The 56,363-nt window shown below is 67.5% G+C and carries 52 protein-coding genes (1 of these 52 only partly in view); 27 read left to right on the top strand and 25 right to left on the bottom strand.

Annotated elements, in window-relative coordinates; translation table 11 throughout:
• The 4 genes in view from ACFCV3_RS10205 to ACFCV3_RS10190 are tightly spaced (at most 22 nt apart) and all read right to left on the bottom strand, a layout consistent with a single transcriptional unit that may run on beyond the window.
• On the bottom strand, positions 1–1,033 hold the 5' portion of the coding sequence (locus tag ACFCV3_RS10205; RefSeq protein WP_376028311.1) for a glycerate kinase. It extends 35 nt beyond the left edge of the window; the window shows 1,033 of its 1,068 coding nt (coding positions 1–1,033); it begins with the start codon at positions 1,031–1,033; its stop codon lies beyond the left edge, outside the window.
• The gene (gcl, locus tag ACFCV3_RS10200) at positions 1,033–2,751 is read right to left on the bottom strand and encodes a glyoxylate carboligase (RefSeq protein WP_376028308.1); all 1,719 of its coding nucleotides are present in this window, start codon (positions 2,749–2,751) and stop codon (positions 1,033–1,035) included. Before gcl ends, ACFCV3_RS10205 begins: the two co-directional genes overlap by 1 nt.
• Positions 2,751–3,626, bottom strand: a complete 876-nt coding sequence (locus tag ACFCV3_RS10195) for a 2-hydroxy-3-oxopropionate reductase (RefSeq protein ID WP_376028305.1) — start codon at positions 3,624–3,626, stop codon at positions 2,751–2,753. The genes gcl and ACFCV3_RS10195 overlap by 1 nt, the downstream gene beginning before the upstream one ends.
• Positions 3,627–3,648: 22 nt before the next feature.
• On the bottom strand, positions 3,649–4,449 hold the full coding sequence (locus ACFCV3_RS10190) for a hydroxypyruvate isomerase family protein (protein ID WP_376028303.1): 801 nt from the start codon (positions 4,447–4,449) through the stop codon (positions 3,649–3,651).
• Between the two features lie 177 nt (positions 4,450–4,626).
• Here ACFCV3_RS10190 and ACFCV3_RS10185 point away from each other — a divergent pair, with 177 nt between their 5' ends.
• From ACFCV3_RS10185 to guaD, 6 genes are all read left to right on the top strand, one after another.
• Positions 4,627–6,159 carry a PucR family transcriptional regulator gene (locus tag ACFCV3_RS10185; protein WP_376028302.1) on the top strand — a complete coding sequence of 511 codons (1,533 nt, stop codon included), beginning with the start codon at positions 4,627–4,629 and terminating at the stop codon, positions 6,157–6,159.
• A 121-nt stretch (positions 6,160–6,280) separates the two neighbouring features.
• Positions 6,281–8,191, top strand: a complete 1,911-nt coding sequence (gene uraD, locus ACFCV3_RS10180; RefSeq protein WP_376028299.1) for a 2-oxo-4-hydroxy-4-carboxy-5-ureidoimidazoline decarboxylase — start codon at positions 6,281–6,283, stop codon at positions 8,189–8,191.
• Positions 8,188–9,615: a xanthine dehydrogenase small subunit gene (locus tag ACFCV3_RS10175; protein ID WP_376028297.1), complete on the top strand. Its 1,428-nt coding sequence runs from the start codon at positions 8,188–8,190 to the stop codon at positions 9,613–9,615. Before uraD (ACFCV3_RS10180) ends, ACFCV3_RS10175 begins: the two co-directional genes overlap by 4 nt.
• Positions 9,612–11,951 carry a xanthine dehydrogenase molybdopterin binding subunit gene (gene xdhB / locus ACFCV3_RS10170; protein ID WP_376028294.1) on the top strand — a complete coding sequence of 780 codons (2,340 nt, stop codon included), beginning with the start codon at positions 9,612–9,614 and terminating at the stop codon, positions 11,949–11,951. The genes ACFCV3_RS10175 and xdhB overlap by 4 nt, the downstream gene beginning before the upstream one ends.
• The gene (xdhC, locus tag ACFCV3_RS10165; protein WP_376028291.1) at positions 11,939–12,775 is read left to right on the top strand and encodes a xanthine dehydrogenase accessory protein XdhC; all 837 of its coding nucleotides are present in this window, start codon (positions 11,939–11,941) and stop codon (positions 12,773–12,775) included. The genes xdhB and xdhC overlap by 13 nt, the downstream gene beginning before the upstream one ends.
• The gene (gene guaD / locus ACFCV3_RS10160; RefSeq protein WP_376028288.1) at positions 12,772–14,052 is read left to right on the top strand and encodes a guanine deaminase; all 1,281 of its coding nucleotides are present in this window, start codon (positions 12,772–12,774) and stop codon (positions 14,050–14,052) included. Before xdhC ends, guaD begins: the two co-directional genes overlap by 4 nt.
• On the opposite strand, the gene ACFCV3_RS10155 is transcribed toward guaD, so the two are convergent.
• The 8 genes from ACFCV3_RS10155 to ACFCV3_RS10120 form a co-directional block, all read right to left on the bottom strand.
• Entirely contained in the window at positions 14,049–15,812 is a 1,764-nt protein-coding gene (locus ACFCV3_RS10155) for an FG-GAP repeat domain-containing protein (protein ID WP_376028285.1), read from the bottom strand. The genes guaD and ACFCV3_RS10155 overlap by 4 nt on opposite strands.
• A 92-nt stretch (positions 15,813–15,904) precedes the next feature.
• Positions 15,905–17,239, bottom strand: coding sequence for an 8-oxoguanine deaminase (locus ACFCV3_RS10150; protein WP_376028284.1), 1,335 nt, complete (start codon positions 17,237–17,239; stop codon positions 15,905–15,907).
• Positions 17,239–18,144, bottom strand: coding sequence for a factor-independent urate hydroxylase (gene pucL / locus ACFCV3_RS10145; protein WP_376028282.1), 906 nt, complete (start codon positions 18,142–18,144; stop codon positions 17,239–17,241). Before pucL ends, ACFCV3_RS10150 begins: the two co-directional genes overlap by 1 nt.
• A gap of 4 nt (positions 18,145–18,148) precedes the next feature.
• Positions 18,149–18,454: a hydroxyisourate hydrolase gene (gene uraH, locus ACFCV3_RS10140; RefSeq protein ID WP_376028279.1), complete on the bottom strand. Its 306-nt coding sequence runs from the start codon at positions 18,452–18,454 to the stop codon at positions 18,149–18,151.
• The gene (gene uraD, locus ACFCV3_RS10135; protein ID WP_376028278.1) at positions 18,451–18,945 is read right to left on the bottom strand and encodes a 2-oxo-4-hydroxy-4-carboxy-5-ureidoimidazoline decarboxylase; all 495 of its coding nucleotides are present in this window, start codon (positions 18,943–18,945) and stop codon (positions 18,451–18,453) included. The genes uraH and uraD (ACFCV3_RS10135) overlap by 4 nt, the downstream gene beginning before the upstream one ends.
• A 49-nt stretch (positions 18,946–18,994) precedes the next feature.
• On the bottom strand, positions 18,995–19,351 hold the full coding sequence (locus ACFCV3_RS10130) for a helix-turn-helix domain-containing protein (RefSeq protein WP_376028277.1): 357 nt from the start codon (positions 19,349–19,351) through the stop codon (positions 18,995–18,997).
• A complete protein-coding gene (locus tag ACFCV3_RS10125; protein WP_376028275.1) occupies positions 19,344–19,583 on the bottom strand; it encodes a thiamine-binding protein in 240 nt (79 codons plus the stop codon). The genes ACFCV3_RS10130 and ACFCV3_RS10125 overlap by 8 nt, the downstream gene beginning before the upstream one ends.
• 10 nt (positions 19,584–19,593) lie before the next feature.
• The gene (locus ACFCV3_RS10120) at positions 19,594–20,766 is read right to left on the bottom strand and encodes a DUF6986 family protein (protein ID WP_376028272.1); all 1,173 of its coding nucleotides are present in this window, start codon (positions 20,764–20,766) and stop codon (positions 19,594–19,596) included.
• Positions 20,767–20,835: 69 nt separating this feature from the next.
• Between ACFCV3_RS10120 and ACFCV3_RS10115 the strand changes: the two genes are divergently transcribed.
• Positions 20,836–21,594: an IclR family transcriptional regulator gene (locus ACFCV3_RS10115; protein ID WP_376028270.1), complete on the top strand. Its 759-nt coding sequence runs from the start codon at positions 20,836–20,838 to the stop codon at positions 21,592–21,594.
• A gap of 60 nt (positions 21,595–21,654) precedes the next feature.
• Here ACFCV3_RS10115 and ACFCV3_RS10110 read toward each other — a convergent pair whose 3' ends face one another.
• Positions 21,655–22,452 (bottom strand): hypothetical protein, encoded by a 798-nt coding sequence (locus ACFCV3_RS10110; protein WP_376028268.1) that lies wholly within the window; start codon positions 22,450–22,452, stop codon positions 21,655–21,657.
• Between the two features lie 189 nt (positions 22,453–22,641).
• On the opposite strand from ACFCV3_RS10110, the gene ACFCV3_RS10105 reads away from it, so the two are divergent.
• The gene (locus tag ACFCV3_RS10105) at positions 22,642–24,069 is read left to right on the top strand and encodes a carboxylesterase/lipase family protein (RefSeq protein ID WP_376028266.1); all 1,428 of its coding nucleotides are present in this window, start codon (positions 22,642–22,644) and stop codon (positions 24,067–24,069) included.
• Here ACFCV3_RS10105 and ACFCV3_RS10100 read toward each other — a convergent pair.
• The 3 genes from ACFCV3_RS10100 to ACFCV3_RS10090 all read right to left on the bottom strand — a co-directional run bounded on the left by ACFCV3_RS10100 (position 24,047) and on the right by ACFCV3_RS10090 (position 28,830).
• Positions 24,047–26,770, bottom strand: coding sequence for a BTAD domain-containing putative transcriptional regulator (locus tag ACFCV3_RS10100; protein WP_376028263.1), 2,724 nt, complete (start codon positions 26,768–26,770; stop codon positions 24,047–24,049). The two genes, ACFCV3_RS10105 and ACFCV3_RS10100, sit on opposite strands and share 23 nt — an antisense overlap.
• A gap of 72 nt (positions 26,771–26,842) precedes the next feature.
• Entirely contained in the window at positions 26,843–27,844 is a 1,002-nt protein-coding gene (locus tag ACFCV3_RS10095) for an aldo/keto reductase (RefSeq protein ID WP_376028261.1), read from the bottom strand.
• Positions 27,841–28,830, bottom strand: a complete 990-nt coding sequence (locus ACFCV3_RS10090) for a LacI family DNA-binding transcriptional regulator (RefSeq protein WP_376028259.1) — start codon at positions 28,828–28,830, stop codon at positions 27,841–27,843. The genes ACFCV3_RS10095 and ACFCV3_RS10090 overlap by 4 nt, the downstream gene beginning before the upstream one ends.
• 103 nt (positions 28,831–28,933) lie before the next feature.
• On the opposite strand from ACFCV3_RS10090, the gene ACFCV3_RS10085 reads away from it, so the two are divergent.
• The 3 genes from ACFCV3_RS10085 to ACFCV3_RS10075 are packed head-to-tail and all read left to right on the top strand — an operon-like array spanning position 28,934 to position 31,280.
• On the top strand, positions 28,934–29,428 hold the full coding sequence (locus tag ACFCV3_RS10085) for a SigE family RNA polymerase sigma factor (RefSeq protein WP_376028256.1): 495 nt from the start codon (positions 28,934–28,936) through the stop codon (positions 29,426–29,428).
• 20 nt (positions 29,429–29,448) lie between these two features.
• A complete protein-coding gene (locus tag ACFCV3_RS10080) occupies positions 29,449–30,210 on the top strand; it encodes a hypothetical protein (RefSeq protein WP_376028254.1) in 762 nt (253 codons plus the stop codon).
• Positions 30,207–31,280, top strand: a complete 1,074-nt coding sequence (locus ACFCV3_RS10075; protein WP_376028252.1) for a hypothetical protein — start codon at positions 30,207–30,209, stop codon at positions 31,278–31,280. Before ACFCV3_RS10080 ends, ACFCV3_RS10075 begins: the two co-directional genes overlap by 4 nt.
• Positions 31,281–31,831: 551 nt before the next feature.
• On the opposite strand, the gene ACFCV3_RS10070 is transcribed toward ACFCV3_RS10075, so the two are convergent.
• Both ACFCV3_RS10070 and ACFCV3_RS10065 read right to left on the bottom strand, forming a co-directional pair.
• Positions 31,832–33,106, bottom strand: a complete 1,275-nt coding sequence (locus ACFCV3_RS10070; protein WP_376028249.1) for an MFS transporter — start codon at positions 33,104–33,106, stop codon at positions 31,832–31,834.
• 81 nt (positions 33,107–33,187) lie between these two features.
• Complete coding sequence (locus ACFCV3_RS10065) at positions 33,188–33,442, bottom strand: hypothetical protein (protein ID WP_376028248.1); 255 nt, start codon at positions 33,440–33,442, stop codon at positions 33,188–33,190.
• A gap of 15 nt (positions 33,443–33,457) precedes the next feature.
• Here ACFCV3_RS10065 and ACFCV3_RS10060 point away from each other — a divergent pair, with 15 nt between their 5' ends.
• Positions 33,458–33,616 (top strand): hypothetical protein, encoded by a 159-nt coding sequence (locus ACFCV3_RS10060; RefSeq protein ID WP_376028246.1) that lies wholly within the window; start codon positions 33,458–33,460, stop codon positions 33,614–33,616.
• Here the strand turns inward: ACFCV3_RS10060 and ACFCV3_RS10055 are convergent.
• A complete protein-coding gene (locus ACFCV3_RS10055; RefSeq protein ID WP_376028244.1) occupies positions 33,603–35,138 on the bottom strand; it encodes a molybdopterin-dependent oxidoreductase in 1,536 nt (511 codons plus the stop codon). The genes ACFCV3_RS10060 and ACFCV3_RS10055 overlap by 14 nt on opposite strands.
• Before the next feature lie 153 nt (positions 35,139–35,291).
• A complete protein-coding gene (locus ACFCV3_RS10050; RefSeq protein ID WP_376028243.1) occupies positions 35,292–35,759 on the bottom strand; it encodes a nuclear transport factor 2 family protein in 468 nt (155 codons plus the stop codon).
• Positions 35,760–35,836: 77 nt separating this feature from the next.
• Here ACFCV3_RS10050 and ACFCV3_RS10045 point away from each other — a divergent pair, with 77 nt between their 5' ends.
• Complete coding sequence (locus tag ACFCV3_RS10045; RefSeq protein WP_376028241.1) at positions 35,837–36,328, top strand: winged helix-turn-helix transcriptional regulator; 492 nt, start codon at positions 35,837–35,839, stop codon at positions 36,326–36,328.
• Here ACFCV3_RS10045 and ACFCV3_RS10040 read toward each other — a convergent pair.
• Complete coding sequence (locus ACFCV3_RS10040) at positions 36,325–37,167, bottom strand: LysR family transcriptional regulator (protein ID WP_376028238.1); 843 nt, start codon at positions 37,165–37,167, stop codon at positions 36,325–36,327. The genes ACFCV3_RS10045 and ACFCV3_RS10040 overlap by 4 nt on opposite strands.
• An 82-nt stretch (positions 37,168–37,249) precedes the next feature.
• Here ACFCV3_RS10040 and ACFCV3_RS10035 point away from each other — a divergent pair, with 82 nt between their 5' ends.
• Complete coding sequence (locus ACFCV3_RS10035; protein WP_376028236.1) at positions 37,250–38,137, top strand: MBL fold metallo-hydrolase; 888 nt, start codon at positions 37,250–37,252, stop codon at positions 38,135–38,137.
• Here ACFCV3_RS10035 and ACFCV3_RS10030 read toward each other — a convergent pair.
• Positions 38,134–39,804, bottom strand: a complete 1,671-nt coding sequence (locus tag ACFCV3_RS10030; RefSeq protein ID WP_376028235.1) for a right-handed parallel beta-helix repeat-containing protein — start codon at positions 39,802–39,804, stop codon at positions 38,134–38,136. The genes ACFCV3_RS10035 and ACFCV3_RS10030 overlap by 4 nt on opposite strands.
• Positions 39,805–39,887: 83 nt before the next feature.
• Here ACFCV3_RS10030 and ACFCV3_RS10025 point away from each other — a divergent pair, with 83 nt between their 5' ends.
• Both ACFCV3_RS10025 and ACFCV3_RS10020 read left to right on the top strand, forming a co-directional pair.
• The gene (locus ACFCV3_RS10025) at positions 39,888–41,144 is read left to right on the top strand and encodes an MFS transporter (protein ID WP_376028234.1); all 1,257 of its coding nucleotides are present in this window, start codon (positions 39,888–39,890) and stop codon (positions 41,142–41,144) included.
• A gap of 176 nt (positions 41,145–41,320) precedes the next feature.
• Positions 41,321–42,547 (top strand): hypothetical protein, encoded by a 1,227-nt coding sequence (locus ACFCV3_RS10020; protein ID WP_376028232.1) that lies wholly within the window; start codon positions 41,321–41,323, stop codon positions 42,545–42,547.
• 49 nt (positions 42,548–42,596) lie between these two features.
• Here ACFCV3_RS10020 and ACFCV3_RS10015 read toward each other — a convergent pair whose 3' ends face one another.
• Together ACFCV3_RS10015 and ACFCV3_RS10010 are read right to left on the bottom strand one after the other, a co-directional pair.
• Positions 42,597–43,751 (bottom strand): acyl-CoA dehydrogenase family protein, encoded by a 1,155-nt coding sequence (locus ACFCV3_RS10015; RefSeq protein ID WP_376028230.1) that lies wholly within the window; start codon positions 43,749–43,751, stop codon positions 42,597–42,599.
• A gap of 2 nt (positions 43,752–43,753) precedes the next feature.
• Entirely contained in the window at positions 43,754–44,857 is a 1,104-nt protein-coding gene (locus ACFCV3_RS10010) for an acyl-CoA dehydrogenase family protein (protein ID WP_376028227.1), read from the bottom strand.
• A 287-nt stretch (positions 44,858–45,144) separates the two neighbouring features.
• Between ACFCV3_RS10010 and ACFCV3_RS10005 the strand changes: the two genes are divergently transcribed.
• From ACFCV3_RS10005 to ACFCV3_RS09960, 10 genes are read left to right on the top strand one after another with little or no spacing between them, the layout of a single operon-like run.
• A complete protein-coding gene (locus ACFCV3_RS10005; RefSeq protein ID WP_376028225.1) occupies positions 45,145–46,299 on the top strand; it encodes a hypothetical protein in 1,155 nt (384 codons plus the stop codon).
• 32 nt (positions 46,300–46,331) lie between these two features.
• Positions 46,332–46,517, top strand: a complete 186-nt coding sequence (locus tag ACFCV3_RS10000) for a hypothetical protein (RefSeq protein ID WP_376028222.1) — start codon at positions 46,332–46,334, stop codon at positions 46,515–46,517.
• A gap of 1 nt (position 46,518) precedes the next feature.
• On the top strand, positions 46,519–47,373 hold the full coding sequence (locus ACFCV3_RS09995; protein WP_376028219.1) for a RimK family alpha-L-glutamate ligase: 855 nt from the start codon (positions 46,519–46,521) through the stop codon (positions 47,371–47,373).
• Positions 47,370–48,425, top strand: coding sequence for an N-acetyl-gamma-glutamyl-phosphate reductase (gene argC / locus ACFCV3_RS09990; protein WP_376028216.1), 1,056 nt, complete (start codon positions 47,370–47,372; stop codon positions 48,423–48,425). Before ACFCV3_RS09995 ends, argC begins: the two co-directional genes overlap by 4 nt.
• A complete protein-coding gene (locus ACFCV3_RS09985) occupies positions 48,422–49,213 on the top strand; it encodes a hypothetical protein (RefSeq protein ID WP_376028213.1) in 792 nt (263 codons plus the stop codon). Before argC ends, ACFCV3_RS09985 begins: the two co-directional genes overlap by 4 nt.
• 2 nt (positions 49,214–49,215) lie before the next feature.
• On the top strand, positions 49,216–49,779 hold the full coding sequence (locus ACFCV3_RS09980) for a gamma-glutamyl-gamma-aminobutyrate hydrolase family protein (protein WP_376028211.1): 564 nt from the start codon (positions 49,216–49,218) through the stop codon (positions 49,777–49,779).
• 13 nt (positions 49,780–49,792) lie between these two features.
• Positions 49,793–50,902, top strand: a complete 1,110-nt coding sequence (locus ACFCV3_RS09975) for a Glu/Leu/Phe/Val dehydrogenase dimerization domain-containing protein (protein ID WP_376028209.1) — start codon at positions 49,793–49,795, stop codon at positions 50,900–50,902.
• Complete coding sequence (locus ACFCV3_RS09970; protein ID WP_376028206.1) at positions 50,899–52,461, top strand: AMP-binding protein; 1,563 nt, start codon at positions 50,899–50,901, stop codon at positions 52,459–52,461. The genes ACFCV3_RS09975 and ACFCV3_RS09970 overlap by 4 nt, the downstream gene beginning before the upstream one ends.
• On the top strand, positions 52,458–53,705 hold the full coding sequence (locus ACFCV3_RS09965) for a pyridoxal phosphate-dependent aminotransferase (protein ID WP_376028205.1): 1,248 nt from the start codon (positions 52,458–52,460) through the stop codon (positions 53,703–53,705). The genes ACFCV3_RS09970 and ACFCV3_RS09965 overlap by 4 nt, the downstream gene beginning before the upstream one ends.
• Complete coding sequence (locus ACFCV3_RS09960; RefSeq protein ID WP_376028203.1) at positions 53,680–54,612, top strand: hypothetical protein; 933 nt, start codon at positions 53,680–53,682, stop codon at positions 54,610–54,612. The genes ACFCV3_RS09965 and ACFCV3_RS09960 overlap by 26 nt, the downstream gene beginning before the upstream one ends.
• Here the strand turns inward: ACFCV3_RS09960 and ACFCV3_RS09955 are convergent.
• On the bottom strand, positions 54,555–54,968 hold the full coding sequence (locus ACFCV3_RS09955) for a MerR family transcriptional regulator (RefSeq protein WP_376028202.1): 414 nt from the start codon (positions 54,966–54,968) through the stop codon (positions 54,555–54,557). The two genes, ACFCV3_RS09960 and ACFCV3_RS09955, sit on opposite strands and share 58 nt — an antisense overlap.
• Before the next feature lie 67 nt (positions 54,969–55,035).
• Between ACFCV3_RS09955 and ACFCV3_RS09950 the strand changes: the two genes are divergently transcribed.
• A complete protein-coding gene (locus ACFCV3_RS09950) occupies positions 55,036–56,241 on the top strand; it encodes an MFS transporter (protein WP_376028199.1) in 1,206 nt (401 codons plus the stop codon).
• The last annotated feature ends 122 nt before the right edge of the window (positions 56,242–56,363 follow it).

Genomic DNA, 56,363 nt, shown 5'->3' with positions numbered 1-56,363 from the left:
GGTGCTCGATCGCGATCCGCTCGGCAAGTTTCTCCAGCAGCGGAATCGGTTCCGCGATACACCGAGCCACGTCCGGCTCCAGGTCGGTCAGCGCGTACGCCGCTCGGACGCCGACCGCGGTCAACCGCGCCGGGTCCAGTTCGTTCGCCCCACACACCGCAACCACCGGTACGTCGGCGGCCGCGGCCGCGATCCCGGCGACCGCCTTCCCGTGCAGGGTCTGTTCGTCCAGAGCACCCTCACCGGTGATCACCAGGTCCGCGCCGGTGAGCTGCTCGCGGAATCCGACCAGCTCCAGCATGAGCTCGATGCCCGGCCGGAGTTCGGCGCCCAGGAGAGCCAGTGCGGCGAAGCCCACGCCACCCGCCGCGCCGGCACCAGGTGCGTCGCGGAGGTCCTGACCGGTCAGAGCGGCCACCTGATCGGCCCACTCCGTGAGCCTGTCGTCCAACACAGCAACCTCCGACGGTGACGCACCCTTCTGCGGCCCGTAGACAGCGGCCGCACCACGCGGGCCTGTGAGTGGGTTGTCCACGTCGCATGCCACTACAACCTGCACACCGTCCAGTCGGGCTCGCAACTCCTCAAGCCGGCCGAGGGCGCGGACCATCCCCATGCCCCCGTCAGTGGACGCGCTGCCGCCGATGCCGAGGATCACTCGAGTACATCCCGCGTCAACGGCCGCACCGATCAGTTCACCGACGCCAAACGAGGACGCCGTCATCGGAGCGAGCACACCGGGCAGCCGAACCAGACCGCAGACGTCAGCGAGCTCCACGACCGCGGTGTCCCCACAGCGTGCGTACCCAGATTGGACCGGCAACCCAGTCGGCCCGGACGCGACCACCGGCACCAGCGTGTACCCGGCCGCCGCAGCAGCGGCCAGCGTCCCGTCACCACCGTCAGCCACCGGTACGGCGACCACCGTCGCGCCGGGGTGCACTCGCCGTACCCCGGCAGCGACCGCAGCGGCCACCTGCGCGCTGGTCAGGCTGCCCTTGAACTTGTCAGAGGCAACAACCACCCGCACCATCAGTCGAATTCGACGATGTTGTCGATCTCAAGCCCCATCGAGACGTTGGTGATCCGCTCCAGGATGACCTCGACCACGATCGGGACCTGATGCTCGACCATCAGCTTCTTCGCCTGCTCCAAGGCAGGGAGAATGTCGTCCGGTTCAACGACTCGCAAGGCCTTGCATCCGAGACCTTCGGCCACCTTGAGATGGTCGACGCCGTAGCCCTGAACCTCCGGACTGTTGATGTTGTCGAACGAGAGCTGCACGCAGTAGTCCATCTCGAAGCCACGTTGCGCCTGCCGGATCAACCCCAGGTACGAGTTGTTCACCACGACATGGATGTACGGGATGTTGAACTGCGCCCCGACCGCCAGCTCCTCGATCAGGAACTGGAAGTCGTAGTCGCCGGAGAGCGCGACCACCGTGGCCGATGGGTCCGCGACAGCCACCCCAAGCGCAGCAGGCAAGGTCCAGCCGAGCGGTCCGGCCTGGCCGGCGTTGATCCAGTGCCGTGGCCGGTACACGTGCAGCATCTGCGCGGCCTGGATCTGCGACAGTCCGATCGTTGACACGTAGCGCGTGTCCGGCCCGAACGCACGGTTCATCTCCTCGTACACGCGCTGCGGCTTGATCGGCACCGCGTCGAAGTGGGTCTGCCGTTGCAACGTCGTACGACGCTCACGGCACTCCGCCGCCCACGCCGTACGGTCCGGCAACCGGTCAGCCCACTCCCGGGCAACCTCGACCAGAACCTCCAACGCCAGCCGAGCGTCCGACACGACGCCGTAGTCCGGCGCGAACACCCGCCCGATCTGCGTCGGCTCGATGTCCACATGGATGAACTTTCGTCCAGCCGTGTACACATCCAATCCACCCGTGTGCCGATTGGCCCACCGATTCCCAATGCCCAGTACGACGTCCGCCGCGAGCATGGTCGCGTTGCCGTAGCGATGCGACGTCTGCAGCCCGACCATCCCCGCACTCAACGGGTGGTCGTCGGCAATCGCACCCCACCCCATCAACGTCGGTACGACGGGAATCCCGGTCAGCTCGGCGAATTCCATCAGCAGGTCAGCCGCGTCCGCATTGATGATGCCGCCACCGGCCACGATCAGCGGGCGCGAACCGCTCGCCAGCATCGTCAGCACCTTCTCAGCCTGCAAACGAGTCGCGGCGGGACGCGCGAGCGGCAGCGGCTCATACGTGTCGATGTCGAACTCGATCTCAGCCAGCTGAACATCGACCGGCAGATCGACCAGCACCGGACCAGGACGACTGGATCGCATGATCTGGAAGGCTTTCTGGAACGTCCCGGGAACCTGCGCGGCCTCCATCACCGTGACCGCCCACTTCGCCACCGGGGCAGCGATCGACGAGATGTCGACGGCCTGGAAGTCCTCCTTGTGCAACTTGGCCACGGGCGCTTGCCCGGTGATGCACAAGATCGGGATCGAGTCGGCGCTGGCGGAGTACAGCCCGGTGATCATGTCGGTTCCAGCAGGTCCCGACGTACCGATGCAAACACCGATATTGCCGGCCCGCGCCCGCGTGTACCCCTCGGCCATGTGCGACGCAGCCTCGACATGCCGCGCCAGCACGTGCTTGATGCCACCATGGGCACGCATCGCGCTGTAGAAGGGATTGATCGCGGCGCCCGGCAACCCAAACGCCTGCGTCGATCCCTCCTTCTCCAGGATCAGCACCGCCGCGTCAACCGCGCGCATGCGAGCCATCAGCTAACCGCCTTGCCGGACAACCGCTCCACGCCACGCAGCAGCGCGGAGTGGTCGAGCCCGCCGTCACCATTGACCCGCGCCGACGCGACCAGCTGCGCCACCAAAGAGCCGAGCGGTACGACGACGCCCGCCTCCCGAGCCGCCGCGGTCACGATGCCCATGTCCTTGTGGTGCAGGTCGATCCGGAACCCGGGCTCGAAGGAACGCGACAGCATGTTCGCCTTCTTCTGCTGAAGCACGGTGGAACCAGCAAGCCCACCACCAAGCACTTCCAGTGCTGCCGCGGTGTCGACGCCGTACGCCTCCAAGAAGACGACAGCCTCCGCGACCGCTTGGATGTTCGCAGCAACAATCAGCTGGTTGGCAGCCTTGACGGTCTGGCCGGAACCGCTCGGCCCGACATGCACAACGGTCTTACCCACCACGTCGAACAACGGCCGAGCCTCGGCGAAGTCCTCCGCCGAGCCACCCACCATGATCGACAGTACGGCGTTCTTCGCGCCGGCCTCACCGCCGGAAACCGGTGCGTCGAGCAACCGGAATCCCAGCGCACGGGCCTGCGATGCGAGCTGCTGCGTGACGTCCGGCCGGATACTCGAGAAGTCGATGATCAGCGTGCCGGTCTCGGCCTGCTGGAAGACCTCATCGAGCACCTCCTGGACATCCGGCGAGTCCGGCACCATCACGCAGACCACGTCGGCGCCCTTGACCACGTCGGTGATCGACGAGGCAGCGCGGCCTCCGGCCGCAACCAGCTCCGCGGCTCGCTCCACGCTGCGGTCCAGCCCAGCGACCGTGTGACCGGCCTGAGCGAGATGAACGGCCATCGGGTTACCCATGATCCCGAGACCGATGAAGGCGATATTCGTCATGTTGTCTCCTGTTAGCTCAAGGTCAGCGGCGCTCGAACGGCAGCCAGCCGAAACATTCGTCAGTGCTGGTGGACGGCTTGTACTCGAGCCCGACCCACCCGGCGTATCCCTGAGCCTCGAGAGCCGTCAGCTGCTGGTCGAGCGGCAAGGTCCCAGAGCCGGGTTCGTTGCGACCGGGCGCATCAGCGATCTGTACATGCGCGATCCGCGAGGTGTGCTCGGCGATCACGCGCTCGACGTCATCCCCGTTGACCGCAAGGTGATAGAGGTCCGCAAGCAGACCAAGATTCGGTACGTCGACCCGGTCGAGCACCGCCAGTGCGTCGGCAGCCGTCTTGAGCGGGTACCGATCAGCCCCGCTGACCGGTTCGACCAGCACGGTCGCGCCGATCCGGGCAGCGGCCCTGGCAGCGAGCGCGAGGTTCTCAACGGCGAGCTCGTCCTGCTCCTGCGCCGAGACATCCTCCAGGCGGTTGCCGTAGAGAGCGTTGAACCCGGCAGTCCCGAGCCGCTCACCGATGCCGACCGTGACGTCGACGTTGTCGCGGAACTCGCCGGCCCGCTTCGGCCAGGAGACCAGACCGCGATCGCCACCCGGCATGTCACCGGCGAAGAAGTTCAGCCCGGTCAGCTGGACGCCGGCATCGGTGATCGCGGTGACGAACGCGTCGACCTGCCGGTCCGGCGGTACCGCCTCGACGAACGGCCACCAGAACTCGACCGCCCCGAATCCGGCCTGCCGGGCCGCGGCCGGGCGCTCCAGCAGGGGCAGCTCGGTGAAGAGCAGCGAACAGTTCACCGTGTGGCGCAGCTGATGGGCCATGGTTACTCCAGTTTCCGTATTGCGGAATTTAAATTCTGTTCTGCGAAAGGACCATAAGTTCGCGACCAACCGGCCGTCAAGCGTCCGCCGGGTCTCCCTCGTACGCGGGTGCGCGTTGTACGTTCCTCTAAAGGCAGAGCTGAGGGCCTGGACAGGCACAACATCTGGAGGTACGGCGTGCTGCTGTCGGAGTTGCTGGATGCGCCGGAGCTCGGACTGCGGTTGATGCATGCCGCCGGTGGCGCCCTGGACCGGCCGGTCGGGCGGCTGGTGGTGACCGATCTCCTGGATCCGGGCCGCTACCTGAACGGCGGCGAGGTGGTGCTGACGGGCCTGGTCTGGCGGCGCCGACCGCTCGACAGCGAGCTGTTCGTGGCCTCGATGGCCGCCCGCGGAGCCACCACGATCTTGGCCGGGCGAGCGCAGCTGGGCGACGTACCGGCTGACCTGCTCGACGCCTGTCAGCGGCACGAGGTGACGCTCGTCGAGGTGCCGATCGAGATCGCGTTCGCCGACATCACCGAGTACGTCGCTGCGGCCGGGTCGGCGGAGACCGGAGCCAGGCTGTCCGCGAGCCTGATCCGCCAGCGGCAACTGCTGTCATCGATCGCATCCGGCCGCAGCCTGGACGAGCTCGCGGCCCGGATCTCCGCCGAGATCGGGCACGACTGCCGGGTGCTCACGCCGACCGGACGGCACGTCGTTCCTGGGCCCGGCGAGCTGCCGGACGAGGTCCTCGACACGATCACCCACCGGTTCCTGACCGCGGATCGGACTCCCGCGGTCGCGGTCGCGGGCGAGACGCCGTACAGCCTGTTTCCGGTCGGTTCCGGGCTCGGCAACCGGTTGACCGCGTGGGTGCTGGTGATCGACGGCGACCACACCACCTGGTCTCGCGATCACGTCGAAGCGGTCCATGAATTGTGCGCGATCGGCGCTCTCGATCGGGCCAGACGAGACGAAGGCAGGCGCGCGCTGCGTCCTTTGGTGGCTGATGCGCTGACCCTGGTCGAGTCCGGCGCACCCCATGCCGAGGTCGCCGCAAGGCTTCGGCAAGCCGGCGCCTATTCGGGCCGGCCGCTGGTTGTCGCGGTCGGCGAGCTGCGCGACGACGGCCCCAGCGAGGTCGCGCTCAGCCTGTTCGAGGACGTCGCACTGACCGTCGGGCCCGCGGTCGTCGCGCCGTCGCGGGATGGTCTCCTGGTCGGCTTTCTGCCGGCCGCACCCGGTCTGGCAGAGCAGCTACGACACGCCTTCGGGCGGCTCGCACCCGGCCTGCACCGGGCCCGGCTCGCGGTCGGCGTGAGCGGGGAAACCTCGGTCGACGCGCTCGCGGGCGGTCTCGAGGAAGCCCGCTTCGCCCAGCGCGCCGCCGCGGGCAGTCGCGCGCCGGTCTCGGTCGTCACGTCGGACGAGGTCGCCTCGCACGTGCTCCTGCTCTCCACGCTGCCGGACGACGTCCGCCGTACCTACACCCAGCGCGTCCTCGGCCCGGTGCTCGAGCAGGACCGCCGGACCAACGCCGACCTGCTCACCACCCTCCAGGCCTTCCTCGGATGCGACGGCTCCTGGACTCGTACGGCGGACCTTCTACACCTGCACGTCAACACGGTTCGGTACCGGATCGAACGCGTTGAGCAACTGACCGGACGCGATCTGTCGACGCTCGAGAACCGGGTTGACGTGTTTCTCGCCCTGAAGTCACTCTGATTGGTGGATCCTCCAAATCCGGAGGTTCATCGCCGGTTCATCTTCGGAGGTTCCTTGGGTGCAATCCGGGCCGCTCCGGGCCGATGCTGGCGTGCAGGTCAAACCTGAGGAGCGATGTCCGATGAAGGCAGCCCGCACCAGCCGCCACCCTGTCGACCAGGTACTGCCTCCCGGCAAACTCGTCGTCTACGGCACGCAGCACGTGCTCGCGTTCTACGCCGGTGCCGTGATCGTGCCGATCCTGCTGGCCAATGCGATCGGGCTGAGCACCGAGCAGCTGATCCACCTGATCAACGCCGACCTCTTCACCTGCGGGATCGCCTCGATCATCCAGTCGGTCGGCTTCTGGAAGGTCGGGGTCCGGCTGCCGCTGCTGCAGGGCGTCACGTTCACGGCGGTCTCGCCGATGATCGCGATCGGCCTGGCCGCGGGCGGCGGGGTTGACGGCCTGCTGGTCATCTACGGCGCCGTACTGGTCGCCGGACTGGCCACCTTCTTCATCGCGCCGTACTTCAGCCGGCTGATCCGCTTCTTCCCGCCGGTGGTGACCGGCTCGGTGATCACGATCATCGGCCTGGCGCTGCTGCCGGTCGCGGCCGGGGACGCCGTCGGTGGCGCGGGACCGAACGCAGCACCGACCAGCGGCAAGAACATGGCCTACGCGCTCGGCACACTCGCCCTGATCGTCCTCATCCAGCGCGTCTTCAAGGGCTTCATGGCGACCATCGCCGTACTGGCGGGCCTGGTGATCGGGACGCTGGTGGCCTGGGCGTTCGGGGATGCCCACTTCGGCGCGGTCGGCGAGGCCGCGTGGGTCGGAGTCACCCAGCCGTTCTACTTCGGCTGGCCCAAGTTCTCACTGGCAGCGATCATCTCGATGATCGTGGTCATGCTGATCACCGCGGTCGAGACGACCGGTGACGTCTTCGCGACCGGCGAGATCGTCGAGAAGCGGATCGGCAAGGAGGACATCGCCAAGGCACTCCGGGCCGACGGCCTGGCCACCACGATCGGCGGCGTCTTCAACTCGTTCCCCTACACCTGCTTCGCCGAGAACGTCGGTCTGGTCCGGCTGACCCGGATCCGCAGCCGCTGGGTGGTCGCGGCGGCCGGCGGCATCATGATCCTGCTGGGCCTGATCCCGAAGGCCGGTGCGATCGTTGCCGGAATCCCCCATCCCGTCCTCGGCGGCGCGGCGCTGGCGATGTTCGCGACCGTTGCCGTGGTTGGCTTCCAGACGCTGGCGAAGGTCGACTTCAACGACCACCGCAACGTGGTGATCGTCGCGACCAGCGTCGGCCTGGCCATGTACGTCACGGCGCAGCCGCAGGTCGCCCAGGCGGTCCCGGACTGGGCCGAGATCATCTTCGGCAGCGGCATCACCCTCGGCAGCCTGACCGCGATCTTCCTGAACATCCTGTTCCACCACGTCGGCAAGGACTTCGGTCCCGCCGTGGCCGGGCAGCCGGGCGACTCGATCCGGCTCGACCAGGTGAACAAGATGACCCGGTCCGAGTTCGTCGAGACGTTCGGCGATCTGTTCCAGGGACCGCGCTGGGCGGTCGAGCGCGCCTGGGAGCTACGCCCGTACGCCGACACGCACGCACTCCGCAGGTCGTTCCAGGAGGCGCTGTTCTCCGGCTCACGTGATGAGCAGCGTGCCCTGATCGAGGCGTACCCGCAGCTCGGCTCGCAGTTCGTCGCCGACGGTCTGAGCGGTCCGGCGTCGCTGCGGGACCAGTCCGACAAGGGTCTGACCTTCTTGTCCGACCCGGAGCGTGACGAACTGGCTACGATCACCGAGGCCTACCGCGAACGATTCGGTTTCCCACTTGTGATCAGCGTTCGCGACGCCGAGTCGTACGCTCGAATTGTCGAGCAAGGCCGCGTCCGGCTCGGCAACTGCGAAAACCAGGAGCACGCCGCCGCGCTGCTCGAGATCGCGAAGATCGCCGGTTACCGGTTCGACGACTACGTCTCCGAGGCCAACCCGATTCACAGTGCGAGAACCCGTTGGAGCAGCAACCGATGACCACTCAGTCCCTGACCGTCAATGGCGAGCGGACCGCGATCGGCGCCGTACCGGTCCACACCTCCGTGCTGGACTGGCTGCGCGACCGCGGCCTGACCGGCGCGAAGGAGGGCTGCGCCGAGGGTGAGTGCGGTGCCTGCTCGGTGCTGCTCGCCCGGCCGGGTATCGACACCCCGACCGAGTGGACCGCGGTGAACGCGTGTCTGTTGCCGATCGCAGCTTTGGACGGGCAGGAGGTAATCACCTCCGAGGGGCTGGGTACGCCGGCCGACCTGCATCCGGTGCAGCAGGAGCTGGCGGTCCGCGGTGGTTCGCAATGCGGCTTCTGTACGCCGGGCTTCGTGTGCAGCATGGCGGCGGAGTACTACCGTCCGGGTCGGTCAGCCTGCGAAGGCTCTCCTGAGCACGGTGAGAACGGGTTCGACCTGCACTCGTTGAGCGGGAACCTCTGCCGCTGCACGGGATACCGGCCGATCCGGGATGCTGCTTATGCGCTCGGGGAGCCGACCGAGAACGACGCCCTCAACGCGCGTGCTGCGGCACCCGCCCCCGCGCCGGTTGCCACCGGCATGCACTCCGCCGAGGGTTCATTCATCCGGCCGGCATCGCTCGCCGATGCGCTGTCGTTACTGGGTGAGCGGGAGGATGCGGAAGTCGTTGCCGGGTGCACCGATACCGGTGTCCAGGTCAACATCTTCGGCTCGCGGCCGGCGCTGACCGTCGCGATCGACCGGTTGGACGAGCTGCGCGAGTTCTCGTTCGGAGCGGACGAGGTACGGCTGGGCGCGGCTTTGACGCTGACTGAGATCGAGCGCCGGCTGGCCGGGCGGGTTCCGCTGTTGTCCGAGATGTTCCCCCAGTTTGCGTCCCGGCTGATCCGTAATGGGGCCACGATCGGCGGCAATCTCGGCACCGGGTCGCCCATCGGTGACACCCCGCCTGCGCTGCTCGCGCTGGATGCGTCCCTGGTGCTCGCATCGCACCGCGGTGAGCGGGTTGTTCCGCTGGCGGACTACTTCACCGGCTACCGGCAGACCGTGAAGGCCGCTGATGAGCTGATCAGGACGATCGTGATTCCGTTGCCGTTGGCACCGATGACAGCGTTCCACAAGATCGCCAAGCGCCGTTTCGACGACATCTCCAGTGTCGCGATCGGGTACGCGCTCGACGTCCGCGACGGGGTGGTGCGGGACGCGCGGATCGGGCTCGGCGGCGTCGCGGCGACACCGTTGCGGGCGCGGGAGACTGAGGCGGCGTTGATCGGGCAGCCGTGGACCGAGGAGACCGTCCGGAACGTGGCCGCGGTGATGGCAGCCGAGGGTACGCCGATGGACGATCACCGGGCGAGTTCGTCGTACCGGTCGGCGATGCTCGGGCAGTCGTTGCTGCGCTGCTATTTCGCTGAGCAGGGGGTGCTCGCATGAGTGTGTTGTCGGAGCGGCCAGCTGCTGCGGTTGTCGGCGTACCGATGCCGCATGAGAGTGCTGCGCTGCATGTGACCGGGAACGCCTTGTATACCGACGACCTGGTGCAGCGGACGCGCGATGTACTGCATGCGTGGCCGGTGCAGTCGCCGCACGCGCATGCGCGGATCACGACGCTGCGGGTGAAGCCGGCGTACGACGTACCGGGTGTGGTGCGGGTGTTGACGGCCGACGACGTTCCTGGGGTGAACGACGCGGGGATCAAGCACGACGAGCCACTGTTCCCTCGTGAGGCGATGTTTCACGGGCACGCGATCTGCTGGGTGCTGGCGGAGACGCTGGAGGCTGCGCGGCTCGGGGCGTTGGCGGTGGAGGTTGAGTACGAACCGCTGCCTTCGTTGGTGTCTGTCCGCGAGGCGATCGAGGCCGAGAGCTTCCAGGGGACGGGACGGCATCTGGAGCGCGGCGATGTGTCGGCTGCGTTGGCTGAGGCGGCGCACGTGTTCCGGGGTGAGTTCGAGTTTGCCGGTCAGGAGCACTTCTACCTCGAGACGCACTCGGCCTTGGCTCTGGTCGACGAGTACGGACAGATCTTCATCCAGTCGAGTACACAACACCCGTCGGAGACGCAGGAGATCGTCGCGCATGTGCTGGGGCTGTCCAGCCACTCGGTGACCGTGCAGTGCCTGCGGATGGGCGGCGCTTTCGGCGGTAAGGAGATGCAGCCGCACGGATTCGCCGCGATCGCCGCACTGGGCGCGACGTTGACCGGGCGGCCGGTGCGGCTGCGGCTGAACCGGACGCAGGACATGACGATGTCGGGTAAACGGCACGGTTTCCACAGCTCGTGGACGGTCGGCTTCGACGCAGACGGCCGGCTGCTGGCGCTGGATGCGACGTTGACCGCTGATGGTGGCTGGAGCCTGGACCTGTCTGAACCTGTACTGGCGCGGGCGATGTGCCACATCGACAACGCCTACGAGATCCCGCATGTGCGCGTCGACGGACGGATCGCGAAGACGAACAAGACCTCACAGACCGCGTTCCGGGGCTTCGGCGGCCCGCAGGGGATGCTGGTGATCGAGGACATCCTCGGTCGCTGCGCTCCACTGCTCGGGTACGACGCCCTGGAGCTCCGCCGGCGGAATTTCTACCAGCCCGGCGACTCGACGCCGTACGCGCAGCCCGTGCGGCACGCGGACCGGTTGGAGTCCTGCTGGAGTCAGGTCCTGTCCGGCGGTGAGGTCGCAGCCCGGCAGGCCGAGATCGCCGCGTTCAACGCTTCGCACGAGCACGTGAAACGTGGACTCGCCATGACGCCGGTCAAGTTCGGCATCTCGTTCAACCTGACTGCCTTCAACCAGGCCGGCGCATTGATCCATGTGTATAAAGATGGATCCGTCTTGATCAATCACGGTGGCACCGAGATGGGTCAAGGTCTGCACACCAAGATGCTGCAGGTCGCCGCGACCGCCTTGGGCGTCCCGCTCTCCCGGGTTCGGCTCGCCCCCACTCGCACCGACAAGGTCCCGAACACCTCGGCGACCGCAGCATCCTCCGGCGCCGATCTCAACGGGGCCGCGGTGAAGAACGCATGCGAGCAGATCCGGGAGCGGCTGGCGCAGGTGGCCGGTGGGCGGCTCGGGATCAACCCGTCCGACGTGCGGTTCGCCGACGGCGTCGTACGGGGGCTGTCTGGGGACGGTCTGCCGTGGGACGAGCTGGTCAAGGCGGCGTACATGCAACGCGTCCAGCTGTGGGCGGCCGGGTTCTACCGGACCGAGGGTCTGCACTGGGATGCCAACGTGATGCGTGGCGAGCCTTTCAAGTACTTCGCGTACGGCGTTGCTGCGTCGGAGGTGGAGGTCGACGGGTTCACCGGTGCCTACCGGCTGCGCCGGGTCGACATCGTGCACGACGTCGGTGACAGTCTGAGTCCGCTGATCGACATCGGGCAGATCGAGGGTGGTTTCGTTCAGGGCGCCGGCTGGCTGACGCTCGAGGATCTGCGGTGGGACGAGAGCACCGGGGACCAGCGTGGGCGGTTGGCGACTCAGGCCGCCAGCACCTACAAACTCCCGAGCTTCTCGGAGATGCCCGAGGTCTTCAACGTCCGGTTGCTGGAGAAGGCGCATGAGGACGGCGCTGTCTATGGCTCCAAGGCTGTCGGGGAACCGCCGCTGATGCTGGCCTTCTCTGTTCGCGAAGCGTTGCGGCACGCGGCCGCCGCCTTCGGGCCCTCTGGTGTGAGCGTTGATCTGCCGTCACCGGCTACACCCGAGGCCGTCTACTGGGCACTGGACCGGGCCCGCGGAGGTGTCTCGTGGAGTGGGTGAAAGCGATCCAGACCCTGCGAGCCGGCCGGCGTCCCGGAGTGCTCGTCACGGTGACCTCGGTCCGCGGCCATGCGCCGCGCGAGGCCGGCGCGAAGATGGTCGTTGCCTCGGACAACGTCTGGGCGACGGTCGGTGGCGGCAACCTGGAGGCACTGGCGATCGAGCGGGCACGGCAGATGATCGCATCGGCGGTTGCCGCGCCTGAGGAGCTCACCGCGGCCTTGTCCGACAAAGCGCCGTACCAGCATGGTGTGCAGTGTTGTGGAGGCGAAGTCACGTTGCTGCTCGAACCGTTGCCGGTGGTGCCGTCCGTGGCGATCTTCGGGATCGGCCATGTCGGGCTCGAGCTGGCGCGGATCCTCGCGCGGCACGACATCGAGCTGCACCTGGTCGACTCGCGACCGGAACAGCTGACCGCGGAGCGGCTCGCCGTACTGGATGACGCGATCGCTTCCGTCCACGTGCACAACGTGCCGGTCCTGCCCGAGTTGGTCGTCGGTGAGCTGCCGCCAGGCACGCATGCGGTGATCATGACGCACGACCATGCGGAGGACGCGGCGCTGTGTGATGCCGCCATCCGCAACGACCACCTGGCCACCATCGGCCTGATCGGTTCCCGGGCCAAGTGGGCCCGTTTCCAGCGCAAACTCGCCGAGGACGGCAACGCCGCCGAGCCGATCGCGCGCATCACCACTCCGATCGGAGTTTCCGGCATCACCGGTAAGGAGCCGGCCGTCATCGCAGTCAGCGTCGCGGCCTGGCTGCTCGAACTGTTCACCGCCGAGCGTCGCCCTGCGCCGGCTCATCGTGAGGCGAAGGCATGACGATCTTCCGTGGCACTTTCATCGACATCCCGGAGAACCCGTTCACCGGTGGTGTCCTGCGCGTCGACTCCGACGCGGGGCTACTGGTCGAGGACGGTGTGATCGTTGCCCGCGGCCCCTTCCTCGACATCCGCCGGGCACACCCGGCCGAACCGGTGGTCGACCTGAGCGGCGGCGTCGTACTGCCCGGGTTCGTCGACTCACATGTGCACTTCCCGCAGATCCGCGCGGTCGGCGGTCTCGGCCTGCCGCTGCTCGAGTGGCTGGACAAGTACGCGCTCCCCGAAGAAGCCCGGATGGCCGACGCTCAGTACGCCGCCGGAGTGGCTCGCGAGTTCGTCCGTGGCCTGGCCGCAGCCGGTACGACGTCCGCCCTGGTCTTCGGCGCGCACTACTCCGACGCCATGGATGCCTTGTTCGGCGCCGCGTCCGAGGTCGGCCTCCGGATCACCAGCGGTCTCGTACTCAGCGACCGCTTGCTCCGACCCGACCTGCTCACCACCCCGGTCCGCGCGTACGCCGAATCCCTCGCCCTCGCCAACCGCTGGCACGGCACCGGCCGCAACCGGTACGCCGTGACACCCCGCTTCTCACTGTCGTGCACCGACGAACTACTCGCCACCTGCGGCGAACTGATGGACGCGATCCCCGGCGCCCTCTTCACCTCCCACGTGAACGAGAACAAGGCCGAGATCGCCACCGTCGCCGACTTGTTCGGCGGCAGCGACTACGTGACGACGTACGAACGGCACGGCCTGGTCGACCGCCGTACCGTCCTCGCCCACAACGTCCACCCGACCGACGTCGAACTCAAACTCCTCGGAGTCAACGGCGCCAGCGTCGCCCACTGCCCGACCAGCAACGCAGCCCTCGGCAGCGGCCTGTTCCCCCTCCACCGCCACCTCCAGTACGGCGTCCGCGTCGCCCTCGGCTCGGACGTCGGCGCCGGCGCCGGCTTCTCCCTCCTCAAGGAAGGCCTGCAGGCCTACTTCTGCCAGCAACTCCTGGCCGACCAGGGCCGCCCCCTCACCGGCACCCACCTCCTCTACCTGGCCACCACCGCCGGCGCCGAAGCCCTCAACCTCCCCCACGTAGGCCACCTCTCCCCCGGCCAAGCCTTCGACGCCCAACTCATCCGCCCCGCCGAAGACTCCCCCCTGGCCATCGGCATCAACCACGCCGAAGACTACGAAGAAGCAGTAGCCCGAATCTTCACCCTGGGCACCACCACCGACGTACAAGCCGTCTGGATCAACGGGGAACTCCTCACCCCCTAGACGGGGACGCAGTCGTCCTCGACGCCCTGGCTGAGCACGAAGTAGTTCTTCGCCGGGTCCGCCTGAACGTGCCAGGTACCGTTCGACGGCTGCCAGAGGATCAGGTCGGGGCGCTTGTCCCCGACCATGTCGGCGACCAGCGGGACACCGCCGTAGTTGGCCCGGCCGAAGTGCATGGCGTCGATGGCCCAGCGGCCTGTCATGAAGAACCATCTGCCGTCGATCCAGCGGAGCGGATCGGCCCTGCCGTCGCCGCTGACATCCACGATGCGCTCGGGCGACGCGCCGCGCCCGATCGGGTACATGCCTCGCTCCTCGGTTTCACCCCCACCGCTCGGCAGGCCGTAGACATGCGTCGCGCCGTCACCTTCGCCGGGCACAAGCCCGCGAGCCACCATCAGGTCCTGCTTGCCGTCACCGTCGATATCTCCGAGGAGCGGCTTGTCCCCCGCCTCGCCCCACTGCGTCACCCGCTCCTCGCCGGTGCGGGTGAGCTTCATCCGCCACATGGCATCCGCTGGGTTCCACACTGCGCGCTCCGCCTTCTTGTCCCCGTCGTAGTCGCCCGGAGCCGGTACGTCGCCTTGCGCGCCGCCACCGTACTGGTAGTCGCGCTGGCCGTCGGAGCTGCGCCACACTCCCCATCTGCCGTTCGGCCTGCGGTACGCCAGATCAGCTACACCGTCACCGTCGTAGTCGGCCGGAACCGGGGTGGAATCCGCGGTTCCGAACAGCTCGATCCGCTGGTGGCCGGTCGTACCGTAGACGTACCAGGTCGAGTTCGACGGCCGCCAGACCGCCTTGTCGGCCTTCCCGTCCCCGTCGAAGTCGAGCGCGAACGGGATGTCGCCGGCCTGCCCGTACTGCGTGACGATGTCGTTGCTGCTGCGGATGACGTTCCAGCTGGTGGCCCAGTTGGTCCAGACGGCCAGATCGGCCTTCTTGTCCCCGTCGTAGTCACCGGGTACCGGAACACCGCCGTCGTACTCCTGCCAGTACTTCGACTCTTCCCCGTCGGAGCTGTGCAGCACGTGCCAGTTCCCGTAGCCCGGCCGGCGGACAGCCAGGTCGGTCCTGCCGTCACCGTCGAAATCCGCCGGTGCGGGAATGTCCCCTTGCACACCCCAGTACTTGTTCTGGATACCGCCACTGGCCAGGGCGACGTACCACCACTGATTCGAGGGCCGGTAGACCGCGGAGTCGGACTTGCGGTCACCATCGAAGTCGCCGACGAGCGGGATGTCGCCGTCCATCCCCCACTGGAACTGGCGCACCTCCCCGATCTTGCTCGACCGGGTGATCCACATCCCGGTCGACGGCCGCCAGAGGGTGAAGTCCGACGTACCGTCACCGTCGTAGTCGCCCGTCACCGGGATGTCGCCGGTCTGACCGAGCGGCTGATCGAGCTGGGTGCCGTCGGGCCGAATGACGTAGAAGGTGCTGGCCGACGGGCGCCAGATGGTCACATCGGCCTTCCTGTCACCGGTGAAATCCGCCGGCATCGGCACATCACCGATCTTCCCGAGGTACTTCGTCATCTGGACGTTGTCGCTCGACCGCTGCACCGTCCAGCGTCCCGCCGATGGCTGCCAGACCGCCAGGTCGGCCTTCCCGTCCCCGTCGAAATCGGCCGCCTTCCGCTGTGCCGCACTCGGCACGGTCCCGGCAACCGCACTCGCCACCGACGTCCCCACCAGCCCGGCACCGATCACCCCGACCGCGACCGCCCCCGCCACCATTCTTCGCCGTGTCCCAACCATCCCCAGTCCCTTCCTCGCGACACCGTCCCGGGAAGGGTGCCAAGCACCTGTCTCACCGACCTCTCACCGACGTTGCACGTGCCAGCGGTCCGTCAGGTGAGGGCGGCCTGGGTGCTGGCGACCTGGAGGGCGAGGGTGTGTTGGTCGAGGGTTTGGAGGGTGTTGTGTTCGACGACGGCGCGGCCGTTGACCAGGAGTAGGTCGAGTGGTGGGGGTGTGGAGAGGACCAGGGCGGCGATGGGGTCGGGGATGCCGGCGTGTTGGAGGGTGGTGAGGTTCCAGAGGGCCAGGTCGGCCAGTTTGCCGGGTTCCAGGGAACCGATTTCGTCGGCTCGGCCTAGGAGTTGGGCTCCACCTAGGGTGGCCATTTCCAGGGTGTCTCGGACGGTGAGGGATTGGGGGCCATTGCGGGCTCGGGCCAGCAGCAGGGCGTTGCGGAGTTCTTCGATCAGGCTGCCGGCTTCGTTGCTGGCGGCACCGTCGACGCCTAGGCCGACTGGAGCGCCGGCGGCGCGGAGGTCCGCCGTACGGGCGATGCCGGCGCCGAGGCGGGCGTTGGAGCTTGGGCAGTGGGCGATGCCGGTTCGCGTCGTACCCAGTTGCTTGATCTCGGCGTCGTCGAAGTGGATGCCGTGAGCGAACCAGACGTCGGACCCCGTCCAGCCGAGCTCGGCGGCGTACTCGAGGGGTGTGCAGCCGTACGTCTCCTGACACCACGCGGTCTCGTCGGTTGTCTCGGCGAGGTGCGTGTGGAGCCGGACGCCTTTGCGACGAGCCAGTACGGCGGACTCCCGCATCAGCTCGCCGCTCACGCTGAACGGGGAGCACGGCGCGACCGCGATCCGCAGCATGGACCCGGGCGATGGATCGTGCCAACGGTCGATCGCAGCCGAGGTCGCAGCCAGGATCTCGTCGCGGTCCTCCACGACCGAGTCCGGTGGCAGTCCACCGTCCTTCTGACCGCGATCCATCGATCCGCGCGTCGGATGGAACCGCAGTCCCACGGAGGCCGCGGCGGTGATCTCGGCCGCGAGGAGATCACCGGCGCCGTGCGGGAAGACGTAGTGGTGGTCTGCGGCAGTGGTGCAACCGGTCAGCGCCAGCTGGGCGAGCGCGGCCTGGGCGGCGACGTACACGGATTCTTCGGTGATGCGCGACCACACCGGATAGAGCGTCTGCAACCAGCCGAACAAGGTGTCGTCCACGGCGAGACCGCGAGTCACCCACTGATACAGATGCTGGTGCGTGTTGACGAAACCTGGTGTGACGAGACACCCGGACCCATCGATGACCCGAGCACCCTCGAAGTGAGGCGCCGACCCAGGGCCGACGGCAACGATCTGGTTGCCGTCGACAACCACGTGCCCGACGAACTCACGCCGGGCCGGATCGAGGGTCGCCACATAGGCGCCCTCGATGACCAGCATCAGCAGAAGCCTGGTACGGCGTGCCACGCGCTCCCGGCGTCGCTCGCTTCGTCCCGGACGACGGTTGCCTCGATCAGCCCGTACGGGCGGTCGGCGGCGATGAAGACCTCCCCCGGGTTCTCGACCTCGAACGGGCTGAGGTCGACCAGGAAGTGGTGCTTGTTCGGTGCGGAGAACTTGATCTCCGCAACCTCCGGGTGCTCACTCAGCACCGCTTCACCCATGCCGTAAAGGCTTTGCTGCAAAGCGAGACTGTGGATCGTCGCGAACTGCGAGAGCAGCAACTGCTTGATCCCGTCGTACGACTTGTCCCAGTCGACGTCGGTGTGGTCGTAGCGCCAGCGCGCTACCAGAGACGTTGCCAGAATGCGGTCGTCGGTCTCCGGCAGCGTCGTGTACTTGTCCTTCAGGAACCCATGGAACTCAGACCCGGTCGACTTCAGCACAACGAGGTCGCTGATCCCGGAGACCACATAAGCACGACGGTCGGCGCCCCGACCTTCGACGTTCACGATCGTGTTCCGGACACCGCTGCCGCCGCGGACAAACGCGTGGTCGTGCTCCTGGCCGTCGACCAAGATCCGGTCCCACGCATACTCTTCGACCGCGATCCGCGCACCCTCCGCGGCCGGTGACGCGTCCAGGAAGTGTGCGCCGAGAGTCAGCGCGTAGTCCTCGATCGCACCGATCCCCTTCTCCTTGGCGAAGGCGAAGGCGGTGTTCTTCTGCGTGTCGGTCGGCAGTACGTCGCTCTGGTCACCGGTGGTGTGCGCGGCGGCGAAGTTGCCACGGAGTGCGGTGGAGACATTCAGATCGCGGATCTGGTGCCGAGGCGTGTCGCGGTAGATGCGCACCACGCGGCTCTCGGCTTTGCCGTACTGGTTGACTCCCAGGCGGATGGCCATGCGGTCAGCTCCCTCGGTAGGTGGAAAACGCGAACGGGCTGAGCAGCAACGGAACGTGGTAGTGCCGCTCATCGGCGACCGTGAAGGTCACGGAGACCTCCGGAAAGAAGCTCTGTTCGTTGTACGCCGCCACGTCGAACCAGAGCCGATAAGTCCCGTGCTCCAGCTCAGGCGCCAACTCGGCGATCCGGCCGTCGTCATCCGTCACACCGGTCGCCAGTACGACGTCGCCCCGATAAAGCCGAACCGGTACGCCGGTCGCCGGCCGCCCGAGCGCGGTATCGAGAACGTGTGTCGAGAGACTGCTCATGCGATCACCAGCTTGTTCAACCGGAGCAATGCGATCTTCCGCAGCTCCTCATGGACAACAGCCGCCTCGGTCACGTCATCGTGCGTGAGGCGTTCCTGCAAGCTGCTCAGCATCTGCGTGGCGGACAACCCGGTCGCACAGATCAGGAACACCCGGCCGAACCGGTCCTCATAAGCACGGTTGCCCTCGGCAAACGCCGACCGGACCGCCGGGTCGTCACCGACGCCGGACTGCTCCTTGCGGGACCACTCGGCCTCGGTCCCTGCACCCTGCGGCCGGTCGCCGATCCGCGGGTGCGCCTGGAGAGCGCGCTCGACCTCGTTGTCGTCGAACTCCCGCGTCAGCTGGTCCGCAACCGCGGTCAGCGCGGCGCGATCGCCGTACGGGCGCTTGGCCAGGATGCCCTCGATCCAGCGTGGGACGTCACAGCAGCTCGCCAGCTCCGGCCGCAGCCGATCGACGGGCGCGGCGTTGAACTCCACCAGATCCATGACGAGAGCCTCCCATCCCACCCCGGCCATCGTCAACAGTTTGTTGAATTTAGCGGGCCCGGTTGAGGTAGTTGTAGACGGTGAAGCGGGTGACGCCGAGCGCCTCGGCCACGATCTCGGCCGATTTCCGGTACTCGAACGCACCGCGCGCCTCCAGCAGCAGCACGGCCTGCTGCTTGTCAGTACGCGACAACTCGCTCAGCGGACCACCGAGCTCAGCGGCGACCTCGGCCAGCAAACCCTGTACGCCGTCCGCCGGCTTGGGCGTCAGCCGGACGGCCACCACCGGTTTCCCCTTCCACAGCAGGGGAATGTCATCGGCGTGCGCCTCGTCAGGCGCGATGAGCTCCGCGTTCAGCCGTTCGATCAGCGGGGCGATCGCCGCCACCAGCGGGTGCTCAGGCATCGCGTCGTACCTGAAGCGTCACCTGGCTCGCACCTCCAGCAAAGGCCGCTTCAAGCACATGCGGGAGCGCGGACAGCACGTCCTGCTGCTCGCCACGAACCAGCGTGCCCAAGGGGCCGAAGTCGCAGTCGAGCCCGGCTTCCTCCGCAGCACGCAGCGCCTCGGTCACGTGCGCGGGTGGCGAACCCTCGACATCGAAGGGCTCAGTGGTGAACTCGGCAACCAATCGCATACCGCCGAGGCTAAGGTCGGCGGGCCAGTTTGGCGAGTGCCGTCAGCTCCACGCCGATCAACTGATCGATCTCGGTCTCGTCGATCGCGCCACAGTCGAGGCCCCGCAGGACGAACCCGGCGAGCGCAACAGCTGTTGCCGGCTCATCGAGGTACCCGGAGTCGCCGCCGCCGAGATAGGCGTGCAACCTGGTCGCGGCCTGCTCGAAGCCCTCGCGGTAGAAGAGGTACGTCGCCGCGAAGCGGGTCGGGAGCTGGGCGGGGTGCATGTCCCAGCCCTGATAGATGCCGCGGGCAAGCGAACGCCGTACCAGCCGGAAGTGCAACTGCCAGGCCGCCTGGGTCGCATCGCCGACCGGCAGCACATTGGTCGAACCGTCCGACACGAACACCCCGGTCCCGGCCGCGGCCAGCTGCATCACGTCCTTGGCGTGGTCGGCGACCGGATGCTCCATGCTCTGGTATGCCGCAGCGACGCCCAGCGAAGCGCTGTAGTCGTACGTCCCGTAGTGCAGCCCGGTGACCCGACGCCCACCGGCCTTGAGCATCCGAGCGATCAGCGCAGTCCCGTCGGCCCCGAGAATCGCCTGTGGAGTCTCAACCTGGATCTCGAACTTCAGCTCCGGCACGCGATAGGTAGTCTCCAGCGTCTCCAGCACATAGACGAACGACGAGACCTGCTCGACCGACGTCACCTTCGGCAACGTGACCACGAACCCGTCGCCGACACCACCCTCCCGGACGAACAGATCCAGCGTCCGGATCGACCGGCGCCGGGTCGGCGCCTCCAGCGATTTCACCCGCAACCCGTAGTACGGCGTCTGTCGCGCAACCCGCGCCGCCGCCACGGCTGCCGCGTCCTCCTCCGGATCCGGGCGATCGCCGTACCCATCCTCGAAGTCGATCCGGAGATCCTCGATCGGCTCCCGCTCGAGCTTCGCCAGCACCCGGTCGTGGACCTCGGCCGGCACCCCCAGTACGGCGGCCAGGTCGTGGCCGGCGAGCGCCGCCCGGGCCTGCGAGCCCCAGTCGGCGACCGTCTGATCGTCGTACCGGTCGGCCGGGACGTAGACGGTGTGGACCGGCTGCCGCACCCCGCGATCTCCGGGATAATCGGCCGCGAGGGCCGCATCGGCCGCTCCCAGCCGCCGGTCCAGCTCGGCACCCAGCTCTTCCAGCCCCATGGGCTCGCCTCCTTCGTTTTCCGTATTGCGGAGACTAATATCTACTCTGCGGATACGAAAGGGTGACCGATGACTGAGACCAGCAAGGCCCGCACCGGGAGTGTGCAGTCGATCGAGCGTGCGTTCGGCCTGCTCGAGACGATGGCCGACGCCGGCGGGATGATGGGGCTGTCCCAGCTGGCCACGGCCTCCGGCCTGCCGCTGCCGACGATCCACCGCCTGGTTCGCACCCTGGTCGACCTCGGTTACGTGCGTCAAGAGCCTTCGCGGCAGTACATCCTCGGCCCCAAGCTGATCCGCCTCGGCGAGAGCTCGTCGCACATGCTCAGCGTGTTCGCCCGGCCGCATCTCGCCCGCCTGGTCGACGAGCTCGGCGAGTCGGCCAACATGGCGATGCTCGACGGCGACCAGATCGTCTACCTCGCCCAGGTCCCGTCCCGGCACTCGATGCGGATGTTCACCGAGGTCGGCCGGCGCGTTCTCCCGCACTGCACAGCCGTCGGCAAGGCGATCCTCGCGCAGTATCCCGAGACGGCGGTCCGCGAGCTCCTCGCCCGGACCGGCATGCCGCAGCACACCGAGAACACGATCAGCACCCCGGACGCGTTCGCCACCCAACTGCATCAGGCGGCTCAATCCGGCTACGCCACCGACGAAGGCGAACAAGAACTCGGGGTCCGCTGCGTAGCGGTCGCCGTACCGGATGCCCCCACTCCGCTGGCCATCTCCGTCTCCGGCCCGGCACCGCGAATGACCGAAGCCTTGGTCGACCGCGCCGTCCCGCTCCTGACCCAGGCCGCCGAAGCTCTCTCGAACGACCTGCGCTGAAACGGACCAGCGGCGCCGGTCCCGTCCAGGACCGGCGCCGCCTTCACATCATCGATCGACTTACGTGCCGGGCCGCGGGTAGACCCGGTTCAGGACCTCGAAGTCCTGACTGGACGGCCGCAGCGACCACCCCGCGCCGATCCTGCCTTGCACCATGCAGGAGTTGGTCGAGGAGTTGTGGCCGAGGCCGAGTGCGTGACCGAGCTCGTGGCAGGTCGACTTGCGGGCCTGGTTGGTGCCGGCCATGTGGTTGGCGAGGTAGACGTCAACGGGTCCGTTCGGTGCGTTCGGACTCCAGTAGGTGACACCGAACTCGTTCGGTCCCGGACTGTAGGTCCGGACGTGGACACAGTGCCGGCCGCCTCCCGGGCAGCCCGCGGTGTGCCAGCGGTAGTAGGCGTCGATGCCGGGAGACTGGTACCAGTCGGCAACCGCGGCGGTCACCGGGAATCCGGCCGGTGTGTGGTCAAGGAAGTAGACCTGTGGGTCGTTGAATCCCCCATAGCCCCAGGCGTGGTCGCACCACTGGACGGCCGTCCCGTACGACACACAAGCCAACGGGCTCATGCTTCCGCCAGGAGGTGCCTGGCCGGCCGACAGGACGTTCTTGCCCGCAGCTCGCAGATCGCGCCGCAGTGCCTCGGCGTTCCCAGCGTGCTGGTGCAGCCCGATCCTGGTCTGACCGTTGGCCAGCCGCTCGACGGTGTAGACGTCGTCGTTGTCGACAGCAGCCGGCTTCGCTGCGCTATCGGGTTTCGCGGCCGGTGGTGCGGCGCCGGCCGGCGTTCCGATCAGGCCGATCGTGAGTGCCGCGAGTACTGCAGCGGCGGTAGCCAGTTGGCGGTGGATACCTTTCATTGAATGAACCCTCCCCAAGGGTAATCGGGCGACGCTGACTACCTCACGTCGTCAGTCGATCGCCCGGCGGTCACACTAAAAGCCACTGGGAGAGCGTCACAACACTTCGAAAGCCGCAGGCGGCAAACTGCTCAGCTTGACGTTAAAACCCCAATACGACGGGGTTTTTCATGGCCTGGAGGGGGCTTGATGATTGAAGTTCGTACGGCGGGTGGCGTGCTGCGGGGAGTTCGGGAGGCGGGGTGTTCGGTCTTTCGAGGGATTCGGTACGCCGAGCCTCCGGTCGGTGGGCTGCGGTTCGGGGAACCGCGGGCGGTTCGGCCGTGGGACGGCGTACGGGATGCGACCGTGTTCGGACCGGCGCCGCCTCAGTCTGAGGTTTTGGGGACGGGTCGGGGTGATGGTGGGGACGACTGGCTGACGCTCAATGTGTGGACGCCGGACGCGGGTGGGCTGCCGGTGATGGTGTGGATTCCGGGTGGCGCTTATGTGGCTGGTGATTGCAGTCGTCCGGAGTTTGATGGGGCACGCCTGGCGGCTGGTGGGGTCGTGGTGGTGACGGTCAACTATCGGTTGGGGATCGAGGGATTCGGGCAGATCGAGAGGGCTCCGGCCAATCGGGGCTTGCTTGATCAGGTCGCGGCGCTGCGGTGGGTGCGGGAGAACATCAGGGCGTTCGGCGGTGATCCCGATCGCGTGACGGTGTTCGGGCAGTCGGCGGGTGGTGGATCCGTGGCGTCGCTACTCGCGATGCCGCGCGCCAAAGGGCTTTTCCAGCAAGCGATCGTGCAGAGCATGCCGGGAACGTTCTTCTCCCCCGAACTGGCCGCCGACATCGCCGCGACCTGTGCTGCCGAGCTCGGCGTGACCAGTCTTGAGACTGTGGAGCCGGGGATGCTGCCGCTGGTTGGCGACGCGATCTCGGACAAGGCGATCGCGTGGCGCGACCGCTGGGGAGCGATCGCGCATCGGCCGATCCCGTTCGCTCCCGTGGTCGACGGCGAGGTGTTGCCGACTACTCCTTGGCAGGCGCTGGCTGACGGGGCTGCTCGGGACATCCCACTGCTCGTCGGGCACACGCGAGACGAACACCGGTTGTTCAGCCTGATCGACGGCGTACTGGGTGAAGTCACGGCCGAACAGACTGAGACCGCACTACAAATGCTCGCTCCGGGACTCCCTTATCGAGAGGCGTTCCCGGGCGCATCCGATGAGGAGTTGTACGAAATCGTCAACCAGGATTGGCTGTTCCGCATGCCGAGTCTCCATCTCGCTGACGCGCAACTCGCCGGCGGCGGCCAGGCCCACCTCTACGAACTGACCTGGAACGGCACCCTCGGCGCCACGCACGGCCTCGACATCCCGCTGATCTTCGGCAACCTCACCACCGGCCATCCCGCCACCCTGCTCGGCGATCCCTCCGGAGCGCAGTCGCTGTCGGACGAGATGCGCGCGGCATGGGTCGCGTTCGCCAGCCACGCCGACCCGGGCTGGTCGCCGTACGACGGAAGTCTCACCCAGGTCTTCGACACACCTTCAACCGTCACCGCCTACCCGGAAGAAGCCTCCCGGCGACTCTGGCAGGACCACACCTTCACTGCGCTGACAGTTTGCTGAGGATGGCCATCAGGTCGGCCCGGCGGCGCTCGGCGAGGGGGTCGCCCTCAAGTGCGACGATGATCTGAAGGCCCTGGTGGCAGGTGATGCGCGCCTGGTCGACCTGACCCAAGGTGTGTTGTGCGTCGGCCAGGTGACCCAGGACCTCCGACTTGAGCACCTGCTGGTGGAGCTCGTTGCACAGGGCAAGTGATCGCTGATAGGCGTCGATGGCGGCGGCGTGGTGCCCGAGTTCGGCTTGGGCTACGCCGAGGTTGTCCCAGGCGTAGGACTCCAGCATGCGGTTCGTGCCGTTGGAGAGTTCCAAGGCATCCTGGGCGGCGGCCTTCGCAGCCTCGTACTGGCCGAGGCTGAGGTACGACACGGCAATGTTGTTGAGCTTCCGCGCTTCGCTCGGATCGCTGCCGCTTCGGCGCGTGAGCTGGATGGCGCGCAGTATCAGTTCGACGGCCTCGGCGTGGCGGCCGGACCGTTCGTACTCGCAGGACAGGGCTTCGAGGCTGTCCGCGTGACCGCGCAGCGAAGCGGACTGTTCGAACAGGGCCACCGCGCGCTCCAGGTGGGCAACGGACACAGACGACATCCCGAGCTCGGAGGCTATCGTGCCGACATCGCGTTCGGCGATCGCGATGGACAGGACATCCCCGGTACGCCGCGCGCAGCTCAGCCCTAGTTCGTGAACGCGCAGCAGGTCGACGTACGCGCGGCGGTAGTGGAAGGCCATGGACATCAGGTCGCTGAGCTCGAAGCCGACTCGGTCAAGACCGCGTTCACCGGACAGCTGTACGGCGGCGAGTGTGGTCTCGCGCATCGTGTCGAACCAGTCCAATGCCTGGCGATCATCAGTGAAGTCGAGTGGGACAACATCCTCGAAGGGCGGCTCGATCTCCATCAGTGGGGCGGCTCGGCCGAGTGCAGCGCGACCGTTGGCGGCCGAGTGGAGGTAGAAGCTCAGTTGCCGGCGGAGCGCAGTGTCGCGTTCCGCGGCGGAGTCGGTGGTGTGGGCGAGTTCGATCGCGTACATGCGGACCAGGTCGTGCTGTTCGTACCGGTCCGGATGCGGTTGCTGAACCAGATTCGCCTCAACCAATCGACCGAGCAACTGTCGCGCGGTGGCCGAGGGAACTCCGGCGAGGGCCGCGGCCGCGGCCACACTGACGCCGGGCCCCGGGCTGTCACCCAGCAGCCGAAACATCCGTGCCGTCGCAGGATCGAGCGCTTCATAGGACCACGAGAACATCGCCCGTACGTCGGTCGCCGCGTCCTCGCCGTCAAAGGCTGCCAGGCGATCTCGTCCCACCGCGAGTTCGTTGGCCAAGGCAATCAACGGGAACCCAGGCTGTACGGCGGCACGGGCCGCAACGATCGCCAAGGCCAAGGGCAGTCGCGCACAGAGGTCAACGATCGCCCTGGCTGCCTCGGGATCGGCAAGGACCCGGTCGCGACCGATGCGGTTGGCCAGGAGCGTCTGGGCATCATGGGTCGCCAGCGGATCGAGCTTCACCGGATCGGCGGCAACGAGTCCGGTCAACCTGCTGCGACTTGTGACCACCACGAAACAGGTCTCGGACGCCGGCAACAGCGGCCGGACCTGCTCCGCGTCGCGGGCGTTGTCGAGGATGATGAGTACCCGTTGACCGGCCAGCTGACTGCGATAGAGCTTGACCTGCGCATCGAGGCCCATCGGCATTCGCTCGGCCGAAACCTGCAGGCCTTCCAGTAACGCCCGCAAGGCTTTCTCGGGCGTCAGCGGCGAACCCGACGGATCGAATCCGCGCAGATTCAGATAGAGCTGCCCGTCGACGAACTGGTCAGCCACTTGATGCGCCCACTGGACGGCCAGCGCCGTCTTCCCGACTCCCGCCATACCGGAGACAACTGCCACCGAGCGGTCGGCCAGTCGTTTGTCGAGCTGGGCAAGCTCATCCGTGCGCCCGGCGAAGGCCGCGATGTTGATCGGCAGTTGGGCCGGCCGCCATCGCTCCGGCGGAGGGGTCGCTGACGTGAGAATCTGCTGATGCAACCGCTGCAACGCCGTACCGGGCTCGACGCCGAGCTCGGCGGCCAGCCGTTGCCTGGCCAGTTGGTACTGCGCCAGCGCGTCAGCCTGCCGGCCGCTGAGATGCAGGGCCAGCATGAGCTGACCGGCTAGCCGCTCGTGCAGCGGATGTTCGGCGACCCGCTGCGACAGCTCGGCCACCATCGCTGCATGCTGCCCAGCCTCCAGCCGGAGGTCGTCGCGGTCCAGCTCCGCGGCCAGGCGCTCTTCGTTCAAAGTCGCGCGAACCTGGCTCAGCCACTCGTTGTCGAGAGTGGCGAACGCTTCGCCACGCCACTGCGCCAGGGCGTACTCCAGCAGCGGGAGCCTGCCCTCAGCCTCCGCAACGGCTCGCCGAAAGCGATGAAGATCCACCACTGATGGATCCGCAGCCAGTGCATAGCCCGTCGAGGTCCGCTCGATCGTGGGACCGCCGTGCGCCACCAGGGCGGTGCGCAGGCGGGAGACATAGCTGTAGAGCGATTCCTTCGCGCGCTTCGGCGGCCGGTCGCCCCAGATGCGCTCGATCAGCCGGTCGACCGGCAGCGACCGCCCCGCCTCCACCAGCAGAACCGCGAGCACAACCCGCTGACGCGCCGTACCCAGCTCAACGACAACGCCGCCCACCCGCGCCTCGACCTCGCCCAGTACGCCGAACTCCACGACCCCAGCCCCTCTCGGAGACTGGAGTCAACAACGGACTCGCGCTCTACGCAACCGAAGCCGTGTCAGGGCCTACCAGCGGTGAAGGTGTGGACGGAAGTCGGCGTAGGAGTCGTCGAGGAAGTAGGGCACGGTCGCGCGGCCGGGTGCGACGAGGGCATCGACGGCGCCAAGATCCTCCTCGGTGAGCTCGACGTCGGCGGCGGCCAGTTGCTCGGTCAGCTGCGCCGAGTTCCTCGCGCCCAGTACGACGCTGCTGACGCCGGGGCGGCTGAGCAGCCAGGCGAGTGCAAGCTGGGTAGGCGTGCAGTCCTTGACCTTGGCGAGTTCGATCAAGCCGTCCACGACGGCATCCGCGGCCGGGGTGAAGTGCTTGCGGGTCCACTCGTCATCCTTGGCAGGGTCGAAGCGAGCATCCGGAGCGACTCCAGCGCGGTACTTGCCGGTGAGGAGGCCACCGGCCAAGGGCGACCAGATGGTGACGCCGACGCCGTACGTCTGCGCCATCGGGAGAAGCTCGCGTTCGGGTCGACGATCCACCAGCGAGTAGGCGGTCTGTTCCACGACCGGACGGGCCAGGTGGTGTTCCTTCGCGGCCCACAGGGATTCGAGCAGTTGCCAGGCCGCGAAGCCGCTGGTGCCGACGTACAGGATCTTGCCTGCCGTGACCAGGTCGTCCAGGGCACGGAGGGTTTCGTCAATGGGAACTTCGGTTGTGGGGCGGTGGATGTAGTAGATGTCCAGGTGGTCGACACCCAGGCGCTGTAGGGATTTGTCGACTTGGTCGACGATGTGGCGGCGGGAGCTGCCTGCTGCGTTGGGGTCGTCACCGACCCGGACGTGGAACTTGCTGGAGAGGACGATCTGATCCCGGCGGCCGTTCTTCGCGAGCGCGGCGCCGAGTGCTCGCTCACTTTCACCCTGGCCGTAGACGTTGGCGGTGTCGAGCGCGTTGACACCCGCATCGAGCGCTTGGTCGATCAGACCTGAGGCGGTGCTGGTATCGAAGAGCATGCTGCCGAGGGTCAACTCGCTGACCTGGACCCCGGTTCGGCCGAGTGGGCGGTACTTCATGGCGTACTCCTAGTGGTGCTGTGGCGGACGATCAGCTCGGTCGGGAGGGTACGGCGTCTTGGCCGCTTCCCCTGCTGTAGTTGGTCGAGCAGCATTCGGGCTGCCAGCTCGCCCTTCTGCCGGAAGGGCTGGCGGATCGTGGTCAGGAACGGCGCTGCCCGGGGTGAGTCGTCGAAGCCGATGACCGAAACGTCTTCAGGGACTCGCAAACCGGCGTCCCGGAGACCAGCGATGACGCCGAGCGCCAGCTCGTCGCTCAGACATGCGATGGCGGTAGGGCGGTCGGCTCGGGCGGCGAGCGTCGTACCAGCCTCGACACCTTCCGGGAAGCCGTTGACCGGGCAGGACACCACGAACGGCTCCAGGTCACCGGCAGCCGCCAGCCACCCGGCAAGGCGCTCCTGAGCCACATGGCTGCTGTCCGCACCGACCGAGACCAAGCCGAGCCGATGGTGGCCGAGGGCAAGCAGATGCTCGACGGCCAGCCGAGCGCCGGCACGGTCGTCGATATTCACCCCCGGTACGCCGGGCTCCGGGCGCTGGTCGACGAAGACGCTCGGCAGGTCCCGGGAGCGCGCTGTGTCGAGGGCAGGTGATTCGCCGTCCACGGAGTAGACGATCAGGCCGTCCATGATCGCCTGGGCCGTCGGGCCTTGAGCACCGGATCGAGGCGCGGACACGATCGTCATGGCGTAGCCGGCGGGCTCAGCGACACTCGCCACTCCGGAGAGGAAGGCGGTCGCAACCGGGTCGTTGAACGCGTAGGTGAGGCTGTCGGTCAGCAGTACACCGAGGGTCTTGGTCCGGCCGGTGCGCAGGGATGCGGCGGCGGGGCTCGGCCCGGTATAACCCGCCTCTTTCGCGGCTTCCAGGATGCGGTCGCGGAGGTCGGGCGACAGTTGGTCCGGACGCGAGAAGGCGTTGGACACAGTCGTGTGGCTGACACCCAGCTGGCGGGCGAGGGTGATCAGCGTGGTCTTGGGCACACGACCACCGTACGGCAAGAGTCTTGAACGTTCAAGACGATTGGTTGACCCCGGACCTGTGACGTGATGGTGAGCTCAGTGCGTTGGTAGGGATGTGACGGCGATGAGTTCCACCGAGGTCGACTTCGAGGCGTTTGCGCGGGCGAACGCGCATCAGCTGTACCGGACGGCGTGGTTGCTGACCGCGGACTCGTACCACGCGGACGACTTGGTGCAGGAGACCCTCGGGAAGCTGTTCGGCGTGTGGGGACGGGTACGGCGGATGGAGAAGCCGGCTGCCTACGCGCAGACCGTGCTGACCCGGACGTTCATCTCGCAACGGCGCCGGCGAAGTTGGCACGAGCAGCCGACAGACGTCGTACCGGAGTTGCCGGTCTCGGATGACGACCATGAGTTGCGGCTCTTGGTGATGCAGGCGCTGGAGGGGTTGCCCGCGCTCGATCGGGCGGTGTTGGTACTGCGGTTCTTCGAAGATCGCAGCGTCGAACAGGTAGCGCGCGATCTGGGCAAGAGCGCCGGAGCGATCAAGAACCGGACGGCCCGGGCGTTGGTCCGGGTGCGGGCGGTTCTCGGTGACGTGGCGGTCATCGCACTGTGAACAGGCAGGAGAAGGACCCCGTGGAAACAACAGACGACCGGCTGCCCGACTTGATGCGGCGTGCCGCTGAGACCCTTGAGCCCCACTACCCCGATCTGGTGGAACGCGGGATGCGGCGAGGCGTCGTACGGCGGCGCCGGCGGCGGGTGCTGAGTGTCGCGGCGACCGCGGCCGCCGTGGCGATGACGGTCGGTGGGATCGCCGTCGTACAAGCGAACTTCGGGCCGCAGGCCGGTCAGCCGCCGGTCGCCGGGAACAGCACGCCCGAGCCATCGGCGCCTTCAGCTCCTTCAGCGCCGGGCGTCTCGGCGACGCCCGTTCCGCCGCCTCCGGCCAGCCCGGCCGAGACGCTGCGGACGCTGGACGGGCTGGTCCCGGGACTCACGACCTCGGGCGGGAGGACCTGGGGTGACGACTTCATCGGCGCCGGACTGTTCGTCGACGACGGCCAAGGCAAGGCGTGGCTCGAGGTGGGCATCCAGACGGTCAAGTACGACCCCAACTGCACCGACCAGCCGGAAAGCCAGAACTGCAAGGTGATGCCGGACGGGACCTTCTTCCGGTCGTACTCGGGCACGGACGCCGGGACCACCTACAACTCGGTGGTCCTCGAATACCCGGACCGGCGCGTCATCAGTCTGACCAGCACGAACAGCCTCGGCCTCAAGATGCCGCCTGTCCGTCCCGAGCCACCGCTGTCCATCGAGCAACTCAAGGAGATGGCCTACAGCGTCTCCTGGACGTTCCCTCCCGCCAACTACGGAAAGAATCTGAACCGATGATGCTCCGCAAGACCATACTGACCGCCGCCCTGGCTGGTGTCCTGATGGCACCGACCTTGACCGCTCAGGCCGCTCTGGCCTGGACCGTGACGCCCACGAAGTCGCAGCCGTCGATGCTGGACGACATCGACGCGAAGGGCGGTGAGACGTGGGCGGTCGGTAGCAACCTGATCGACTCCTACAGCGACACCCGGCCACTGGCGTTCCGCTGGAACGGCATCCGCTGGGTCGAGACACCGCAGCCGGTGCGCACGAACGCGACCCTGAACAGTGTCGCGGTGGCCGGTGCCAAGGAGGTCTGGGCGGTGGGCGAGGACCGCGCCGTACCGGAGCAGACCAAGCCGCTTGCGATGCGCTGGAACGGTACGGCGTGGAAGGTCGTTCCCGGACCGTCTGTGCCGGCTGGGTCCTTCAGCGACGTGACGATCGCTCCGGACGGGACTCCGTGGGCATCCGGTTGGGCGGACGTCGACGGTCGCGAACACGCAGTTGTCTACCGCTACACCAAGGGCACCTGGCAGCCGCTGACGGCCGGGCTGGAGGGTTCCATCAATGGCAACACGTTGACGGTGCTGTCCGCAACGGACGCCTGGCTGGGATTGAACGGCGGGATGGCGCACTTCGACGGGAAGACGTGGACGCTGGTCGACGACGTACCGACTGATGGTTCGCAGATCCCCACTGGGCTGATCGCCGTCGGTCCCAAGGACATCTGGGCCTCCGGGGTCGCGCACACCTCGAAGGGCGAGCGCCCATTGGTCCTGCACTACGACGGCAAGGCGTGGACCCAGGTCCCGACACCGCAGACGTCGTCGCAGTTGTACGACATCACCCTGCACAACAACCAGCCGATCGCGGTCGGCGAGAAGTTCACCACCTCCGGCGACATCATCACCGAGCACCCGTTCGTACTCACCCTCCAGAACGGCAAGTTCACCGAAACCACCAGCCCCGCCGCCAAGATCGGCACCCTCACCGGCGTCGAAGCGGCTGGCAGCCGCCTCTGGACCGTAGGCGCCCAACGCCAACCCGCCGCCGACCCCACCGCCCTCGCAGCCCGCACCAACTGACTACTTCCCCCCACCGGCCCGCCAGTCCCTCCGGACTGCCGGGCCGGTCCTCGTCGTGCCCGAACCCCCAGGCCATCACAATCACCCAACCACCTCACCTCCAAGCCTGCCCCCACCACGAAACCTCCATTTGTGATGGCCCCCAGGTCCGCCCCACCATTGCACCCACCCCGCTCCCACCCCCGCCCCACCACTGAACCCACCGTGCCACCCACCCCGCCCCGCGACTGAACCCACCGTGCTCGCGCACTGAACCCACTCAACGCGCCCACCGAGGCCCCGTTTCATCGACTGAACCGACTGTGCGCCCGGAAATCGAAGTCCAGCGACACACTCGCCCCACTCAAGCGACCGCAGCACGGTGAACCCAGTGGACGAGCGCACGCTGGGTTCACTGGGCGCCGGGCGGGTGGCACGGCGGGTTCAGTCGCGGGCGCACCGCGGGGGGCACGGTTGGTTCACTGGCGGGGCGGGGTGGGGCGGGGCGCGTTGGGTGGGTTCAGTGTGCGGAGGGCGGTGGGTTCGGTGGGTTGGCGGGGTGAGGGGTTTCTCTAGCTGGGGTGGGGTTTTCGGGCTAGGGCGGCGTAGGTGCCGGTGGCTAGGGCGGCGAGAGTTAGTACGGCGGCGCTCAGGGCCAGGGAGTGTTTGATGCCGATGGCGGCGCCGGTGAGGCCTACGGTGAGGCCGCTGCCGATGCGGAGGCCGCCCGAGGAGGTGTTGTAGAGGCCGATGATTCGGCCTCGGTCGGCGGGTGGGGCCTCCAGTTGGACGACGGTCTGCGAGATCGACATGGAGACGAAGTTCGCGACACCGCTGACGGCCAGGACCACCAGGGCGAGCACGTAGTTGCTGGTGATGGCGAAGACCACGATGCTGAGGCCGTAGAGGACGGTACCGACGACGGCGGTTCTGACGGTGGGGCGGAGCCAGCCGGTGGCTTCGATGACCAGGCCGCCGACGACGCCACCGAATCCGCTGGCGAACAGGAGAGCGCCGTACGTGAGTCCGGCGGAGCCTGCCCCGAGGTCCTCGGCGAACTCCGGCATCGCGGTTTGAATCGAGGCACCGACGAAGAACGAGCCCAGGCCGGCAAGCACGATCATGCCGGCGATGGTCGGACCGAGCGATGCGCCGCGGGCCGCGCGCAGGGCGGCGATGGGGCCGAGGCGTGCGCGGGAGACGACGCCTTCGCGGAGGTGGCCGGTGAAGCGGGTGCGGAACAGGAAGAGCGTCAGTGGCAGGTAGATGGCGATGTTCGCGAAGATGCCGCCGGTCGGTCCCAGCAGGAGCAGTAACAGCGAGCCGACGACCGGGCCGCACAAGACACCCAGACTCCGGAACGTCGCATTGAGGCGTACGGCGCTCGGTAGGTCATCACGGCCGACGAAGTCGTGCAGCATCATCTGCTCGGCCGGGCCCCACAGCGCGCCGGCGCAACCGTGCAGAACCAGCAGGACGCAGGCATGCCAGATCTGCAGCGAGTCGGTCAGGAAGAGCAGACCCCAGCAGAGCGAGACGAACATGAACAAGGCTTGCGCGGACTGAATGATCCGGCGGCAGTCGTACCGATCGGCGAGCGAGCCGGATAGCACCGAGAAGAGCAGGAACGGCAACCAGTGACTGATCACCTGGAAGCCGGCCAGCGCTGGTGAATGGAACTCCCGCCACAGCACCCAGTAGGTGATGACGTGCTCGACGTTGTCGCCCATCATCGCCAGCCCGGTCCCGAACAGGTACGGCCGCGCGTCGCGGTTGCGTAGCCCGGCGAAACGCGGCGACCGGGCGGGACCCGGCTGATGGTCGGTCGAGCCACAGGCCCGGCACATGGCATTCCTCCCCAGCTCAACGAGGCAGCGCACCTCGCCGTACCGAAGCTACCAGATTCGAGACACTATGTCTCGATATAACTATCCCAGACGTCCAGCGGCGGTTGCGGCGAAGTTCAGGCGGAGCCAGGCGGCGGGTTTCCCGGTGGCGAAGAAGCGGCCGCCGGGGCTGACGATGACGCCGGCTTGCCGTGCTTCGGCAGCGGCAACCGCATCGTCGGACGGCAGCCGCACCCAGAGGTAGAGACCGCCGGTCGGCACATGACTCACCCGCCAGTCCGGACGGGTATCGGAGAGCGCCGTGACGAGCGTGCCGCACCGATCTCGCAACGCCACCGCGAGACCACGCAGATGCCTGTCCCAGGCCGGCGGAACTTCGCGCAGTTCGACTTCGGCGACAAGAACGTCAACTGGTGTTTGCGATTGTCACCGCACTACTACAACACCGACGACGAGGTCGCCGCGGTCATCGCAGCCGTCGCTGAACTGCGAGCTTCTACTCGGCGGTGAAGACGACGTCGTGCAGGCCGGAGGAACCGTTCGGGCGGGGTGATGCCTGGTCGGCGGTCTGCACCTCGCCGTCGCCGTTGGTGGCGCGGACGGTGAGGCGGTGCATGCCGGGCGTTGCGTTCCAGCGGAAGGTCCATTGCCGCCAGGTGTCGATGGTGTCCTCGGCGGCGAGCTTGGCCGGTTGCCACTCGCCGTCGTCGACACGGACCTCGACCTTCTTGATCCCGCGCCGCTGAGCCCAGGCGACACCGGCGGCGACGGCGGGACCGGCCTTGATGGTGGACAGTCCCTTGGGGACGTCGACTCGGGAGGCGGTCTTGATCGGGGCTTCGACGGACCAGCCACGATCGGTCCAGTAGGCGCTGAAGTCCTGGAAGCGGGTGACCTCGAAGTCGACGATCCACTTGGTGGCGGACACGTAGCCGTACAGCCCTGGAACGACCATGCGCACCGGGAAGCCGTGCTCGAAGGGCAGCGGTTCACCGTTCATCGCGACGGCCAGGATCGCGTCGCGACCATCCGTGAGCGCGGACAATGGCGTACCGATGGTGAGGCCGTCGACGCTCGTCGACTTGACCGCGTCGGCTCCGGCGCGGACTCCGGCCTCGGCCAGGAGGTCAGCGACCGGTACGCCGATCCAGCGGGCGTTGCCGACGTACGGGCCGCCGACCTCGTTGGAGACGCAGGTCAGGGTGATGTCACGTTCGATCAGGCGGCGATCGACGAGGTCCGGAAGCGACAGGCGCAGTTCCTTGTCGACCATGCCGTGGATGCGCAGTTCCCAGTTATCGGGGTCGATGCGCGGGACCTCGAGGAGGGTGTCCACGCGGTAGAACTTCGCGTTCGGCGTCACGAACTTGGTCACCCCCGGTACGTCGACCTGGGCGGCCGCCGGGATCGCGGGAGCCGGATCGGCCGGCCGCGGTACCCGGAACTTCTCCCGCAACGCCTCACCAGCCCGGACCGGCAGCACCTTGGTCGCGGTCCAGCCCGCGGCACCGCCCACGGCCAGCGCGGACACCGTCACCAGAAAGCGACGCCGGTCGAATCCGGGCGGCTGCTTCTTCTGGGGCTCTTGCGGTTGAAATGCCCTTGTCACCAAGAACATCCCACCGGTTGCAACGAGCAACGTGACAACGGACGGCAGCACCCGATCCACCAGTCCGGACGCAGCCGACCGACTGAAGACCGCAAACCCCAGCCCCACCACCCCCAGCCCAGCCGCCAGTCCCACGGCAATCCGACGACCACCCCGACTACCGATCAGCCCGGCGACCCCGGCAACCACGACCAGCACCACACAGATACCAACCCGCAGAAGCGGCCGATCCGCCGTACCCAACTCACGAACCGCCCAGTCCTTCACCGGCCCCGGCGCCAGATCGATCACCTGCACCCCAACCGCATCCACCGGCCAAGGCCCACCCGTCACCGCCGCCACCAGATACCCCACCCCCAACGCAGCCCCCGCCGCCACCACCCCACCGACCACGCCCGCCGAACGCACCGCTCTCGTCGCCATGCCCTACCTTCGGCGCCGAAGGCCATTCGGATTGGTCGCGTGGTACGCGGACCGCCCCCACTCACCAACCTCGCGCAGCCGATGCAGTTCACGCTCAGCACCTGCCGCCCGACATGCCCAAAGGAGGGTTAGTGAGTGGCGCAGATCCGGGGATCAGGTGGTTGGGACCAGGTCGGTGATCGGGGCCGCGTGGGCCTCGGCGTAGCCGGCGGCGGCGAGGCGGTCGAGAGCGGCTTGCAGGACGGCGGTGTCTTCCAGGGTGCGAACCTCGGTGATCTTGCCCCAGCGCATCCGGATGAACTGGTTGACCACGTTCTGGTACCGCGTGCCGTCAGCGAGGCCGCAGTCGACGGTGACCGCCGTGGCCACCCGGGTGTTCCAGGGCCAGCCGGAGACCAGGATCTCGTCGACGGTGAACCGGGTGTCGGGCAGCAGCCGGAAGGCTCGTTGCCACCAGCGGCGCAAGGCCTCATGGGTACGGCGCTCGCCGGAGAGGGCGTGGTCGCCGTAGAAGCGGTAGGTGAAGGTCGGGGCCATGCCCTGGACCATGGCCTCCCAGTTGCCGGCGGTGATCTCGGCGAAGGCTTTGCGGACTTGGGCCGCTACGAATCGGTGATACATCGGTCGCTCCCTTGGCTCGACTGCTCACCAACCTACGGATAGTGCGTTCAATAACGCAACTGACTAGGATGCAGATCATGCGGAACACGTCGTTCGCCGAGTTTCACTGTTCGCTCGCGCAGTCGCTGGAGGTGATGGGCGACTGGTGGTCGCCGCTGATCCTGCGCGATCTCTACCTGGGACTGGATCGGTTCGACCAACTGGTCACCGACCTGGGCATCTCGCGGAATCTGCTCACCAACCGGCTCGAGACGATGGTCGACGCCGGGCTGATCGCACGGACGCCGTACCAGGACAACCCAGTGCGGTACCGGTACACGCTGGCCGAGGCCGGCCGCGAGCTCCTGCCGATCCTGATGGCGCTGACCGCGTGGGGCGACCGGTGGATGACTCCGGACGGCGGCCCGCCGATCCAGTTCACGCACACCACGTGCGGCCATCGGATGACACCGACGGTCGCCTGCTCCGAGTGCGGGGAACCACTCGACACCGAGCAGGTGAGACCCACGCCCGGCCCGGGCGGTCGCACAGCGCCGGGGACAGCGCTGATCGCCACGGTACTGCGCTAGATCCTGTACGCCATTGCTGCGAGCTGGACGAACGCGGGGATCAGCGGGTTGGTGTCGGTAGCCGACCAGGCGGCTACTACTGGGCTGGATGGGAGGTCGGTGACTGGTACGACGGCCAACTCGTCCGATAGGTGGTGGCCTAGTGGGGCTAGGCCGATGGTGCCGTTCCAGAGGACGGCTTGGATGCACTCCTGGACGGCTCGGACGATGGGGCCTTCGCGGGATTGGCCGCCGTTCCAGAAGGACTGCCAGAGCTGGTCGGTGCCGGGCGGGAACTGGAACCAGGCGCGGTCGGCCAGGTCGGCCAAGGTCAGGTGGGCGCTGGTGGCGAGGGGGTCGTCGGTGCGGAGTACGGCGCCTAGTGGGTCGGCGCGGAGTTCATGCAGGTTAAGGCCGGTTGGGTCGAAGGGCGCGCGAGTGATGGCGATGTCGACCAAGCCGGTGCGGAGGCCGCAGGTGGGGTCGGTGAGGTCGGCTTCGCGGATGGTGATGGTGACGGTCGGGTGCAGGCGGCGGTAGCTGTCGGCGAGGCGGGCGATGCCGGGGTCGGTGCTGTCGGCAAGGATTCCGACGGTGAGACTGGCTGCCGCGTTGACGCGGGCGCGGACCTGCTCGGATTGCTCCAGCAGGTTGCGGGCTTCGGTGAGGAGCGTGGCGCCGGCCGGGGTGAGCGAGACACCTGCGGCAGAGCGGTGCAGGAGCGTCGTACCGAGGTCGGCCTCGAGCTGACGGATCGCCCGGCTGAGTGGCGGCTGGCTCATGTGCAGGCGGTTCGCGGCCCGCCCGAAGTGGAGCTCTTCGGCGACCGCCACGAAGTAGCGCAGCAGTCGCAGGTCCATGACCAGCGATGATACCCAGCGGGTATCGGCGATGCGGAACAAGTCTTGGACGGCCCCGGTCGCACCGTCTGACGATCATCACATGGCTGACTACCCCTTCCCCGATCCGATCGTCGACACCTCGTCCGCTCAGGAGATCGCACGCGATCTGGTCGTGATCCCCAACCAGGACGTCGAGCTCGTCCCGAACATCGGCCTCATCGGCGGCTCCCAAGCGGTCCTCGTGGTCGACACCGGACTCGGTCCGCGCAACGCCGAGCAGGTGCTGAAGCTCGCCACCGAGTACGCCGCGGGCCGGCGGCTGTACTTGACCACGACCCACTTCCACCCGGAACACGCTTTCGGCGCACAGGCGTTCGCCGGGGAGGCGACGTACCTGGTGAACTCGGCCCAAGCGACCGATCTGGTCACCAAAGGGGACGGCTATCTCGCGATGTTCCGCCAGCTCGGTACGCCGGTCGCGCGCGAACTCGACGGTGTGGAGCTGCCGACGCCCGACCTGGTGTACGACGACACCCACGAACTCGACCTGGGCGGACGAGTGGTCCAGCTGCGACCGACCGGACGGGCCCACAGCCGTGGCGATCAGATCATCACCGTCGCGGGTGCCTCGGTCATGTTCACCGGTGATCTCGTCGAGACCGGGCAGTTCGCGATCTTCCCGTGGTTCCCGCCGCACGACACCGATGTCTCCGGCGTGCGCTGGATCAGGGTCATGGAGCAACTCACCGCGTCGAACCCGGAGATCGTCGTACCGGGCCATGGAAGTGTCGGCGACACTCGGCTGCTCGTCGACGTGCGCGACTACCTGATCGAACTGCGCGACGAGACCTGGGTACGCCGGGATTCGACACTGCCGGTGGAGACCATCGCCGAGGAGGTCCGGGCGCTGATGATCGAGCGGCACCCGGACTGGCGGCTCCCCGAGTGGATCGACCGCGGGGTTGGCTGCCTGTATTCGGAGTACTAGTTCTCCAGGGTGATCTCGGAGCAGGCGGTGAAGCGGAAGCTGTTGTCCGAGAGTCCGGCTTCGACGTGATTGTTGCGGATGGCAAGGTTGTGGACGCTCTTGGCCTCGACCAGCAGGCCGCCGTCGAAGGTGTTGTCCTCGATCCGGATGTTCTCGTGGACCGGGCCGCCGAGGACTGTGTTCTCCGGGTTGATCAGGATGCTGGCGTGGCCCGGGGCGGGGCGGCGGAAGGTGTTGCGGCGGATCGTGAGGTCGCGGACCGGGCCGGACTCGTACCAGCCGGAGGCGTCCGCGGTGATCAGGATCGCGGACATGTCCAGGCCGTCGAAGACGTTGTCCTCGATGACGGCCGGCCGGCGGGTGGAGACCAGGACCCCGCGGGTGGGGATGTTGCGGAACGTGTTCCCGGCAATGTGCACCGACGGTGTGTAGGTCGTGTTCTCGACCGCGAAGGCCTCCGGATCCGCGACGACCTCAGCGGGTACGTCGCGATCGAGTACGACGCTCATCGTCGTCAGCTCGCGTGAGTCTCGACCGGTCGGCCCGGTCACCGACATCACCGTCGCCTCGCCGACCGCCCGGAGACTGGCCCGGTTGACGATCTCGAGCTCGTCACCGACGGCGAACTGCGGGAAGCCCGCCGTCTCGTCATGCGCGTAGCGCAGCTGCAGTGTCCGCCCATCGATCTTGGTGATCGGGAGATACGTCCCGTGAACGTTGATGGCGTCGTCATGGGCACCGTCGAACGTGTTCCCGGTGATCGTCACGGTCCCCTTGACGCCCGACATCTGCACGAAGTCCGCAAAGGCTGCCGCGATCCGACCCGACGCCCGGTCAGTGACGAACTCATTGCCTGACACAACGATGTTCTCGCTGAACTGTCCAAGGATCCCGAACCCGTGCAGGTATCGCGCCTGCAACTCGGTCACCGCGACATCCCTCGACTGCCAGATGAATCCGGCCGCCGTGTCGCGGGTGACCTCGCGCAGCGAATAGACCATACCGAGCCCGTCCGGCGTCGCTTCGGAGCCGTAGTCGATCCGCAACCGCCGTTCGCCGACATCGGTGACCGACACCACGCCCTCGAACAACCATGCCGGCCGCCGGCTCGCCAGGCCCGCCACCGGGTCGAACACCTGCTGCCCGTTGGACAGTTCGTCCGACGAGTGCCGCCAGTACGGCTGACCGTCGTACGGGCTGGGCTCGGTCAGGAACGAGACCTGGCCGTCCTCGACGACGTACGGACTGCCTGCCGGGACGGAGACGATGCGATAGCCGGGGCCGGTCTCGATGACTGTCAGGTCGATGACGCGTGGGGCTGACTGGTCGAACTCGAAGTTCGTCAGGGTCACGTTGCTGGATCCGAGTACGGCGAAGAGGCCGAGCTGACCGTGCAGCTGGAACCGCGATCCCTGGCCGTCGATGGTCAGGTCGTCGATCCCCTCGACGTACAGGGCGAACCGCTTGAACCGGACCGCTGGATCGGCGCCGGCCGTGTTCGACAGGTACAGCTCGTGGGGGACGGCCTGATCCGGGTAGAACTGATAAGTCCCCGTCGGGAAGACCAACCGCCGTGGCCCTGAGAGGCCCTTCGCCGCCTCGAGCGCCTTCGCCACGGCCGCCATGCTGTCGGCACGCCCGGTCCGATCCGCCCCGAACTCCGTCACATCAAGCACGCTTGATCGTACATCATATAGGAAACTGTCGAAACCCAGTGGCTGCGCTTGACGGCCCAGCGGATACTCGTGGGATGTCGCGGTCCGAGGTCGTCCCCCTGCACCGGAATCGGCCTTTTGCGTTCTTCTGGTCCGCTCAACTGCTCTCGAACGCCGGTACGCAGGTCAGCGAGCTCGCGATCCCACTGATCGCCGTACTGACGCTGTCCGCCGGGCCGACCGCCATGGGGGTGCTGACCGCACTAGAGTCGCTGCCGAGCTTGCTGCTTGCGCTCTTCCTCGGTGTGTACGTCGACCGGCTCCGGCGCGGGCGGTTGCTGTTCTGGTCGAACATCGGCCAGGGGGTTCTGATCGGCACCATTCCGGTGGCGGCTGCCTTCGGATTGCTCACGATGGCGCAGCTCTACGTGGTGACGTTTGCCGTCGGCACGCTGGCGCTCGCTTATGGGCTGGCGCACACGGCCTATGTCCCCGCGTTGGTCACCGACCGCCGGCAGCTCACCGCGGCGAACAGCAGCATCGCGTTGACCGACTCGGTCACCGCGGTTGCCGGTCCTGGACTCGGTGGCGTGCTGGTTCAGTTGCTCACGGCACCTATTGCGATCGCCGTCGACGCCGCGTCCTTCCTGGTGGCCGCCGTACTGCAAGCCGCCGGCCGCGGGCCGGATCCACTACCGCCCGCCGAGAAGGACCGCTTCGGACTGTCCATCCGGGCCGGCTTCGCCGCCTTCCGGCGCCAACCCGGAATCGTCGCCATCACCATCGGCAAAGGCAGCGCCGACTTCTTCCACTGGGGTGTCCTCGCCCTCTACGTCCTGTACGCCGTTCGCGAGCTCGGACTGTCCCCCGCCGCCATCGGCGCCATCGCGGTCATCGGTTCGCTCGGCCCGCTCCTGGCCGGCCTCATCACGACCCCCATCACCCGCCGCTTCAAGCCCGCCTGGACCGCCGTCATCGCCGCGGTCCTCGTGGGCGGCGGCATCCTCATCCCCTTCGCCAACGGCCCCGACCTCCTGGTGATCGCCGTCATCGGCCTAGGGCAGTTCCTCCTCGGCCTGGGCGTCGTCCACCTGATCATCATCCGGGCCACCATGCTCCAACACACGGTGGAACCCAGCCTGCTGGGCCGCGTAGGTTCCGTCATCCGCCTCATCGAATGGGGCACCGGCCCCATCGGCGGCCTCACCGGCGGCCTCCTGGGCGCCGCCATCGGCCTCCGCCCAGCCCTCATCCTCCTCACCGCCGGCACCCTCACCGGCATCCCCTGGATAGCCACCGCCGCCGCCCGAGGCCACCTCACCCCACCGACCGACGCTAAGAACATCAGGTAGTCGTCTACGCACCCAACCGGGCCGCCAGCCCCGTCGCAGCTCGGGTTCTGCCAGTTCGTGCAAATCTGGGGAGGGGGGTCCCGCTGGGTCGGTCGGGCGGTCATTGTTGATGGGGCGACCACCACGGTCAGTGCGACTTCAGTGAGGACTGCCCTATGCGAAGAGTTCGCTTTGCCATGCCCATTTTGGTGTCGGCAGCGCTGCTGCTCGGTGCCACCGGCGTACCATCCGTTGCCGCCGAGCCTCCGGCCCCGCCGGCGGTTGCCGGCAATCTGACACCGATCGAAGAGCTGCCGGTGCTCGATGCGGCTGATCAGGCCGAGAAGGCCGCCGCGAAGTATGCGGGGTCGTACGCCGGCGCGCACTGGGACGCGGCGGCGAAGGTGCTGTACATCAACCTCGTGCAGCCCAAGGCGAAACAGGCTGACCACCGTCAAGAACTGCAGGCCGAGATCAGCGGCCGGCTGGCCGGCTCCACGGTGACGACCAGGTATCGGTCGGTGCCGCTGAGCCTGGATGAGCAGAACGCGCTCATCACCAGGTTCATGCAGGAGCGGGCCAAGTGGGGCGGCAAGGCCGCCGTCGACAACGTCCTCAGTGGATCCGTCGACGAGCTGACCGGCCGCATCAAGGCGCACGCTCTGACCGGCGCCGGTCCCTTGCAGGCCGCCGCCCGCAAGCACTTCGGCAACATCGTCGACATCACGCCCGGCGCAGCCCCGGAGGCACAGTCGCGCTACGCCAACAGTGGGTCGTACGTCGGTGGCATGGCTTTGTGGCACAGCGCGGACGGCTCCCGTGCTGTGGGCACCGCGAAGTGCACGGCGGGATTCAACTGGATTCGTCATTCGGACGGGCTGGGATACGTGAGCACGGCCGGTCACTGTGCGGCCGTCAGCGACAGCATCTTCCAGGTGGCCCGAGATCAGCGCGTCGGATACATCGGCGCCAAGTACCTCAACGACCACGAGTATGTCGATTTCGCGTTGGTCAGGATCACGTCCGGCGTCGGCGTCCTTCCGATTGTCTATGTGGGCGGTGCGGAGACCACCAGCTCCCGTGACGTCATTGGGATCGACACCGGCACGGTGACGGGCGTGAAGGTGTGCTCGAGTGGAGCGATCACCGGCCTGGTCTGTGGCACGATCGCAACCCGCACCAGCTCGGTCGTGGTCGACGGAACCCTTCTCAACCGGCAGACGTGTGTGATCGCCGACGCCGGTCTGACCCGGCAGGGTGATTCAGGTGCACCCTGGATCACGACGTACTCGCCTCAGGCCGCGAAGGCCTGGGGACAGCACACCGGGACCGTGGACTGCGCCGGCAACGACAACGTCGACATGGTGTTCAGCACCGTCCAGAACATCTCCGCACGTGCGGGCGTCACGCTGATGATCAAGTGACTCCGGGCCGGCCGGAGCGGGGCGGTGCTCCGGCCGGCCCGAAGTCGGCTCAGTAGCCCGTGGTGGGGATCCACCAAGACGGGGCGGCGTTGATGGGGTGGTAGGTGGAGGGGCGGTAGGTGGCTGGGGTTTGGGTGAGGTTCTCGGCTAGTTGTTCGCGGAGGCGGTTGGTGGCGAAGGCGCCTACTACGTTCATCTGGGCGTCTCGGTAGTGGCGTTCTACTTCGTGGCCTTGGGTTACGCCGGTGGCGCCGTGGATCTGGACGGCGCGTTGGGTGATTTCCACGGCTAGTTCGGTGGCGTAGACCTTGAGCATGCCGATGAGGTCTTTGGCGGAGTGGCCGGCTACGCGTTCGGTGGCGGCTCGGAGGGCTAGGACGCGGGCGGCGTCGAGTTGGGCTCGCGAGTCGGCCAGTTGGGCTTGGACGCCTTCCATGTGGGCCAGGGGGCGGCCGAAGGAGATGCGTTGTTGGGCGTGCCGGACCGAGGCGGCCAGTGCGGATTCGGCGGTGGCGATGGCGGCGATGGAGACCAGGAGCCAGCCCCAGGTCATGCCTTCGGCGAGTTCGGTGAAGGGGACGGGGATGACGTTGGCTTCGTCGACGTGGGCGTCGGTGTAGACGATGCCGCCCCAGGGCATGCCGCGGAGACCCATGTGCGGGATGTCGTAGCGGCGGACGCCGGGCTGGTCGAGTTCGACGAAGGCCAGGCACCATTCGGGACCGTCGTCGACCACTTCGCGGCGGGCGAGGGTGACGGCCAGGTCGGCGCGCGGGGCGTTGGTGATGCGGGACTTCTCGCCGCTGATGGTGAACCCGTCGCCAGTACGGCGGACCAGCGTTTGATAGGTGGATGCGTCACTCCCAGCCGCCGTCTCGACAATCGCGAACGCCGCCAACCGCTCGCCACTGACGAGGGAGCGAACCAGATCGTGGTGTTTCTCGTTGCCATAGGTCCGCAGCAGATTGCCGCAGAGCAACGCAGAGACGGTGGCCGACCAATACGTGCCGGAGCACGCGCGGGCCAGCGCTTCCATGGCTGCGAACTGTGCCGCCGCATCCCCTCCGGTGCCACCGAGTTCAGTGGGATGGAAGACGCCGAAGTAGCCGCTGGCTACGAGTTCCTGCCAGTTCTCGGTCGGGATGGTGCCGGTGGCGTCGACCTGAGCGGCCCGGCCGGCGATTCCGTCATAGGTAGTAGTCATGATCAGTCCTCAAACATCGACGCAGCGATCACGGGGCGCAGAACTTCGGCGCCACCGCCGGACGAGACAAAGAAGCGGGCATCGCGGTACGCACGGTCGACCAGGTCATCACCCACCGGACCGGCGAGCTCGGCCGCGCCCGAGGTGACAGCCCGAACGGCGGTCGTCGCGAACAGGCGAGCAGACGCGGCGTCCTGGTAGGTGGTCGGCGTGGAATCGTCCAGACCGGCAGCGACCTGAGCGAGTTGTCCGGCGACAAGTTCGTTCTGGATGTTCAGGTCTGCGAGCGTGAAGCGGGCGGACTGGGAGTCCAGGAGTTGCGCACCATGGAGCACGCGAGTGCGGGTGGCGGCGAGCGACCCGGTCGCCAGGGCACGGAGGATGCCGAGCCACGCGGCACTGACGAAGATCCAGTCCAGCGTCGCCAGGAGCGGCTCGACCTCAGTGGCGGCGCCGCCGACCGAGCCGAGGACGGCCTCGGCCGGCACTTGGCAGTTGTCGAGGACGATTCGGCCCCACGGGCAGGTGCGGAGTGCGGCCGGAGCGATCTCCTCGACCTCCAGACCAGGAGTGTCCGCGTCGACCAAGAACGCCGTCCGCGAGCCAGTGCTGTGCTCGGCGATGACCAGGAAGTGATGAGCTTTGGGGCCTAGAGCAACCAAATCCAGCGCCCCGGAGAGCAACCAGTCCGGACCGGAAGCGCGAGCCGTCACGGTAGCGGGACCGCCGGAGGTCTGCAGCAGCGACAGTCCGCCGATCCAATCACCCGCCGCAATCGCCGGCAGGTAGCGATCCCGCTGCGCGGACGTACCGAAGGTCCGCAGCGGCACAGTCACCAGCACTGCATGCGTTGTCACGGCCAGAGCAAGCCCAGGATCCTGCGAACCCTCCCCCAACGCAGTCAGCAACGCACACGTCTGTACGGCGGTCAGCCCGCCACCGAAAGTGCCCGGAACCGTCAGGGCCTTGAACAGGGTCTCGTCCCACTCGCGGTGCCGATCGCGGGTGGCCGCGGTCGGCCGGGCGAGGTGGCCGGCCAGCTGCCGGACCTGCTCGGCCACCGAACCGGCACGGTCACCGCTGGCACCAGGGAATTTCGGAAGCACGCTGAATCCCTTCCCTTCACAAACGCAGGCAGGATGATTTCAGGAAACGTATCCGTGATTCCCCAGCAGATCCGGAATCGTCACAGAAAACCACCGCTCGGCAGATTTCGACACGCACGCTCGCGCAGCCTCACAAGGCTCCACAATCCTTGACACAGACCTGCTTGCCCCGCCTGTCCCGGGCGCCGCAAGGTGGTGAACAGCTCGCGAAGCCGCCCCGCTCTCACGCTGTCGGGGCTGCCCCGCGGCCGGAAATCCGCCACCCAGCCAAAGGGAGCACAAACGCAATGGAACCAGCGGTAAGCACCGACGACGGGCAGCAAATCCGGCCCCGATTGTCCGACGCCACGTTGCGGGATTCGGCGCATATGGCCGGCGTCGAATTCGGCCCGCAGGATGCGGCAGTCATCGCCGACTTGCTGGTGAAGACCGGCATCGAGCTGGTCGAGGTCGGGATGATCTCGGGCCCGAACAGCAAGGACGCGGACCTGATCGAGGCCACCCACGGGGCGATCGGGCCCGAGCGCAGCATGTCGCTCGTCGTGGTCCGGGACCGCCAGCAGGTCGCCACCGCCCTGGACGAGGCGCAGCGGCTCGGCGTCCACCACATCATGTACTCGATCCCGACCTCCGAGCAGCACGCCAAGCTCAAGCTCGGATCACCCAGCCCGCGCTTCCTCGAGGCGCTGGCGAAGTCCGCCATCACACAGGCCAAGGACCGTGGGTTCCACGTCACCTTCAGCGGTGAGGACGGTGCCCGCACGCCCAAGGAGCGCTTGGTTCCTTATGTCACAGCCGGTTTCGCGGTCGGCGCCGACCGGTTCCGGGTGGCCGAGACGGTCGCCTACCTGTCGCCGTGGCAGATGCAGGACCAGATCGCGAGCCTCACCGAGATCGACGGTGCCGAGATCGAGATCCACTCGCACAACATGCTGGGCATGGCCGTGGCGAACTCGCTCGCCGCGGTCCGGGCCGGCGCCCAGTGGATCTCCGCGACCGTCGGCGGCATCGGCGAGCGGGGCGGCAACGCACCCCTCGCTGAGCTGCTGATGGCACTCCGCATCGTGTACGGCGACGACCGCTTCGACCTGTCGCACCTGACCGAGCTGTCCAGGGTCGCGCTGCGCGGCGCAGGCCTCGGTACGGCGTTCCAGTCGGGCCCGACCTCGCCGAACGCCTTCGCCTACGAATTGCCGGGGCAGCTCACCAATCCGGAGGCCTACGAAACCCTTCCGGCGGAATTGGTCGGCAATTCCCGGGAACTCCTGGTCCGTACCCGTCTGACTCCCGCCTTGGTCAAATGGGCGCTCAACGATTCCGGCCTGACGGTCGATGTCGACGAATTCACCCCGTGGCTCATCAATCGGCAGGAAGAAACCGGCCGAAACCTCCTGGACCGGGACGGTATCCGCAAGGCCGCCGTCGATTTCCAGTCCGCCTGAAATCTTCCTACTCATCTATTGGAGTTCACCAAATGTCCACCGCCACCCTTTCCGGTGTCTGCCCCGAGTGTGAGACCGACCTGACCGTTCCCCCGCTCGTGCAGGGGGAGACCTTCTCCTGCCCCGAGTGCATGCTGACGCTGCGCGTCGAGGGCATCGACGACGGCCACCTGCGCCTGTCGATGGTCGAGGTGCAGTTGCGCGACTGGGGTCAGTGAGATGCCCACAAAGTCCATCGCGATCGTCGCGGACCGGATCGCCTGGGAGGAGCGGCAGCTGATCCAGGCCGGACCCGAGCTGGGTCTGTCCGTCGAGTGGATCAACGACGAGTCGCTCTGCCTGGGCAATCCGGACGCCTCGGCGCTGGCCGGCTTCGACGCCGTACTGCTGCGCAGCCGGAGCTACACCCGGGGTGGCCTGATCGCCACCCTGGCCGAGGAGTCCGGCACCCGGGTGATCAACTCGGCGCACGCCATCAACCTCTGCGAGAACAAGGCCGTCCTCCGGACCGCACTGCGACAAGCAGGCATCCCGGTCCCGGACTTCCGGATGGTGTTCTCGCGCTCCGACTTCACCAAGGCACTCACGGAGTTCGCGCTGCCCGTCGTCCTCAAGCCCGTGTACGGCGGGATGGGCAAGCGGGTCACGTTGATCCGCGAATCCGATCTCGCCCACTCCGTCTACGACTACGTCGAGGACCTCGGCCACGCGTTCGAGCAGGCCTGCCTGGTCGAACCGTTCCTGGCCGGCGGCGCCTCCGTGCGCTGCCTGGTCGTCGGCAACGAGCTGGTCGGTGTCGCCGAGTTCAGCACCGGCGGCGAGGACTGGCGTAACAACGCCGCCCTCGGCAACACCAGTCACGCCGCAGCGGACGACCCGTACGTCGCCAAGATCGTCAGCGGTGTCCTCGACGTCCTCGGCCCCGGCATCTACGGCGTCGACCTCTTCCGTACGCCGAAGGGCTACGTGGTGAACGAGGTCAACCACGCACCGGGCTTCCGGGGCGTCGCCACCGCGACCGGGGTCGACGTGGCAGTGGCCATCGGCAACTATCTCGAGGAGGTGCTCGGATGATCCGGGCCGGAATCGTCGGTGCCTCCGGGCTGGCCGGCGGCGACCTGATCCGACTGATCGTCCAGCATCCCGAGCTGGAGCTCACGTTCCTCGGCGGCTCGTCGGCGATAGGCCGCCGCCCTGCCGAGCTGCACCCTGGGCTGCGGATGGACCTCGGCCTGACGGTCCAACCAGTCACCGAAGACATCGCGGACAAGGTCGATGTGTTGTTCCTGGCCACCCCCGCGCCGGTGTCGGCGGACCTGACCAATCTCCTGGCTGACAAGGGACCGACGATCATCGACCTCAGCGGCGCCTTCCGGATCCGCACCACCGAGCTCCACGACCGCTGGTACCCGAAGGTCAACCGCAGCACCGAGCTCGCCGACCGCTTCGTGTACGGCGTCCCCGAGCTCATCGCCGACCAGTTGCCGCAAGCAAGCTTGATCTCGTTGCCAGGCTGCTATGCCACCTCCATCACCCTGGCCCTGGCCCCGCTCACCCTCGAGCTCGGTCTGGACCTCAAGACGGTCGTGATCGACGGCAAGAGCGGTTCCTCCGGTGGTGGTCTGTCGATGCGCAAGACAGACCTGCATCCGCTCCGCAACGGCGCGATCGCCCCGTACTCCCCCACCGGCCACCGCCATGCCGGTGAGGTCCGGGACTTCTTCGAACGCGCCAAGCCCGGAACCATCGGTTCGCTGTCGATGTCGGCGTACGGCGTCTCGCACGTGCGCGGGCTGATGACGAGCAACTACGTCTTCACCGACGCCGAGGTCAACCAGAAGGACCTGCATCGGGCGTACACCCGCTTCTACAAGGGCAAGCAGTTCGTCCGCGTCCGGCGGCACAACGAGACGCTGATTCCGGTCCCGGATCCGCAGGCCGTACTGGGTTCCAACTACTGCGACGTGACCGTCCTGTACGACGAGGAGTCCCAGCGGATCGTGGCTCTCGCAGCGCTCGACAACCTGGTCAAGGGTGCTGCCGGACAAGCGATCCAGGCCGCCAACCTACGGTTCGGCCTCCCCGAGGAGAGCGGGCTGACGATGCAGCCGGTGATGCCCGCATGAGCCCGCTAGTGGTCAAACTCGGAGGCAGCTGCCTCGACGACCTGGCCGGCGACTGGTGGAACGACTTGGCTGTGCACGCGGCGGAGCATCCCGTCGTACTGGTGCACGGCTGGTCGAAACCGCTCAAGCAGCTCAGCTCGCGCTACAGCGACCCGTCCGCGATCCTGCGGGACCGCTACGGCAACCAGAGCCGCTGGACCACCACCGAGGTGATCGAGGACATCAAGACGGTCAGCACGGTGATGGCCGATGACGTCGCCACCAGGTTGGAGTATCGCGGCATCACACTCGAGCGGAGGCTCGGCAGCGACGGTCTCGTGTACGCCGGGCCGGGCGAGCGCTGGTGGTGGCAGGGCAAGCAGTTGGTGGAACTGGAGAACCTGGTCGGCCCGATCACCAAGGTCGACCCGACGGTGCTCAAGAACCTCCGGCCCGGCCACGTCTATCTGGTGACTCCACTGGCCAGGAACGAAGCCGGCCAACAGGTCAACACCGATGCCGACCGCGCGGCTGCGGCCATCGCGGGTGCCATCGGAGCCACCAACCTCGTTCTGGTCACCGATGTGGCGCATTTGCTGATCGACGACCAGCCGGTCTCCCGGATCGACGCCGACGCCGCTGCGGCCTTCCGCGACAAGGGAGCGACCGGAGGCATGCGCAAGAAGCTGCGTGCCGCCGGCGAGGCCTTGGAGCAGGGCGTGGCCGAGGTCGTCATCGGCAGCGCCCCGGTCTCCGATCTGCTGGCCGGCCGGACCGGAACCGTGATCACGAGAGCGAAGGAGCAATGACCGTGGCGCAACCCCGCGTACTGGTCGTCAACAACAAGACCCTGTCGCTTCCCCAGCTGCGCAAGCGGTTCGAGGACTTCGGCGCGGCGACCGACGTCGTCGCGAGTACCGAAGTACCGGCGAAGCTGAACGGCAGCCACCAGGCGATCGTGCTGAGCGGTACCAAGGTCCGGGCCTACGACACCGAGTACTACAAGCCGCTGATCGATCTGGTGATGACGTCGGACGTCCCGGTCTTCGGGATCTGCGGCGGTATGCAGATCATCGCTGTCTCCCAGGGCGCGGAGCTGGCCGAAGGTGAGCAGCGGGTCGGCGGGCACGAGGCTGAGGTGGACAAGAGCGAGGCGCTGTTCACCTTCGTGAAGCCGACAGTCACGGTCTTCCACCGGCACACCCTCTACCTGCAGGCCGCACCCGCCGGCTTCCGGTCGATCGGGCGTTCCGAGCACGCCCCGGTCGAGTTCCTGCGCTCCGACGACGGCCGGATCTTCGGATCCCAGGCCCACCTGGAGTTCCGCGACGACGGCCGCGAGATCCTCCGCGGTTTCGCCCAGCTCTTCCTCTGAAAGGAACCCTGCAATGACTGAGCACGACAAGCCCGCCCTGACCGTGCACCTGAACGGCGCCGGCGGCGACCTCAAGGGCTGGGTCGTCATCGACTCCCTGTACGACGGCCTCGGAATGGGCGGCACCCGGATGACCCCGGGGGTCACCGAGGCGGAGGTTGCGGGGCTGGCCCGCGACATGACCCACAAGTTCACCCTGGCCGGGCTGCCGATCGGCGGCGCGAAGGCCGGGATCGTCTCCGACGGTACCGACCGGGAGACGACGTTCAGGACCTTCGGCCGGATCGTGAAACCCTTGCTGCACGGCGGAATCCACCTCGGCATCGACATGGGCGTGACCCCGGCCGACCGGGCGATCTTCTTCGAGGAGGCGAAGTACGATCCGCGCTACCGGCTCGGTGCTCCGGACATGCCGATCGACTGGCGGACGTACTACGAGCCGCTGATCGACTGCACCGGGCACGGTGTCGGCGTGGCTGCCTTGACCGCCCTGGAGGCGAGTCAGCGCGGCCAGGCGCGAGTCGTCGTCCAGGGATTTGGGGCGGTCGGTCGGGCTGTCGCGAAGTTCCTGGAGCAGCGCGGGCACGTGATTGTCGGCGTCGCCGATATCGACGGCACGATCAGCGCGAACCGGCTGCCGGTCGACGACCTGATCGCGATCACCGACGAGTTCGGCCGCATCGACCGGACCCGGCTGCCGGACGGCGTGCACCAGAGCAGTGGTTCGGACGCTTGGCTGGATGTCGATGCGGACCTGTTGATCCTCGCGGCCCAGAAGCGCGCGCTGAACGCAGAGAACGTGCACCGGCTGCGGGCCGAACTCGTTGTCGAGGGCGCCAATATCGCCTCTACCTCCGAGGCCCAGGAGAAGGCGCGCGCGGCCGGCGCCGTACTGGTTCCGGGCGTGATCGCGAACATCGGAGGCGCCGCGTCGGCAGCCCTCGCCGTCACCCGCGTCGTCCCGTTCGACCTCGAGGCCGAGGCTCGGAAGGCGTGGGTCTTCGACTGGGTCGGCAACCGGGTGAAGCTCAACACCCAGGCCCTGCTGGAGATTGCCCAGGCCGGCGCGGGCGACCCGCTGCCCGAGCTCCTCGCCGTACGACGTGCGGAGCGCGGCCGATGACTGCGGAGTACCGGCGTCGTGGCTGGTGGCGGGATGACACCTTCCTCGACGACCTGCGCAGGCAGGCCCGGGAGCGGCCCCGCAAACTCGCCATCGCCGGACGCCGTCTCGAAGAGGCTCACACCGACACGCTGGACTACTCGGAGCTGTCCACGCTGACGGATCGGTTCGCCGGAGCCCTTCTTCAGCTGGGGGTTGAGCGCGGCGACACCGTCGCGGTGCAGCTGCCGAACCGGTGGGAGATCGTGCCGCTGATGTTCGCCACGATGGCGGCCGGCGCGGTCATCGTTCCGATAGCACCCGAGTGTCAAGGCGACGAGCTGCATCATCGGCTCGCGCTGACCGAGGCCAAGATCTGCATCACCATTCCGGAGCTGGCGGCCGACGTACGGACGATGCAGGACGAGCTCCCGCTGGAGCACCTGATCGTGGTTGGCACTCCTGAGTTCCACGACCACTTCGTCTGCACGCGGTGGGAGGACACAGTCGATCTGACCGGTCGGCAGCTGCGGCCGGACGATCCCTTCGTGGTGCTGTTCACCTCCGGTACGACGGGATTCTCCAAGGGCGTTGTGCACAGTCAGAACACCGTGCATTCCGGCGTACGGGGTTATGTGGACGCGTTCATGCTCAGCGATGACCTGGTCGTCGCGAACACGACACCGCTGGTGCACTACTCGGGCTTCGGCCAGGGCGTGCTCGCCAGCGTCTTGCTCGGCGGGACGGTCGCCTTCCAGGACGGTCCCGACAAAGCCGGCCTGCTGGACCTCGTGGAGCGCTATCGCGCCACACTTCTGTACGGTCCCCCTCCAACCCTCAGCGGTGTTGCACGGGTCCAGCAGGCCGATCCCCACGACGTCTCCAGCCTTCAGCACACGGTCACCGGCGCGGCGCCGGTGCTGCAGGGACTCGTCGACGAGATGCGATCGACGTTCGGGTCGCGGACCTATTCGGTCTGGGGGATGTCGGAGTTCGGGCCGATCACGATCACTCGGCTCGACTACGACCAGGACTGGGCCGCGCACAGTCACGGCCGGCCGATCGACTCGATGGAGATTCGCGTCGACCTTTGCCACGACCCGTCGAAGCGTGCTCCCGTCGGCCGGCTGCGGGTCCGGGGAGCATCCCAGGCGCTGGGGTATTTCAAGCAGCAGGACGTGTTCGACGCCGAGGTGTCCGAGGACGGCTGGTTCGACACCGGTGACGTGGCGCGCGAGGACGGGCGCGGCGGGATCCGGATCCTCGGCCGGGCCAAGGACACCATCGTGCGGGACGGCATCGTCGTACCGATGGCCGAGCTGGAAGCCGTCATCTCCCAGCACCCGAAGGTCACCGAGGCTGCCCTCGTCGGTACCACCGGCTCCACAGACGACCCGATCCTGGCGGTTGCCGTTGCTCAAGGCAACACTCGGCCGACCCTTCAGGAGATCCACACCCACCTGCGGTCTGCCGGTCAGGACGAGCGGTTCTACCCGGAGCGACTGGAGGTTGTCGACGTACTGCCGAAAACCCTTACTGGCAAGGTGCGCAAGGTCGAACTCCGAAAGCTCTACGCATGAGAATGTCGGCGACGCTGGCCGCCGACGAGGAATTCGAGCGTCGGCGGCTGGCCGGGGAGCAGGTCTTATTCCTGGCCACCGGCGAGATCGGGCTGCCGGTGCTGCCGGAGTTGCGTGAGCACCTGATCGCGGCGGCCGGCCGGAACGCGTACGGGCCCGTGGCCGGTTCGGCCGAGCTGCGGTTGGCGGCTGCGGGCTACTGGAGTCGTCGCGGCCTGCCGACCGATCCGGCCGACGTGGTCTGCGGTCCGGGCACGAAGCCGTTGCTGTTCGCGCTGATGCTCGCAGTCGGCGGTGATGTCGTCGTAGCGGTGCCGACCTGGGTGAGCTACGCCGCGCAGGCTCAGCTCGCCGGCTTGCGGTCGATCCCGGTACGGACGCGCCCCGGGGAAGGCGGCGTACCAGATCCGACCGAGCTCCGGGCCGCAGTGCACACGGCTCGCAGGGCGGGAGGGAATCCGCGCAGTGTCGTGGTGACACTGCCGGACAATCCGACCGGCACGATCGCCAAGCCGGAGACAGTCCGCGAGCTCGCCGAGGTGGCGCGCGAACTGGACCTGGTGATCATCTCCGACGAGATCTACTGCGACCTGGCCTATGCACCCGTCGTCTCCCCAGCGATCTACGCACCGGAACGTACCGTCGTCACCACTGGCCTGACCAAGAACCTGGCCGTCGGCGGCTGGCGCCTCGGCGTAGCCCGGCTACCAACCAATGAACTCCGCACCCAACTCATCGGAATCGCAAGCCAGGTCTGGTCCAGTACGGCGGCTCCCGTCCAGGCGGCGGCTGCGTACGCCTTGGCCGAACCGCCAGAGGTGATCCGGCGAGTAGCCGCATCACGCCGCCTGCACGAACGCGTCGTACGGGAAGTCGCCGGAGTCTTCACCACAATCGGCGCCGACCTCTCACCGGTCCAGGCGACCTGTTACCTCTACCCCGACTTCGAGCCGCTTCGCGGACAGCTCGGTGTCACCGGCAGCGGCGAACTCACGCAACTGCTCAGCAACCGGTACGGCGTCGCCCTGCTCCCCGGCACGGCGTTCGGCGAACCCCAGCACGCACTGCGGATCCGGGCCGCGACCAGCCGCCTGTACGGCGAGACCGACGCCGAGCGTTCAGCCGCCCTCTCAGCGCCCGATCCACTCACCCTGCCCTGGATCAAGGCGTCCATCGACCGCCTGACCGAAGTCCTGACCCAACTACTCAAGGAGAGCAATGTCCACCGTCATCTTCGAAGTTGAGTTCCGCGGCCGCCGCTACGCGGGGGTGGGCTTGCCGACCGACGCGCCGGTCACCCTGTTCCCGGTGGCCGAGGACCAGCTGCGGAACGCCGTACTGGCCGGTGGCGGCACGCAGGCGCTGCTGGACTCGCTGACCTCCGGAACCGACACGATCACGGTCGCGGCCGACGACCCGGAGATCCACTTCCTGCCGCCGCTGCTGCCGGCCTCGAACAACTCGCTCGTCACCGGGTTCATGGGCACGCACCGCTCGAAGTTCCCGGCACCGCCCGCTCCGGACGAGGAGTTCAAGGCACCGAACTGGCTGATCAAGGGGTTCGGTTCCTGGCTGGAGACCAACGGCAAACCGCTGACCGTCCCATCGACCTCGATCGAGTTGCTAGAGGAGCCCGAGGTCGGGCTGGTCTTCGTCAACGACGAGTTCGGCAACCCGCATTACGCCGGCTACACGTTCGGCAACGACCTGAACGACATCGGGCTGCATCTGCAGAACCCGTGGGGATGGACGCCGTACGCGAAACTCTGTGACACCTCGCTGACGCCGTGGCTGTTCCTCGGCGAACCGCCGACCACTGTCACCGGGCAGATCATCATCGAGCGCGACGGCGAGGTCGCCTGGAAGGGCGACTTCTCGGCCGGCGCGGACTCGATCTTCCAGCGCGTGCCGGACATGGTCGACAACCTCTTCTCCTACGCCGGGATGCGGCGGCCCGGCCTGGTGAACTACCTGCTCCTCGGGTCGGACAAGGCCAGCTGGCACGCGGGCTTCCGGATCGCCGACGGCGACCGGATCGTCTTCGACATCGCCAGCCACGGTGTCGTGCTGGCGAACGACGTCGTGTACGCCGGTCAGGCGGAGACGGCGGCCTCGGCCGAGTTCGGGGTCTGGGGGGCGCCCTCTGCCTGAGCCTCCCGGACCGCGACCAGGTACTCCGAGATGGCATCGCGGTTGCGCTCGAGGAAACGGATGCGCTCGGTCATCCGGTCCCGCTCGCCTTCGAGGAGCGCGACCGTCTCCTCGGTGGGTGCGGAGATCCGGATCGCCCGCGGCGAGTCCATACACGGCAGGACCTCCCGGATGACCCGGGTCGGCAGTCCGGCGTCCAGCAGGCCGCGGATCTGGATCACCTTGTCCACACAGGACTCGGCGTAGTCCCGGTAGCCGTTGGCGGACCGCTGCGAGCCGATCAGGCCCTGCTCCTCGTAGTAGCGCAACAGCCGCCGGGACGTCCCGGTCCGCTCCGCCAGAGTTCCGATCCGCATGTGGTGCACCTCACATGTCCAAAGACCTTGACCTGCACATCAATGAGAAGGTTTGAGTATATCTCCCATGGCTGCTTCCCAGACTGAGATCTCCCCACCGCCCGTCGGGGGCGGGAACAACAAGCTCCCCTGGTCACCCCTGCTGGCGCTGAGCACCGCGGCGTTCGTCGGCATCCTGACCGAGGCCCTACCCGCCGGTGTCCTGCCCGAGATGGCCCGCGACCTGTCGGTCAGCGAGTCCGCGGCAGGCCAGTCGCTGACGATTTATGCTATCGCGACCGGCCTCTCGGCGATCCCGTTGTCCGTGGCGACCGCCACCTGGAACCGCAAGAAACTGCTGCTGCTCGCGGTCGCGATGATCGGTCTTGCGAACATCGTCACCGCGGTCTCCTCCAGCTACATCCTGACCATGGGCTTCCGCCTGCTGGCCGGTATCGCGGCGGCCGCGGTCTGGGCCGAGCTGGTCGGCTACGCCCGCCGGTTGGCACCGCCGCACCTGCAAGGGCGAGCCATCTCGATCACCATGGCCGGCGTCCCCCTCGCGCTGGCCCTGGGTATCCCGGTCGGCACGTTCCTCGGCAACCTCTTCGGCTGGCGACTCACCTTCGGCATCGTGGCCGCACTCTCGGTCCTGCTGCTGGCGTGGATGGGACTGTCGGTACCGTCCACACCGGGCCAGCCGGTCGGGCAGCGCGAGCCCATCTTCAAGGCACTCAAGCTTCCGGGCGTCGTCGCCGTACTGTTCACGGTCGCGGCCTGGGTGCTTGCCCACAACATCCTTTACACCTACATCTCGACCTTCCTCGACGAGTACCACATGGGCGGACGGCGCGACGTCGTACTGCTGGTCTTCGGGATCGCCTCGGTCGTCAGCATCGTGGTCACCGGTGCCCTGGTCGACCGCAAGCTGCGCGGTCTGACCATCGGCTCCGCGGCGATGTTCGTGCTGGCGGCAGCCATGCTCGGCGTCGCACCGACCAGCGATCTCGTGGTGTACGCGGCCATGATCATCTGGGGCCTGAGCTGGGGTGGCGTCACGACGCTGCTGCAGACGGCCGTCACCGACGCCGGTGGCGATCGGGGGCAGGCTCTCCTGGTGACCACGTGGAACTCGTTCATGGCCGGCGGCGGCGCTGTCGGCGGCATCCTGCTCGCGGTCCTCGGCCCGGCATCGTTCCCCTGGGGCGTGCTGGTGCTGGTCGTCCCCGTGCTGCTGGTTGCCGTCCTCGCCCGCAAGCACGGCTTCCCGAGCCGGCGACCAAACGCAGCCTGATCGCCGAAGAGTGCCCGGGGGGGGCGGGGGGGGGCCCCGCCCCCCATGTACCCGGGGCGGATAAAAAAAAAAGAACCCCCCACACCAAATAAAAAACAGGGATGGGGGGGGGTGGGTGTTAT

It is taken from the genome of Kribbella sp. NPDC056345 (genome assembly GCF_042262745.1).
Classification (GTDB): domain Bacteria; phylum Actinomycetota; class Actinomycetes; order Propionibacteriales; family Kribbellaceae; genus Kribbella.
The sequence above is the reverse complement of the archived record's forward strand: the minus strand, read 5'-3'. Positions and strand labels throughout refer to the sequence as shown.

Bases quoted from the DNA above. Each gene is read 5' to 3' on its own strand.
- gcl (WP_376028308.1), bottom strand. From the start codon at position 2,751: ATGGCTCGCATGCGCGCGGTTGACGCGGCGGTGCTGATCCTGGAGAAG.
- ACFCV3_RS10195 (WP_376028305.1), bottom strand. From the start codon at position 3,626: ATGACGAATATCGCCTTCATCGGTCTCGGGATCATGGGTAACCCGATG.
- ACFCV3_RS10190 (WP_376028303.1), bottom strand. From the start codon at position 4,449: ATGGCCCATCAGCTGCGCCACACGGTGAACTGTTCGCTGCTCTTCACC.
- uraD (WP_376028299.1), top strand. From the start codon at position 6,281: ATGAAGGCAGCCCGCACCAGCCGCCACCCTGTCGACCAGGTACTGCCT.
- ACFCV3_RS10175 (WP_376028297.1), top strand. From the start codon at position 8,188: ATGACCACTCAGTCCCTGACCGTCAATGGCGAGCGGACCGCGATCGGC.
- xdhB (WP_376028294.1), top strand. From the start codon at position 9,612: ATGAGTGTGTTGTCGGAGCGGCCAGCTGCTGCGGTTGTCGGCGTACCG.
- guaD (WP_376028288.1), top strand. From the start codon at position 12,772: ATGACGATCTTCCGTGGCACTTTCATCGACATCCCGGAGAACCCGTTC.
- ACFCV3_RS10155 (WP_376028285.1), bottom strand. From the start codon at position 15,812: ATGGTTGGGACACGGCGAAGAATGGTGGCGGGGGCGGTCGCGGTCGGG.
- ACFCV3_RS10150 (WP_376028284.1), bottom strand. From the start codon at position 17,239: ATGCTGGTCATCGAGGGCGCCTATGTGGCGACCCTCGATCCGGCCCGG.
- pucL (WP_376028282.1), bottom strand. From the start codon at position 18,144: ATGGCCATCCGCCTGGGAGTCAACCAGTACGGCAAAGCCGAGAGCCGC.
- uraH (WP_376028279.1), bottom strand. From the start codon at position 18,454: ATGAGCAGTCTCTCGACACACGTTCTCGATACCGCGCTCGGGCGGCCG.
- uraD (WP_376028278.1), bottom strand. From the start codon at position 18,945: ATGGATCTGGTGGAGTTCAACGCCGCGCCCGTCGATCGGCTGCGGCCG.
- ACFCV3_RS10130 (WP_376028277.1), bottom strand. From the start codon at position 19,351: ATGCCTGAGCACCCGCTGGTGGCGGCGATCGCCCCGCTGATCGAACGG.
- ACFCV3_RS10125 (WP_376028275.1), bottom strand. From the start codon at position 19,583: ATGCGATTGGTTGCCGAGTTCACCACTGAGCCCTTCGATGTCGAGGGT.
- ACFCV3_RS10120 (WP_376028272.1), bottom strand. From the start codon at position 20,766: ATGGGGCTGGAAGAGCTGGGTGCCGAGCTGGACCGGCGGCTGGGAGCG.
- ACFCV3_RS10115 (WP_376028270.1), top strand. From the start codon at position 20,836: ATGACTGAGACCAGCAAGGCCCGCACCGGGAGTGTGCAGTCGATCGAG.
- ACFCV3_RS10110 (WP_376028268.1), bottom strand. From the start codon at position 22,452: ATGAAAGGTATCCACCGCCAACTGGCTACCGCCGCTGCAGTACTCGCG.
- ACFCV3_RS10105 (WP_376028266.1), top strand. From the start codon at position 22,642: ATGATTGAAGTTCGTACGGCGGGTGGCGTGCTGCGGGGAGTTCGGGAG.
- ACFCV3_RS10095 (WP_376028261.1), bottom strand. From the start codon at position 27,844: ATGAAGTACCGCCCACTCGGCCGAACCGGGGTCCAGGTCAGCGAGTTG.
- ACFCV3_RS10085 (WP_376028256.1), top strand. From the start codon at position 28,934: ATGAGTTCCACCGAGGTCGACTTCGAGGCGTTTGCGCGGGCGAACGCG.
- ACFCV3_RS10075 (WP_376028252.1), top strand. From the start codon at position 30,207: ATGATGCTCCGCAAGACCATACTGACCGCCGCCCTGGCTGGTGTCCTG.
- ACFCV3_RS10070 (WP_376028249.1), bottom strand. From the start codon at position 33,106: ATGTGCCGGGCCTGTGGCTCGACCGACCATCAGCCGGGTCCCGCCCGG.
- ACFCV3_RS10060 (WP_376028246.1), top strand. From the start codon at position 33,458: ATGCCTGTCCCAGGCCGGCGGAACTTCGCGCAGTTCGACTTCGGCGAC.
- ACFCV3_RS10055 (WP_376028244.1), bottom strand. From the start codon at position 35,138: ATGGCGACGAGAGCGGTGCGTTCGGCGGGCGTGGTCGGTGGGGTGGTG.
- ACFCV3_RS10050 (WP_376028243.1), bottom strand. From the start codon at position 35,759: ATGTATCACCGATTCGTAGCGGCCCAAGTCCGCAAAGCCTTCGCCGAG.
- ACFCV3_RS10045 (WP_376028241.1), top strand. From the start codon at position 35,837: ATGCGGAACACGTCGTTCGCCGAGTTTCACTGTTCGCTCGCGCAGTCG.
- ACFCV3_RS10040 (WP_376028238.1), bottom strand. From the start codon at position 37,167: ATGGACCTGCGACTGCTGCGCTACTTCGTGGCGGTCGCCGAAGAGCTC.
- ACFCV3_RS10035 (WP_376028236.1), top strand. From the start codon at position 37,250: ATGGCTGACTACCCCTTCCCCGATCCGATCGTCGACACCTCGTCCGCT.
- ACFCV3_RS10025 (WP_376028234.1), top strand. From the start codon at position 39,888: ATGTCGCGGTCCGAGGTCGTCCCCCTGCACCGGAATCGGCCTTTTGCG.
- ACFCV3_RS10020 (WP_376028232.1), top strand. From the start codon at position 41,321: ATGCCCATTTTGGTGTCGGCAGCGCTGCTGCTCGGTGCCACCGGCGTA.
- ACFCV3_RS10015 (WP_376028230.1), bottom strand. From the start codon at position 43,751: ATGACTACTACCTATGACGGAATCGCCGGCCGGGCCGCTCAGGTCGAC.
- ACFCV3_RS10005 (WP_376028225.1), top strand. From the start codon at position 45,145: ATGGAACCAGCGGTAAGCACCGACGACGGGCAGCAAATCCGGCCCCGA.
- ACFCV3_RS10000 (WP_376028222.1), top strand. From the start codon at position 46,332: ATGTCCACCGCCACCCTTTCCGGTGTCTGCCCCGAGTGTGAGACCGAC.
- ACFCV3_RS09995 (WP_376028219.1), top strand. From the start codon at position 46,519: ATGCCCACAAAGTCCATCGCGATCGTCGCGGACCGGATCGCCTGGGAG.
- argC (WP_376028216.1), top strand. From the start codon at position 47,370: ATGATCCGGGCCGGAATCGTCGGTGCCTCCGGGCTGGCCGGCGGCGAC.
- ACFCV3_RS09985 (WP_376028213.1), top strand. From the start codon at position 48,422: ATGAGCCCGCTAGTGGTCAAACTCGGAGGCAGCTGCCTCGACGACCTG.
- ACFCV3_RS09975 (WP_376028209.1), top strand. From the start codon at position 49,793: ATGACTGAGCACGACAAGCCCGCCCTGACCGTGCACCTGAACGGCGCC.
- ACFCV3_RS09970 (WP_376028206.1), top strand. From the start codon at position 50,899: ATGACTGCGGAGTACCGGCGTCGTGGCTGGTGGCGGGATGACACCTTC.
- ACFCV3_RS09965 (WP_376028205.1), top strand. From the start codon at position 52,458: ATGAGAATGTCGGCGACGCTGGCCGCCGACGAGGAATTCGAGCGTCGG.
- ACFCV3_RS09960 (WP_376028203.1), top strand. From the start codon at position 53,680: ATGTCCACCGTCATCTTCGAAGTTGAGTTCCGCGGCCGCCGCTACGCG.
- ACFCV3_RS09955 (WP_376028202.1), bottom strand. From the start codon at position 54,968: ATGCGGATCGGAACTCTGGCGGAGCGGACCGGGACGTCCCGGCGGCTG.
- ACFCV3_RS09950 (WP_376028199.1), top strand. From the start codon at position 55,036: ATGGCTGCTTCCCAGACTGAGATCTCCCCACCGCCCGTCGGGGGCGGG.